This window comes from Bacillus cereus (assembly GCF_002577405.1).
Lineage (GTDB): Bacteria > Bacillota > Bacilli > Bacillales > Bacillaceae_G > Bacillus_A > Bacillus_A cereus_AU.
Genome location: NZ_NULR01000003.1, coordinates 172,645 through 230,315 on the forward strand (window position 1 = coordinate 172,645; position 57,671 = coordinate 230,315).

Here is a 57,671-nt window from a genome sequence, read left to right on the forward strand (position 1 = left end):
TGGTGACCAAAATAAATATATTTATACTGGTTCTATTGGTAAAGTATTACCTGGTTTTCTTTGCTATGGAAAAGAGACACATGTAGGCGAACCTTTTGCAGGCTTAAATGGGAGTTATATGGCTGCATTATTAACCGCAGAATTAGAATTGAACACAGATCTTTGTGATATTGTAGAAGGGGAAGCGAGTCCTCCGCCAACTAACTTGCTTCAAAGGGATTTAAAGGAGGATTATTCTGTACAAATTCCGCATCGTGCAGTCACATTATTTAACTTGTTTTTACTAGAACAATCGATGACGGACGTAGTTTCGTTATTACGTCAAAAGGTAACGAAAGTAGCAGAGAAAATCGAAGAATCGTATGAAAAACATGCATATCGCTTTTCTAAATATAATCCATTCATACCACCTAACCTTAAAGTAAATGTATTAACGTATGAAGAGCTTATCACATACGCAATTGAACAACATGGGAAAGAGAAAATAGATGAAATTCAATCTACTATTATAAAAAATAGAGAAGATAAAGATGACCGTGCGGTAACGATTGAGTTAGTAGATAAATTAGCTATTTTATGTAAAGAAAAGGCACCGATGATTGTGCAATTCTTTGCACCACCATACTATCCAGCTGTGAGTTCACGCAACAACCCTTTAATTAAAGAGGTAGTTGTAGAAATGGAAAAGTATGCCCAATCTAATCATAGTATTACATTTGAAAATCAAAATTATTTTGGCGGGATTTCAGATTTAAGCTATGTGGGTTTACAGTATCCACTAGATTCAATGAGTTCTCTTGTAGACAATATGCCATTATGGGATAAAGGCTATTCGATTCCACTTCAGGAATTAGAAGAGTTTGATGTTCCAGTATTAAATATGGGGCCAGTAGGAAAAGATGCACACCAATGGACAGAACGTCTCGACGTGAATTACGCATTTGAAACACTATTAGATATGTTGCCGATATGTATTGAAAAATTGCTTGTTCCTAATAAAATTACCCAGTCATAGTAAGGCCTGTATAGGAAGAGAAGAATCGAAACTGTAAGATTCGGTTGTGTAGTTTCTTAACTCAGAATAAGATTTAAATAGAAATGAATAGAGTTATTTTAATATAACAAAAAACAAAACGGACAAACTCAATTATTTATGAATTTGTCCGTTTATCTTTTAGTGACAACCGGGGAGTATGTAAACTACATGTGTATTTAGTCAAAAAAGATTTGAGATTCGTTTTTATTTTTTAGTTTGATTAGATAGTTCAACAGACTTTTGTGTACAACGCTGCATAGCTGAAATGATGGCTGTTCGTAAACCTTTTTCCTCTAATACTGCTACAGCTTCTATCGTTGTTCCGCCTGGAGAACAAACCATATCTTTCAATTCACCTGGATGCATTCCTGTTTCCAGTACCATTTTTGCAGATCCTAATACGGCTTGAGCTGCGAATTTATATGCTTGATTTCTTGGCATGCCATCTAGTACAGCAGCATCTGCCATCGCTTCTATAATCATGTATACATATGCCGGCGAAGAACCACTTACAGATGTTACAACATCCATTAATTTTTCGCTTACGATTTCTGTTTGACCAAAACTATTAAAAATGTTTAGTACATCTTCTAAATCTTTTTCTGTCACCATTTCATTAGGACATAACGCAGACATTCCTTCACCAACAAGAGCAGGTGTATTAGGCATCACTCGTACAACTTTTAACTTTTTACTAAAGGAATCCTCAGTACTTTTAATACTTTTCCCTGCAGCGATCGTTACGATGATAACGTCGTTTTGTATCACTTCTTTTATTTCGTTAATTACTAATGAGTAAAGGTCAGGTTTGATTGATAAAATCAAAATATCAGCATTTCTAGCTACTTCATTGTTATCAGTAGTTGTAGTTAGTCCGTACTTTTCACTAGCATTTTTTAAATTCGTAGTGTTTAAATCTGAACAAATGATTTTATTTGAAGACACTATATTATTGTTTATCATCCCACCAATGATAGCCATCCCCATATTTCCGCATCCGATGAATCCAATTTGTTTGTTCATAATAACTCGATTTTGCTCCTTTTATAATAAATTATATCATTTCGAAATTGTTATCTTAGAATAATAATAACATCTCTGTGCAATATAAAGAAACATTCTAAGAGAATATATTCCTTTTTGCAACACCAAAAAATAAAAAACAATTATATTCGATATTATGCAAATATATACACTATAATTTCAGGTATTATATTTATGAATCTGAGTTAAACTTATATCAATTTGTATTTTCATTCAGTAGGGCAATAATTTCATACAAGTAACTTGTCGCTCTAGTTATTTTTAAAATACCTCTTGACACCAAATCGAACTATATCGCATAATATAAAAAAATTAAACCGAAAATCGTTGAAGGGAAATAGTACATATGTCTTCTTGCGAAAGAGAGTGGAATTCACCGGCTGAAAGATTCCTCGTATAGAATGTATCGAACCTATCCCTGAGTCTTAAATGAAAGTTTAGGCGTTCGCCTGCGTTATAGGCGCCAAGTGGATATCTATGTATATCAATTAAGGTGGTACCGCGGAACAATGACCGTTTCGTCCTTTTTATTTTATTAAGGGCGAAGCGGTCATTTTTATTTTGCCCTTTCATACGATAGGTGCAGCATGGAAGAGGATAGACATAGCTGCAAACTGTATAAATAAAAGTGTAATGTATAAAAAACTTTGATTTTAGACTTGGGGGATACAAAAATGAAAAAACAACGAATTGTTGTAAAGATTGGGAGCAGTTCCTTGGCAGATAGTCATGGAGGAATTTCTAAAGAACAGCTTTCAGATCACGTTGCCGCATTGGCTCGATTGAAAGAAGAAGGGCATGAAGTTTTGTTAATTACATCTGGGGCCGTCGCTGCAGGTTTTTCTGCTCTAGGCTATCCTAGTAGACCTGTAACAATTAAAGGGAAACAGGCTGCAGCAGCTGTCGGACAAAGTTTATTAATGCAGGCGTACACGGAGGAATTCCGTAAATATGGTATCGTTACTGCTCAACTATTGCTGACGAGAAGTGATTTTTCTAGAAAAGAACAATATAGTAACGCTTACGCTACTTTAGGAGAGTTACTAAACCGTTCTGCGCTTCCTATCATCAATGAAAATGATTCCATTTCTTTAGAGGAGCTAACGTTCGGGGATAATGATATGCTGTCAGCTTTAGTAAGCGGACTTGTGTCAGCGGATATGCTTATGATTTTTACGGATGTGAACGGTTTATATGACAAAAATCCTCAGAAACATGAAGATGCGAAGAAATATTATTTCCTTCCAGAAGTTACGGAAGAAATCGCTTCTCTTGCAGGAGATGCCGGATCAAAACTTGGGACTGGCGGTATGAAATCAAAAATTGATGCGGCAAAAACGGCACTATCTCTTGGTGTGAGTGTATTTATCGGAACTGGACGTGGACAAGAGAAGTTTGTAGATGTTTTGAAGGGCAAAGGTGATGGAACGTATGTCGGAAATGCTCCTCAAAAAGAAATGAAGATGAATAAGCAATGGATTGCTTTGCATTCGGTTGTGAGCGGACAAATTGAAATAGACGCCGGAGCAGCTACTGCCATCATTCAACATGGAAAGAGTCTACTTCCAGCTGGTGTTACGAATGTGTCAGGATTTTTCCAAGTGGGTGAAGTTGTAGAGGTTGTAACGCAACAAGGGCGCGTAATAGGAAAAGGACAATGCACATATAGTGCAGAGGAACTAAGAGATTTAAAAGGTATGCAGAGCCAAGATATTCAAGCAAGAGGCGAAAGGCATAGTTATGAAGTCATTCATAGAGATCATTGGGTTTCATTTTAAGAATAGAGATTAATTTGAACTTAAAGAGGAGGAAACAATAATGAATGAAGTGTTGGCAAAAGGGAAAAAAGCGAAAGAGGTTGCTAGAGAACTTGTGCTTAAATCTACAGACCAAAAAAACGAAGCACTTGCCGCAATTGCGAATCAATTGATAGTAGAAACAGCTTATATTTTAGAGGAAAACAAACGAGACATCGAAGAAGGTAAGGTGAAAGGATTTTCTGATTCGCTCCTTGATCGCCTTATGCTGAATGAGCAGCGTATTGTTGATATGGCTGAGGGTATTAAGCAGTTAATTGATTTACGTGATCCTGTTGGAGAATGTGTAAGTGCATGGGAAAGGCCAAATGGACTATCTATTCAGGAGATGCGCGTACCACTTGGTGTTGTCGGAATGATTTACGAGGCAAGACCGAATGTAACTGTGGATGCTGCTACAATTTGTTTGAAAACAGGAAACGCAGTAATATTGCGTGGTAGTTCTTCTGCTATTCATTCTAACAAAGCCATCGTTGCTGTTATTCACCGAGCGCTTAAACAAACGAGCTTGCCTCAAGAAAGCGTACAGCTTATAGAAGATACAACGCGAGTTAGCGCGAAGCAGTTGTTTACATTAAATGACTACTTGGATGTTCTTATTCCAAGAGGTGGCAAGCAGTTAATCGATACTGTAGTAAGAGAAGCGTCTGTTCCAGTACTTGAAACAGGTGCGGGAAATTGTCATGTTTTAATTGATGAAACAGCGGATAAACAAATGGCATTTGATATAATAGTAAACGCAAAAACGCAGCGTCCATCTGTATGTAATGCAATTGAAACGATTATACTTCATGAGAAGTGGGCGCAGCAATATGGTAGCGAGTTGTTTTCTACTTTGAAGGAAAGAGGCGTGGAGCTACGTGGTGATCAAAAAGCATTGGCAATTGATTCGTCAATTGTACTCGCTTCAGAAGAAGACTGGGAGACAGAATTTTTATCTCTCACTCTGGCAGTTAAAGTGGTTTCCTCTGTAGAAGAAGCGATTCATCACATAAATACGTATGGATCTATGCATTCTGAAGCGATTATTACAGAGAACGAAGAAAACGTCGGTAAATTTTTCACAGCTGTTGATGCGGCTGCACTGTATCATAATGCATCAACTCGTTTTACTGATGGATCTGAATTCGGATTTGGAGCAGAAATTGGCATCAGTACACAAAAGTTACACGTAAGGGGACCAATGGGGCTTCCTGCATTGACTTCTACAAAATATGTAATTCGCGGAAATGGACAGATTCGAAAATAATAATAAAAGACACTCAATTGGCTTGGGTGTCTTTTATTTTAAAAATTATTTACCATACAAATAGCCCAACGAGCATAGCGCTTAATAAAGAAACTGCCATTCCGCTCACCAGAAGCTTCCAAACATTTTTCCCGATGACTGATGATTTTTCGCCGCCAAATAATGAATTGTAAGTTCCATAAATCATACCTACAGTACTAAAGTTAGCAAAAGAAGCTAGAAATGTTGTTGCAACCGCAACCGTATGCGGTTGTAAAGACTTTAAGTTTGATTTTAAATCCATCATTGCAACAAATTCATTTGTTGTTATTTTGATCCCCATTAATTCAGCTACATACATCGCATCACTACCTGATAAACCGAGTAAAAAAGCGAAAGGACTAAAGATAATCGAGAAGATTTTTTGAATTGTTAAACCTGTTACAAAAAATCCTAAAATTCCATTTAAACATGCTGTTAAAGCTACATATCCAATTACCATGGCTAAAATAACGATAACCATATTCATCCCAACTAACATACTGTTTGAAATAGTAGAAAAGAAATCTTTTTTTTCACTTTTTGAAGGTTTATAAACAACATCTTCTTCTTTCGTAACTTCTACAGGATTTAAAACATTAGCTAAAATTAATGCGTTAATACAGTTTAAAGGAATGGCGCTAAAAATATAGGTTGCGGGAACCATTGATAAATAAGCGCCAAGAATGGATCCGCTAACGCTGCTCATACTCATAATTCCGAAAGTCAACAAACGATTTTCTTTTAACACAGATAGTTGATCACGAACAACGGCAAGTGCTTCTGTATTTCCTAAAAACATCATTTGAATCGAAAAGAAGCTTTCTAACTTTGGTAAACGAGAAATCTTTGAAATAACTGCACCTACTTTATCAATAATCCAAGTCAAGATTCCGAAATACGAAAGAATATCGAAAAAAGTAATAACGAAAATGATAGGAAGTAATGCGCTAAAGAAGAAATCAATGTGTGGACTGTCCATAGCTGAAGGAAACGCAAAACGAATACCTTCATTCGCACATGCTAGTAGCCAACTGAAAAATGAAGCGATTTTATTAATGATAATACTGCCGAGCTTCGTGCCTAACATAAACCACGTAATAAAAAGCTCCAATATGATTAGAATAACGATTGGTCTCCATTTTATTTGCTTTTTATTAGGCGAACATAGGAAAACGATTAATATGACAACGAAAATCCCTAACATATTTAATATAAAATGCATGTCAACAACTCCTTAACGCTTATTATTTGTATATAAAAAAGCCTCTATTCTTCCAAATTTGGATTGTTATCAGAAGTTATGAAGAATGTAAATTATGCTTGGGATCAATTTATTTTAATTAATGTACTAAAAATTAATGTTTATTCGCTCTATAAAGTATATTTAGTTAGTAATGTAGAGCAACGAAATAAATCTATTGGCGGAATGAAGGACAACTAATACCTGCATCCAGTTTTAAATTTTTTAGGTGAAATACCAGTATGTTTTTTAAAGACCTTTGTAAAATGACTTTGGTCGTGAAAATTTAGTAATGTAGAAATTTCGGATATAGAATGTCTCGTATAAGTCATTAACTTTTTTGACTCATCCACTTTAGCGCGCTGAATATAGTCATTTAAAGAAATTCCAACTTCTTTTTTGAAAAGGGAAGATAGATAACTAGGGTTTAATGTGACTATTTCTGCAAGGATATTTAGTGTAATATCACCATAAAGATGAGTGAATATATAATTTTGACATACGTTTATAGGTTTTGAATGTTGCTGCATTGTACCATTTTTGACACGTTCTGCAAACTCGAGTAAAGCATTCTCCAAAAAAGGGGGAATAGCTTCATTTTTATGTATTTCTTCAAGTTTTTGTATAAATAAATCACTAAGAGTATATGCGATTTCAGGGAAAAGTCCTCCTTCTATAGCAGATCTAGTTGCAAGTGTAATGGCTGCAATGGCAGAATTTTTTTGGCTTCGCAGGTGACTTGTCTTTGATAACACCCCAAGCTCTCCTGATTCAGGTAATCTCCTTAGATTTTTAATTAAATCCTCCTTTTTCCCTTGCTTTATACACTCAAATATTTTCCTCTCAGCTAGTGGATCGATATGAGTTAATGTACTTTGTCGTTGTTCTGATATATGTATATCAGGCTGTTCAATTTCAAAATCATTCTTTTTTAACAATATATTTTTTTGCAAAATATCAGCAACATCCAATTTTTGTTGATACAGCATGTAATAAAGTACTAAACTTATATTTAAAAAACTCAAATTATTTAATACGGGTAGAGAACGATAATATCGAATCATTTCTTCTTTGTCTATTTTTAGTTGAAGATCATTAACAATTCCTTTAATTGATGTTTCTGTTAGCCTGGAATAAAGGACTGGTCCAACAATGATATTCCCACTAATTTGGTCGTTCAAACGTAGATTAATTGCGAAAAAATTTTCGAGAAAGGCAGTCTCTTCTAATGATGGAAAAGTATAGGGAGGCTGTTCCTTAAATAGTTCATTAAGTATCGCCTCTTTTGAAGAATACATAGGGTTATGCTGAATATTGGACGAGATTTCAAATACTAAATCTCCTTTGTTATTAAGAAAATAGATAGGTGTTTTATGTATGTCAAAGACTAGTTTACAAATATAATATAAATCCTCTAGTTTGGAGCAATTCATTATTTTAACCTCTATCCTTTAAAAATTAGCTAAATTTTTTACAAGTATTCTAAAAAATATACCATAATATCTAAAAAATAATAATTATAATAACCTTAAGAAAGCGTTTACTTAATTATTTTTAGGAGGGCTACCATGAAAAGGGATATTAAGAAAATCATTTCACAAATGACATTAGATGAAAAGGCAAGTCTATGTTCTGGATTAGACTTTTGGAATACAAAAGGGATTGAGCGATTAGGAATTCCTTCTATTATGGTAACTGATGGGCCACATGGGCTTAGAAAACAGGCAGAAGGAGCAGATCACTTAGGGATTTATAACAGTATTCCATCGACTTGTTTCCCATCAGCAGTAGGATTAGCAAGTACATGGAATAAAGACTTAATAAATGAAGTAGGAGTTGCGCTAGGAGAAGAATGTCAGGCGGAAAATGTAGGTGTTCTACTTGGACCAGGTGCAAATATTAAACGTTCGCCGCTATGCGGAAGAAACTTTGAATATTTTTCAGAGGATCCGTATTTATCATCACAAATGGCTGTAAATCATGTTAAAGGCGTACAAAGCCAAGGAATTGGAACATCATTAAAACATTTCGCTGCTAATAATCAAGAGCATCGCAGAATGTCTGTAGATGCAATTGTTGATGAAAGGACATTGCGTGAAATCTATCTTGCTAGCTTTGAAGATGTCGTTAAGGAAGCACAGCCATGGACAGTAATGAGTGCTTATAACAAAATAAATGGGGAATACGCTTCGGAAAATAACTATCTGTTAAATGATATTTTAAAAGATGAATGGGGATTTGAAGGCTTTGTCGTATCTGATTGGGGCGCAGTAAATGAGCGTGTCGCAAGTTTAGCGAACGGTTTGGAGTTAGAAATGCCTTCAAGCTTTGGAATTGGTGAGAAGAAAATTATTGAAGCAATTAATTGTGGTGAGCTATGTGTAGAAAAGCTTGACCAAGCAGTTGAGCGTCTTCTTTACATTATTTTTAAAGCCGCTGATAACCAATTAGAAAACGCTATATATAGTAAGGACGAGCATCATCAGCTTGCAAGAGAAGTTGCAAGTGAAAGTATGGTTATGTTAAAAAATGAAGATTCCATCCTTCCATTGAAAAAAGAGGGAACGGTAGCAGTAATTGGAGGATTTGCAAAGCAACCACGTTATCAAGGCGGTGGAAGTTCTCATATTAATCCAACAAAGCTTGAAAGTATTCTCGAAGAAATTGAAACGGTATCAGGTGAAAAAACGAACATATTGTTTGCCCAAGGTTATGATATTGCAAGTGATGATGTAAATGAAAGCATGGTTAATGAAGCGAAAAAAATAGCAGAGCGAGCAGATACAGCGGTCCTTTTCGTTGGACTTCCAGATCGTTATGAATCTGAAGGCTTTGATCGAAAACATTTACAGATGCCAGAAAATCACGTGCAATTAATTGAGGCTATTGCTGAAGTTCAAAGTAATATCGTTGTAGTTTTAAGTAACGGTGCACCAATTGAAATGCCTTGGATAGGTAAAGTAAAAGGAATACTTGAAGGCTATTTAGGTGGTCAAGCATTAGGCGGAGCGATTGCTGATTTATTATTTGGTGATGCGAATCCAAGCGGAAAATTAGCGGAAACATTCCCGAAAGTTTTAAGCGATAACCCTTCTTACTTAAACTTCCCTGGTGAAGGTGACAAAGTGGAATACAAAGAAGGCGTGTTCGTAGGATACCGTTATTACGATACGAAAAATATTGAACCATTGTTCCCATTTGGTTTTGGGTTAAGCTATACAAACTTTGAGTATAGTAATCTCTCAATTAATAAGAAAGAAATAAAGGATATAGAGACTGTTTCTGTAAGTGTAAACGTGAAAAACATTGGTAGTACAGCAGGTAAAGAAATTGTTCAGCTTTATATAAAAGATGTTGAAAGCACAATGATTCGTCCTGAAAAAGAACTAAAAGGATTTGAAAAAGTGGAATTGCAGCCGGGAGAAGAAAAAACGGTTAGCTTTACTTTAAATAAAAGATCATTTGCTTATTATAATGTTGAATTGAAAGATTGGCATGTTGAAACAGGTGAATTCGAAATTTTAGTAGGAAAGTCTTCAAGAGAGATAATTTTACATGATAGCATATATGTTCAATCAACGGCTATAATTCGAAAACCAGTACATCGTAATACTTTACTAGGAGACATATTTGCGGACCAAGTTTTAGCACCAATTGCAAAAGAAATTATGGAAAAGGCATTAAAAGACAGCCCGTTTGGTAGTATGGCTGAAGGGGATAGTGATACTTCTGAAATGATGGGTGCTATGCTAAACTACATGCCGTTACGAGCGTTAGTGAACTTTAGCGCAGGTGCTTTTACAGAAGAAATGTTAAGTGGAATAATTGTGCTATTAAATGATGCACAGATGAATCGATAAGCGGTGAATGAATTTTAATTACGATCAAAAAATTTATAATCAATAAAAAACGTAGTTTACAACTAAACTACGTTTTTTTACGTTCAATGAATTATTAAATCTAAAGGATTGTAAGTATAAAAAGTTTAAAATTTCAAAAAAATAGAAGGTTTAATTCGAAAAAAATAGAATTCAATACATAGCAAACAAGGAGGGGATAAAATGGAAGTCTTTCACGTAACGAGTAGGAAAAGGGAAACTTATAATGTGCAAGTAAAATATTCGATACTTTTCGAATGTGCACTTGGCATTGCAGCGATTACTCATAAAAGGTTAATTGATACCCTTGAAAAGTCTCAAAGTGAATGGGAAGAAATTAGACAATCATTAATAAAAGAGATGAGAGAGCACTTACAATTTGTCGAAGAACATAATACGTGGAAAGCGTTGCTTCAGTTGTTGTATGAAGAAGATTTTCACGATTTATCGCAGTTTAATGCTAAAATCGATTCACTTTCAGAAGAAGATTTGAAGTATACATGTTTACCGTTTTTAGGAGAGAAGTATCAAGAAAAAAGAATTTTAGCGGCAAGTGGAAACGTAGCTGCAATACATGAACTAATGGAACTGACACAAGAACATCAGTTTTTCTCTACTTATATTCGTTTTATATGTGATGTTGATGTGCAAGTGCTGAAATCTCATTTAATCGCTGTTATGACAGGTTGGTATGAGAGCATTATTAAGAAAGAGGAAGAAGAACTACTTTCTATATTAAAACGAGACTATGAAGCAAAGAATGAAATGAATAAAAAAATGAAACAAGAAGAGTTTGTCGAGTGGGCCACTGGTGGCGTGAGCTATATGCCAGAGCCAAGTGTTCATCACGTACTCCTTATTCCGCAAATGACGTATAGACCGTGGAATATTGAAGCGGATATTGAAGATACGAAAGTATTTCATTATCCAGTTGCGAATGAAAGCATTCATCCTGAAGATCCGTATGAACCGAATTATTTTTTAGTTCAAAAGCATAAAGCACTTGGGGATGAAGCAAGATTACGCATTGTAAAAATGTTGTTTGAAAAAGAACGTACATTGCAGGAAATGACAGAAAGATTGCAACTTGGTAAATCGACAGTACATCATCATTTGAAACTGTTACGTTCAGCTAAGCTAGTTGATATACACGATGGAAAATATGTATTGAGGAAGAAAGCAGTGCAGTCGTTAGCGAAAGAATTAGAAGCGTTTTTGAATAGATAATATACAACGAGAATGTACATAAAGGGAGGAATTTAATAGAAAAGTTGGTGCGCTATAGTGAAGAGTGTATTGAAAAACCGTTCATTCTTTTATATGTGGATTGGTAGTGCAATTTCAGAATTAGGCGGGGCTTTTGGGACGTTATGTAATTCAATTTTAGTATATGAGTTAACAGGGTCAAAAACAGCATTAAGCAGTATGTGGCTATTATATTTTATCCCGTCTCTCATACTGCAATTAATAAGTGGACCATTTATTGATAAATGGAGCCGGAAGTGGATAATGATTTTTTCTCAATGGGCGCGGGCAACGGTTTTCTTACTACCATTCATCATGCTAATTAGTAGCAGTATAGAGGTTTGGCATGTGTACGTCGTTCAAATCGTAATCGGGCTCATTACTCCGCTTTATACACCTGCAAGTCAAGCAATTACACCGAGCATTGTAAGTAAAGAGCACCTTCAAGATGCAAATGGCTATATTGATGGAATGACTCGTCTTATGATGTTTCTTGCGCCAGTATTAGGTGGTATCGTTATTAAATTTATCGGGCTCAAATTAACGATATTTTTTGTTTGCACTTGTTTATTTATAAGTGGCGGTTTGTTATTTTTTATAAAAGAAACAAGGGTAAAACAAGAACTAAGAAAAACTTGGCTGGAACAGTTTCTTCACGGTTTTACATATTTTTTCACAAAACCAATTATCGTTTGGCTCGGTGTCTTTCTTACTTTCGTTCAATTTGGAGTAGGAGTAACAATGGTCACAAATCTTCCTTATATAAAAGATGAACTGTCAGCTGGATATGCGGAGTTTGGTTATTTTATGGCCGGTTTCCCGCTTGGTTATGTAGTTGGATCCATACTAGTCGGAAAAGTAACATATAAAAGTCGGCGTATACTTATGCTTGGAGGATTGTTTGTAGGGGGGCTCACATACATTTCAATAGGGCTTACTCACAGTATTATCATTGCGATAGTAATTGAAGTAATAGCAGGTATTTGCATTGCATTTTTCAATACTCATAACACGACAATATGCCAACAATCAGTCCCAAACAATATGATAGGAAAAGTATTTTCAGTGCGATTATTTTTCATACGATCTGCTATGCCGTTAGGTGTGTTATTAGGCGGCATACTGAGTGAAATGTGGGGAGTGAGAGTATTATACTTTATCATCGGTTCGATTATATGTGTCACTTCTTTAATCGGGATATTACTTCCGTATTTTAAATTTTTAGATGAGCCGATTGAAGAGAAATCTGCATAATTCTAAAAATTTAAAACTTTTTAATTGAAAATAATTATCATAATCAATTATAATAGAAGAATACTAGTATTCGTATTACAAAGAAGGAGTGGAAAATATGTTTATTGAAACTAAAACATTTACAGTAAAAGAAGGTACATCAAATATAGTTGTAGAACATTTCACTGGAGAAGGTATTATTGAAAAATTTGAAGGCTTCATCGACTTAAGTGTTCTCGTGAAAAAAGTAAGACGCGGAGACGAAGAAGTAGTCGTAATGATTCGCTGGGAATCTGAAGAAGCATGGAAAAACTGGGAAACGAGTGAAGAACATTTAGCTGGACATAGAGCGAGCCGTGGTAAACCAAAACCTGATCATATTATTAACGTTGAACATGGTGTTTATTATGTGAAATCATCGAAGGCGGCTTATCAGCAGTCGTAATATATAATGAAAAAGAGGCTGACCCAAAAGTAGCTGAATAGCTACTTGGGTTAACCTCTTTTAGGCTTTAATGCTATTATTTCATTAAAAGTAGGACGATTATTATCGTTTTTTGATGTTCTAATCTCCATCCCTTGTGGAATTGGCCAATTAATTCCAATGGTTGCATCGTTCCACAAAATACCACTTTCATCTTCAGGATGATAAAAATCAGATAGCTTATAAGCAAATTCAGCTGTTTCAGAAAGAACTAAAAACCCATGTGCAAATCCTTCTGGAACATATAACATATTTTTCTTATCAGCCGATAACACAACACCAAACCATTTTCCATATGTTTTAGATCCTGCTCGAATATCAACGGCCACATCAAATACTTCACCGCTTATGACGCGCACTAGTTTTCCTTGTTGATATGTTTTTTGAAAGTGTAAACCTCTAATAACCCCTTTTTTAGACATGGATTGATTGTCTTGAACAAATTCCATATCAAGACCGGCTTTTTTAAAATCGCTTGAATTGTATGTTTCTAAATTGTATCCTCTGTCATCTGAAAATATTTTAGTCTCTACTACATATAGTCCTTCTATGTCCAAACATTTTTTGAAATTAAATTTCCCCATGTTTCACCTCGATATGTTTATTTAAATTACAATATGAACTAACAATTGTTGAATAAGTAGGGAGAGGATTAAAGGTGTAAAAGAAGTAAATATGTTAAAGTCACAAATAACTTCAATAATAATATATTTGGAGGATAAAAATGTTAGAATTCCAATTATTTATTAAACATGAACAACATAAAATATTAATACAGACAATCTTAAGCGAATGTTTAGCTATAGATAAAGTAAGCGGATTAATGTTAATTGGATCTGTCGCAAGAGGAGATGCATATCCTGAATCGGATTTAGACTTCTATATTCTTTTAGCGGATGGACAAAAGAAAGAGTTTTATACCGAAACAAGAGCAGGTATATTAGTTGAATATAAGTATGCAGATGTTAATCAAATACAAGTAAACTTTAAAAACAATCCGATGGAACTATACTCATTTTTAGAAGGGGGAATTTTGTTCGATAAAAGCGGTGAGTTAAAAAAGTTAAAGGAAATAGCTACATATGAATTTGAAAACTATCGTGTTTCTAGCGACAAAGTGAAAGGCATTTCTCATTAGTTGCATAGTTCGCTCATTAAAATTCAGTCTGCTCTTAAAGCAAACGATGAGTTAAAAGCTTCATACATAGTTCATACGTCAATTTGGACATTGTTAGAAGGAATATAGGCTATTAAAAATAAGCCAGTACCTCCAGCTGGATCTGTTTTGAAGTATATACAAACGCTATCTAATAGACCGAATCGTTTTGACGAGATGATAAGTAAAGTGTTTTTAGGGGATACACGAGAGCGTATCTCTTCAGCAATTTTCTTGATGGAGTGGGTGTTAATGAATTTGGAGAGTAAATAATAAAACGAACATAATTGCTAATTTTAATTGGTAAATAGATACTCTGTTCCAAGACATTCGTATAATTTCATTCACTGTATTTTAAATGTTTCATTGAAAAAATGTTCTAGACGATAAAAAAAGGTATTAGACTATTACAAAATGAACATTTGAATACAACCCCTTTACTATTATGGGGTTATTAATATGGGTCAATATACTATCGTATAACCATTGTTTAAAAGGAGATGAGTGAATGAAGTTGAATCATTTAAATTTATGCGTTGATGATTTATCAAAAGCGAGACATTTCTTTGAAACATTTTTTGATTTTCAATTTTTGGAACAAAAGGGAAAGGCGCTTGTAGTGATGAGTGATGAGAGTGGATTTATACTTGTGTTAAGTGATCCGAAAGCATTTAAGGGGAGTAAGGAAGTTACGTATCCGGAAGCTTTTCATATTGGTTTTTTAGTGGAAACTACAAGTGAAGTTGATCAAGCATATAATCGTTTAGTAGCTGGGGGCATTGAAATAGACAAGGAGCCGTATGCAATGAGAGGTAGTAGTTATGGGTTTTATTTTTCAATGTTTAATGGATTGTTAATTGAAGTGTCTTGCCTTGATTATAGAGAAGGTAAGAAAGTTTCAAAACGTAATGATGCTCATCAAGCATAATTGTTTGAAAGTTCTTTTCGTTCTTAATAGGGCGCAAATTTTTCATCGATAGTAAATAAGCGTTCATCGTAAAAATCGGTAGAGCGTTCGAAAGTCATTCGTTTCATGATCATTCCTCCTTTATTTTGTTTTCCCATTTAATTATAACTGAAACGAACAATATTTTTAAAATATAACAAATTATTTGAAAAGTAAGGAAAATAAAATATTTATGCGTTAAAATAATAATAGACTACCATTTATTAACTATTGGCAGGTCAATAGGATAAGAGTGTAACCAGTTAAACTTGTTACACTTTAAATGCAACAAGATATTTAGGAGGAATAATCGTAATGGATACTACACAACAAAATAGTAATGCATGGGATAAGAAGGTTGAAGAAGGTTCTAGGTACACTCAACCTGTAAGTAGCGAGGTTATTGAAAAAAGTAAATTAGGTGAATGGGAAATTACAGTCACCACGGAGAAATCAGTTCCTAGAAATTGGTTTCCAAAGTCATTAGAAGGGTTAAAGATACTTTGTTTAGCATCAGGTGGAGGGCAACAAGCGCCTGTTTTGGCTGCTGCTGGAGCAGATGTAACAGTTACTGATATATCTAAGAAGCAATTGGAACAAGATGAAAAGGTAGCGGAACGGGATGGATTAACTTTAAAAACAGTGCAAGGAGATATGTCAAACCTTAGTGATTTTGAAGATGAATATTTTGATATTGTCGTAAATCCTGTTTCTAATTTATTTGTAAAAGATGTTCATCTTGTATGGAATGAGATTTCAAGGGTTTTAAAGAATAAAGGTATTCTTATTTCTGGATTTACAAATCCTTTACTATGGATTTTTGATGATAACCAAGAGAGAAATGGTATTCTTGATGTGAAACATTCAATCCCTTCATCAACATTGGATTATTTGCCAGAGGATGAAGTTCAAGATTATATCAATTCAAATCAAACAATAGAATATGCTCATACGTTAGAAGACCAGATCCAAGGGCAAGTTGCAGCTGGTTTTGTAATAACGGGTTTTTATGAGGATGATTTTGGTGGAACAAGGATATTAGATAAGCATATTAAAACTTTTGTTGCTACGAAAGCTATAAAAGTAAAGATTGATTAAAGATTTTAGGTTATTACATAGGCAGTACATTAGTAACAGTAAAAGTTCAATATATGTCAAAAAGGATGGCACTTGCCATCCTTTTCTTTGTGTATTTTGAGCGTCAAATGAATTTTTACACCTTTTAACTGAACAAAATACATAGTAAGTCTTTTTACATTAATTTTTTACATCTTCATATAACTGGAGCGCCTCTTTCACATTCAATCCATTCTTCACAATACCATGTATCGCTTGAATCATCGCAGCTGGATGTTCAGATTGCCATATGTTTCGGCCCATGTCTACGCCGATTGCACCTTCTTGCAACGCATTGTACGTAATGTTTAATGCGTCTTCGATTGAATCTAGTTTCGGTCCGCCGGCGATGACGACTGGTGCAGGGCATGTGCTCGTAATTTTTTCGAATCCTTCGCAGTAGTACGTTTTAATAATGTCAGCGCCCATTTCAACGCATACGCGGGACGCAAGTGCTAGAAATCGAGCTTCACGTTTTTGTAGTTCTTTTGCGACTGCGGTAATACCGAGAACTGGCAGGCCGTAATCGTGAGCTTCTGAAACTACGTTTGCGAGATTCGTAACGGTTTGTGTTTCATAGTCTGATCCGACGAAAACAGAAACGCCGACGCCAATTGCGTTTTGTTTAACTGCTTCTTTTACAGGTGTAACAATTGTTTCATTCGCTAAATCTTTACCAATGACAGTAGCTCCGCCGGATACACGCATTACCATTGGTGTGTTGCAGTTTTCAGGAATACAGGAGCTAAGTACACCACGCGTTAAAAAGAGAGAATCTGTATAAGGAAGTAAGTTTTTAACTGTCTCAAGTGGTTGTTCTAGTCCGTGAATTGGTCCTAGAAAGTAACCGTGATCGATTGCTAACATTACCGCTCTGCCATCAGGTAAAATTGTATTTAATCGATTTTTAAATCCCCAAGTCATGGGTAATCACTCCTTCGTTAATGTTGGATTTTCCGTTTGTACCGTATCTTTATTTGGTAAATGTGGTGACTTTATAAAAACAGCTTTAAAAGGTTTATCAGAATGGTTAATAAGATAGTGAGATTCATGAGGACGAACTTGCAGGACATCACCTTGTTTAATTGGAATTCTTTCGTTATTTACATAGAAATCTATTTCACCTTCTAACGCATAAAAAACTTCTTCGCACGTTGTATGGTAATGATTTTGAAATTCTTGCCCAGGCTGAATAACAACAAGACCAAGATCTATATTCGGACCTTGTATTAAATATTTTGGCCCGTTATCACCGAAGCGATAGGAGAAGTCATTTTCATTCGCTTTTAACATACATTTCACTCCTTTATCCCGAATTAACGGGCAGTAAAACTCCCATCTTAAAATTTGGCTGGAGCAAAGAAGTTAGGTGAGAGTCGGGCTGCCCGTAAACGCCCGATTGGTGAGGGCTAATAATTAGTGGGGGAGGAACAAAAACCCCACTGATTAAAGTTTCACTTTATGTAAAGTGTTACAGAGCACCGGGCGCAATCCACATATGTGAGGTGAGCCCTTTATCGGCTAAAGCGAGCTGACTGTCATACACAGTTTTCCATGTTTCATAGAATTCCTTATATAGTTCGTGATTTTCAGTGACTGGTTCGAATGTTTTTTCCCACTGTACAAACTGTTCAGCCGTTTCTTCCATCGAATTATATATTCCAGCGCCAACTCCAGCAGCAATTGCAGTTCCTAACGCAGCTGCTTCTTTTACAACGGGTACTTTTACAGGAATGCCAAGTACGTCTGAAAGAATTTGAGGCCATAGTTTTCCTTTAGCGGCGCCGCCAGCAAAAATAACTTCGGAAGGGAACGTACCTGTAATATTTTCAATTAGTTTTAAGTTGCCAAGTGTAACGAATGCGGCATTTTCTTCAATAGCGCGGAACATTTCTTTCTTACCGCATTTGTCAGCGTCTAAACTTAAATTTAAAAAAGAAGGTGCGGCATGACGCCAAGAAATGTAGTTCATGACGTTTGAAAAAGTAGGGATAATGCCATGTGATCCGACCGAAACATCTTTCGCTTGTTCTTCTAATAATTCATATGCATCTACACCGAGTTTTTCAGCGAGTTTCTTTTCTTCTTGGCAAAAAGCATCTCGAAACCAGCGCATAACGAGACCAGGGAAAAAGGCGATCGTTTCATATTGCCATAGGTTCGGAACGACGTGACAATTTACACGAATTGCGGCATGTGGATCCGTTATAGGCTCTGTAATATTCACTTCTTGTTGCCAAAAACTGCCCCCGCATATTAGTGTTTGATTGGGTTTCACGACTCCAGTTCCGAGTGATGCCATTTGTGCATCACCGCCGCCAGCGACGACAGGAATCCCTTCCCGTAAACCAGTGAATACGGAACACTCTTTCGTAACATTACCGATCACAGTGCCAGCTTCATTTACTTTTGGTGAAAAAGGCAGAATTAAACCGCACTCTTTAGCAACATCGTTAGCCCAAACTCTATTTTGTAAGTCAAAAATACCAGACGTACATCCGTTGGAAGGATCGATTTGTAGTACGCCGCTTAATTTATATAAAATCCAATCATTTAGCATCGTAAAAGAAAGAATATTGCTATAGACGTCGGGTTCATGTTTTTTAATCCAAAGTAGGCGAGGTAAAGCTCCTAATGAAAAGGTTTGCCCAGACTTTGTATATAAATCTTCTTCGAGATGTGAGCGGATTTCTTTTAGTTCACTAACTTCGGCGGATGCGCGTCCATCAACATTTGCACAGGCCCATATTTCTTGCCCGTTTTTATCGTATAGAACGAAACCTTCACGCATACTTGTAGCGCTAATAGCTTGAATAGAAGAGGGAGATGTATTACTTTTTTGCATAACTTCTTTCGTGCATTCTTGTACAAGCTGCCAGTTTTCTTTCACATCAAAATTCATAGAGCCTGGGTAACGAGGGTCAGATTTATGAATCCATTCTTTTTGACTTACTGCAATTTGATTGCCATGTAAATCAAAAAGAACTGCTCGAATGCTTCCTGTGCCAGCATCGAAAGCTAATAAAGTAGACATTAAGAATCACCGTCCTTTCGTAATAAAGAGAGCGCTGTTTCTTCATCAGTAATTAATGTATGAATAAATTTCCCTTTTAAAGCCCCAAAAATGGCATCTATCTTATGAATGCCTCCAGCAACACCAACGATATGATTCATATTGCGCAAAATAGAGAGAGGCGTGCCAATTAGGCGATTGTGATGTGGAAGCTCTAATAAACTGCCATTCGTATTATAAAACTGTCCTAAAATATCACCAGCACCGTTTTTGCTACGAATATATGTCATTTCACGTAGTGTTAATTTTTCTTCTTTCACAATAGTGGCATCTTGAGATAAACCGCCAATACCGACAACTGCTGTTTGAGCAAGTGAAGCGACATGAAGCATATCTTTCACACTCGGTTCTGATAGAATGCTTTGTGCCATTTCAGTTGTAGATGCTAGAAACGGCGTAGGGATAATGTGAAGATCGCCTTGCATGTAGTGTAAATAGTTTTGTTTTCTCGGGAGATAATGATTTACTCCGCCTGTTAGTGTTACGATTGAAAGGTTTATAGAACTTTCAAAATGAATGTTTTCCAGCATTTTGCTTATCGTTTCGCCCCAGCCAATCCCGAGTAAATCCCCTTGCTGGAGCTGGTTTTCTAAATATTGCGCAGCAGCTTTTCCGAGAGAAGCGGCATAATCGTCTATTGGAGTAGGGATAATGAAAGCATCTTTTAAATGAAATTTTTTCATTAGGTCACGTTCAATGCTTAAACAGTGTAAACCAGTTCCTTTTATGTGAAATGTCACGATTCCTTCACTGCGTGCCTTATCTAATAACCGAACCACTTTATTTCTTGAAATGTGAAGAAGTGAAGCGATCTCTTGTTGTGTTAATTGATCTTTATAATAGTACCAAGCTACTTTTGTTAATAAATTTTCTTCAAAGTTCAGCTGTGACATACTCTTCATCCCTTTCAACAATTGGCCAATGCTTAAACATATGTGCCGTATATTTTGTTTATTCCAGTTGAAACGATTAATAGTCTGGTGAAAAAAGTGTTCTAGATATGAAAAAAGGAATATACAATGCTACAAAACAAGTAGAACAAATAATCATTTTCTCAAAAAATGTTCTGCATAAAGGCAGGTGACATCATGTGGAGAACGTGCCCTTATTACAAGTAAAGAAAATGAGTAAGGCGTTTTCAAATCAACTTGTACTAAAAGAAGTGAACTTACAAGTAGAGCGTGGTGATATATACGCTTTAGTTGGGGGAAATGGTGCTGGAAAATCAACATTAATGAAAATATTAACGGGGTTATATTCGTATGATAGTGGAGAAATGTATATAAAAGGTATGAGGCAGCAGTTTACAAATCCAAAAGAAGCACATCGAGAAGGTATTTACTTAATACCACAAGAACCTCTCATTTTTCCGCATATGACCATTGAAGAAAATATATGTATTGGACTAAAGGGGACTAGAAAGAAACTAAAGGTAAAAGTTCAGCAATTAATTGACAGTTTAGGTTGGGATATTGATCTTAATGAGCTAGGAGGATCGTTATCCATTGCGCAGCAACAATTAGTAGAAATCGTTAGAGGATTAATACGAGAAGCCGAGATTCTTATTTTAGATGAGCCAACATCGACATTAACAACTCACGAAATGAAGAGTCTTTTTGTGTTGCTGAAAAGTTTGCAAGAAAAGGGAATTGGGATGATATACATTACGCATCGCTTTCCAGAAATCTTTGAAATTGCTAATAAGGTGGCGATATTACGCGATGGAATGATTACAAACCAAGGGGATGTATGTGACTATACATACGACATACTGATGGAGGGATTATTGCCAAAAGGGTATAAACAAAAAGAGAAAAAAGAAGTAGTTCAAGAAACAGAAAGGACGGGAAAAATACTAGAAGTGATGGATGTGAATGGTCACGCATTCGAAAATATATCACTAACTGTACATGCTGGAGAAATTGTAGGTATTGCTGGCATTGTTGGATCAGGTAGAACAGAACTAGCAGAAGCGATATTCGGATTGAAATCTATACAATCAGGTTCTATTTTATTAGAAGGAAAATCAATTGATACATGCTCTTTACATAAAAGGCTAAGCGAAGGACTCGTTTACGTTCCAGAGGATCGGGCGAGAAATGGGATTTTTTCAATTGCATCTGTGAAAGAAAATATGACAGCAGCAAGTTTACAGCAAAGTAAGAACTTTTTTATTAATCGAGAAAAAGAAAGCGCTTTAGTAAAATCGTTTATAGAACAGTTTCGAATTGTTGTACCGAATATGAATGAAGAACTTGCATCTTTATCAGGAGGTAATCAGCAAAAAGTCGTGCTTGCGAAATATCTCGCATGTAATCCGAAAATCATTATTCTAGATGAACCAACGCGTGGAATTGATGCGAAAGCAAGGCTTGAAGTGTATGAGACGATAGAAGAAATGAAGAGGGAAGGACTTGCCATATTATTAATCTCTTCAGATGTAGAGGAAATTGTCCAATTAGCAAACCGTGTATATGTAATGCGAAATGGGCAATTTGTTTCTAGTTTGGAGAAAGAACAAATAAGTGCGGATGAAGTTACACGCCTTGCATACGGAGGTGTAACAGAATGAAGCGTTTGTTTAAAATGCATGAGACGTCTATCGTATTGTTACTATTCATTTATATAGTTATTGTTGGAATAATAAATCCTAGTTTTGTTCAATTTAACTCATTATCTTTAGTAATGAAATCAAGTGTTATTTTAGTCATTCTAGCAATTGGCCAATCTTTCGTCTTATTTACGAAAAATATAGACGTATCAGTTGGCTCGATTATGGGCATAAGCGCGGCGGTTTGCGGAATGATGTTAACGAATGGCTATAGTGCATTTTTGTCTATACTTGCTGCTATTTTACTTGGCGCTATTATCGGTTTCGTAAACGGGATTGGTGTGGCAAAGTTTCGGGTACCGGCCATCATTATGACGTTAGGCATGCTAGGAATCATTAGAGGTGCGATGTTAATTTTCACAGGCGGAAAGTGGATTGAAGATATTCCAAACGATTTTAAGCAGCTGTCATCCCTCGTTATACTTGGCTTGCCAATCACAGTATGGAGTATTCTTATTATTTTATTACTACTATATTTCTTTTTAATGAAAGTACCATACGGAAGGTATTTCTATGCGGTTGGTGATAATGAAGACGGTGCGAGACTTATTGGAATACCTGTAAATAAAGTAAAGATATACGCTTTTATGATTTCAGGCATAAGTGCCGGGCTTGCTGGTTGCATATTTGTTATGAATATCGGGTTCGTTCCAAATCAAACAGGTACAGGATTAGAATTACAAGTAATCGCCGCCGCTGTACTAGGAGGGATTCATTTAAAAGGAGGAACAGGATCTATATTTGGAGCCGCATTAGGAGCATTATTTTTAGAAACAATAAGCAGTTCACTCGTCTTTTTAAAGATACCGGCATTTTGGAATAATGCTATTTCAGGTTTTTTATTATTACTTATCATCATATTGGATAGTGTTATGAAAAAGTGGAAATCAGAAAGGAGGATGAATCTATGAAGTATTTTTACAGATGGGAAGGCGTTCTAATCGTATTGCTTCTTATAGAATTCATTCTCTTTAGTTTTCTAAATAGTGATTTCTTAAACGTAAGTAATCTCCTTTTTAGTACAAATGATTTTCTATTTATAGCAATTGCGGCGGTACCAATGACTTTCGTTATTGTAACAGGAGGAATTGACGTATCAGTTGGCTCTATAATGGGGCTCACTTCGATTTTGATTGGTGTGATATGGATGAACGGAATAACTATTTTGCTAGCTGTCATAATTGCTCTAATAATTAGTTGCTTAGCAGGTGCTTTAAACGGATTCATTATAAAAATGACAGATGTAGAACCACTTGTTGTTACACTCGGAACAATGTTTTTATATGGCGGAATTGCACTCGTCATTTCAGGAGGATCAGGTGCTTCCGGATACGAAGGGATTAGTGGTTTACCTGAAGCTTATGTACAACTAGCTAATGGTAGTTGTATAGGTATACCAAATTTATTATGGTTACTCATATTATTAACAGTTTCCTTTACGGTATTGTTTCACCGAACGATATATGGGCGCCATGTAAAACTAACAGGGGCGAATGAAAATGCAGCGAAGTATACTGGGATCAAAACGAAAAAAGTAGTTATCATTGCTTACATACTTTCTGGGTTAGGAGGTGGATTAGGGGGAGCGTTCTTAACTGCATATTTCGGTTCCGCACGTGCTGATATTGGAAGTGAAACAATTTTACCAATCATAACGGCAGTCGTATTAGGCGGGACACTTATTACAGGTGGAAAAGGTAGTATTTTTGGTACTGTACTTGCTAGTATTTTCATTGGACTTATGCAGTACGGTCTACAAATGACAGGTTTAACAAATGAACAATCAAATGTAGTAATTGGTATTATCCTTATTCTTTCAGTTATTATGAGACATTTCAAATTACATCTATTCACAATGGGGAAAAGAAGGAATTTGCATAAGGGGGAAATGTCATGAAGAGAAAACTGGGGATTGTATTGATTGTATGTATTTGTTTAATCGGTTTAATTGCTTGCTCTAGTCAAACGGAAGATAAGAAAAAAGCAGATGATGTGAAATTTGCATTCATTCCTAAATTAACTGGAGTTGGTTTCTTCACATCGGGCGGTGAAGGAGCAAAAGAGATGGGGGATAAGTTAGGCGTACAAGTGAAGTATGATGGACCGTCTGAAGCGAGTGTTTCAGGGCAAGTAAAATATATAAACAATTTCATTAATCAAAACTATGATGCGATTATGGTTTCATCTACGTCAGTGGATGGTCTCTCACAATCATTACAACGTGCTAAGAAAAAAGGGATGACGGTGTTAACGTGGGATTCTGATGTGAATCCGAAAGATCGTTCTTTTTATATAAGCCAAGGAACGCCGGACCAACTTGCAAACTTATTAATTGAAATGACTTCAAAGCAAATCGGAGATAAAGGAAAAGTCGCATTCTTTTATTCTAGCCCAACAGTAACAGATCAAAATCAATGGGTAACGAAAGCGAAAGAAATTATTAAAAAGAAATATCCAAACTGGGAAATTGTAACAACACAATATGGTGAAAATAATGCACAAAAATCGTTATCAGTAGGGGAGAATATATTAAAAACGTATCCTGATATTAATGCGGTTATTTGTCCAGATGCAACGGCACTTCCGGCAATGGCACAGGCAGCTGAAAATTTGAAAATGGATAAAAAGGTAGCCGTAACTGGATTCTCTACACCAAACGTTATGCGTGATTATGTAAAACGAGGAACAGTACAGCAATTCGGACTATGGGATGTAAAACAACAAGGTGCTCTCGCTACGTATGTTGCAAATGAAATCGTTGTAAAAGGAAAGAAGCTAAAAGTAGGGGATAGCTTCGAAGTAAAAGGAATTGGCAAAGTGAAGGTAGAGCCAAACTCTATTCAGGGATATGACTATGAGGCGGAAGGAAACGGAATTATCGTACTTCCAGAACGAGTCGTATTTACAAAGGATAATATTGATAAGTACAATTTCTAGAAACGAAAAAACGTCCGATATATTCGGACGTTTTTTGATCTCTTCATTAATTATGAACAGTTTCTTTTTCGTTTAATCCAAGTGCACGTCCTGTGGAAGCGTGTAAATCTTGGAATAGCTTTGGATTTTCAGTTAGTGAAATGCCATAAGAAGGGATCATTTCTTTTATTTTTGAATCCCATTCAAGCATACGGCCTGGGAAGCATTTTTCTAATACTTCAAGCATGACGTGAACGGCAGTAGAAGCACCTGGAGAAGCGCCAAGTAACGCAGCGATTGATCCGTCAGCGGCACTGACAACTTCTGTACCGAATTGAAGCGTGCCTTTACCGCCAGCATCAGTATCTTTAATTACTTGCACACGTTGCCCAGCAACTACAATATCCCAATCGTCACTTTTTGCATTTGGAATGAATTCACGTAATTCGTCCATACGCTTTTCGTGTGACAACATAACTTGCTGAATTAAGTATTTTGTTAATCCCATTTCTTTTACACCAGCAGCTAACATCGTTAAGACGTTATTCGGTTTTACAGAGCCAATTAAATCAAGGTTTGAACCAGTTTTTAAGAATTTAGGTGAAAAACCTGCAAATGGTCCAAACAGTAAAGCTTTTTTATTGTCTATATATCTTGTATCCAGATGAGGAACAGACATTGGCGGAGCGCCAACTTTAGCTTTACCGTATACTTTTGCATGATGTTGCTCAACAACCTTTTGATTTTTACATACCATAAATAGTCCACTTACTGGGAATCCACCGATATGTTTTGATTCAGGAATACCAGTCTTTTGTAGTAGAGGTAGACTACCACCACCACCGCCAATAAAGACGAATTTTGCAGTATGATGCTCGATTTTTCCACTGTTCATATCATGTACTTTTACATCCCACAAACCGTTCTTTGTGCGTTTAATATTTTCAACGCTATGCTTGTAGTTTAGCTCGACATTTTTAGTTTGTAAGTAGTCAAACAACATGCGTGTTAATGCACCAAAATTAACATCTGTTCCAGAGTCAATTTTTGTTGCAGCGATCGCTTCATTCGATGTACGGCCTTCCATAATGAGTGGAAGCCATTTTTTTAATGTTTCAGGAGCATCAGAAAATTCCATTCCTTGGAATAGTGGATTTTTTGAAAGCGCTTCAAAACGATTTTTTAGAAACTCTACATTTTTTTCACCTTGTACTAAACTCATATGAGGTAGTGGCATAATAAAATCTTGCGGGTTGCGAATTAAGTTTCTTTTTACAAGATATGCCCAAAATTGTCTTGAAAGCTGGAATTGCTCATTCACTTTTACAGCCTTATTAATATCTATAGATCCGTCAGATTTTTCGGAAGTATAGTTAAGTTCGCATAGCGCAGAATGCCCTGTACCTGCATTATTCCATTCATTAGAGCTTTCTTCCCCGGCACTCGCGAGTTTTTCAAAAACTTTAATTTCCCATTCTGGTGCTAATTCTTTCAGCAATGAGCCTAATGTTGCACTCATAATTCCTGCACCGATTAAGATAACGTCTGTTTTTTGCTGCATGTTGCTCATGATAATCTCTCCATCCCCTATATTGGCAAAAAAGAGTAGGTGTTTTTTTATGTCTAAGCCGTAAAATTGAAAACACCGCCTAGGCCCCACCTAGGTGTATACCTTTTTTGTCTCAATTATATAACCATCTCATACTCTATTATAATAATTAATAGACTAAAATATCTAGTGTTATCTGATAATTTTAAACTATTTAGTGTTGTATTTGCTAAAATTCTTATTTAACAAGCACTTTTCAGCTCATGAATTGAAAAAATCACAGTTTGAAATTATCTCGAAAAAGCTTACGTACCCCTAAGTGGTTAGGGAGTATACCTTTTTATAGAATTTTATTCCCATTAATGGTAAGATTATTCAGAAAAATGAAAAGGTGGGATACCAATGCGTACACAAGAACAAATCGCAAACTTATTTCGAAACTTTTCAATAAAGGAATGTAAAGGATCAAGTGATTTATATGAATATTTATCAATAAACATTGCTGAAGATGAGGAAGTGCTTACACTATCTTCTTATGCTCAAACAGGCCAACCAATCCCAAATTTATTATTAGGCGCAGTACATTATTTATTGCTAAAAGGTAAAGACCATCATTTAAAAGTGTATTATAGTAGCTTAGTTGAAAATGTTACTACAAATTTAGATAAAGCTTTTGAACACTTTAAAGATTTTTGTAAGAAGTACCGAGAAGAAATCATTACGTTATTACAAACGAAACTCGTTCAAACGAATGAAGTAAGACGCTGTGCGTACTTATACCCAAGTTTCTGCTACATATTTAACAAAGTGAAGAAACCGTTAGCATTAATTGAAATTGGGACAAGCTCTGGATTACAACTGTTCTGGGACCAATATCGTTATTCGTATGGGACAGATGAAACATACGGAAATATAAGTTCGCATGTGCATGTAACCTCTGAAATAAGGGGGGAGAACGTACCTCGTTTTCTAAAACAAAGTCCACCTGTCGTAGAAAGAGTTGGGCTTGATTTACATGTGAATGATTTACATAATGAGGAAGATTATTTATGGTTACGTGCACTAATTTGGCCGGAACATAAAGAAAGGCTTAAAATGTTTGATCAAGCAGCATCTTTAGTAAAAAAGGAATCTGTCCAATTAAAAGAAGGAGATGGTGTGGAGCTATTGCCATCTATCATTAATCAAATAAGCGAAGATGCTGTTATTTGCATTTTTCATACACACGTTGCAAATCAAATACCTGAACAAGTAAAACGTAAGCTAGAAAATCAAATTCAAGAAATCGGTGCAAAACGTGATGTATGCCACCTTTATAACAACATGTGGGACCGGGACCTTCATATGGATTATTATATTAACGGAAACGAATATTGTGAAACAGTTGGAGAAACAGAAGGCCATGGTAGATGGTTTAGCTGGAAGCTTTCGGATAAGACTATATGCTAAAGAAAACCTAATAATTATGGATTTCATCACCAATATTCGTAATTAAAACAGCTGATGGAAGATACTCTGTCAACTGTTTTTTACTTTTTACTAAACTCATTAGGTATCAAAGATAAGCGGAAAATATTCCTTTGCTGTAGGTTGCAAATAGCCGATTTGCCCAGTGTCGATACAGACCTTACCGGCTAATCAGCTATATTTCTAGTTCAAAAAATTATTACTTCAAACGGAAGATCCGAGGGAAAGTAAATGTTTAAAATGAATATATAATACATGCGAGAAAGAGCACAATTTGATAGGGGGGCTTCAAATGCATAAGGTTGAAAGAATGAATTTGCAGTTAACTAGCCAGGCTCTTCAGGTAATGAATAATGGAATTGCTGTTATAAGTCATGATGGAATTATAACATTCAGCAACCAACGATTCTGTAGCATGTTACATAAAATAGAAAATGAAATAATAGGTAAGCACATATCAACGATTATTCCTGATCGTAAAAAACAAAATGATAGTTTGTACAAGTACGAGTGTAAGATTGGCAACCAAGAGTTTATTGTGAATGAATCAAGTGTATATCAGAGTGGGAAAGAAGACGGGTCAATTATCATTCTGGAAAGTAAGAGAAGAAGTATACAGTCCTTAGAAAGCATCATCAGTCGGTATGAAAATGCCTTAAATTTACTATCTGAGTGTATTCTAGGGGTAAATGAACAAGGAATAGTCAATTTTTTAAGTGGTTCTTATGCACAATTTTTAGGGATTGATGATCCGAAGGAAGCGATTGGTAAGCATTGTACGGAAGTTGTTGAGAATACGAGGATGCATATTATCGTAAAGACGGGTCAGGTAGAAATTGGGCATATCCAGCGTATAAGTAATCGGAATATTATCGCAACTCGTATACCTATTGTTAAGGAAGGTAAGATTATTGGTGCGATTGGTAAAATTATGTTTCATGATATACAACAGTTTAAAGCTTTAGGGGATCAGATTAGTGCAATGGAATCAAAGTTATCTTACTATCAAACTGAATTACAGCGGCTGCAAGAAGGTAGGTTGTCCTTTCAAAGCATTATAGGAGAGAGTATGAAAATGAAAGAAGTCAAAACGATGGCCTTGAAGGTTTCTAAAAGTCGGTCTACCGTTTTGATAAGAGGAGAGAGTGGTACAGGAAAGGAGCTCTTTGCGCATGCGGTACATCGTGCAAGTCCGCGTGCTAGTGATTCATTTATTCGTTTGAATTGTGCTGCAATTCCGAGGGATCTTTTGGAGGCTGAATTGTTTGGATACGAAGAAGGGGCTTTTACAGGAGCGAAAAAAGGTGGTAAGCCCGGGAAGATTGAGTTAGCCCATAAGGGAACGTTGTTTTTAGATGAGATTGGTGATATGTCTTTGGACATGCAGGTGAAGTTGCTTCGTGTGTTGCAAGAGAAAGAGATTGAAAGAATTGGTGGTACGAAAATTCAAAAGATTGATGTCCGTTTCATTGCGGCGACACATCGAAATCTCCGTGATATGGTGCAAAGAGGGGAATTTAGAGAGGATTTATATTATAGGTTAAATGTGTTTGCGATTGATATTCCTCCTTTACGAGAGAGAAAGGAAGATATGATACATATTACGGAATTCTTAATTCAGAAATTGAACGGGGAGCTGGGGAGTAACGTTCTTTCATTGGATGAGAGAGTATGGGATATATTCATGGAGCATAATTGGCCAGGTAATATTAGGGAGCTAGAGAATGTGTTAGAACGAGCGATGAATGTTATAGAAGGAATGATTATTCAAGTGCATCATCTTCCTGTCTATTTGCGGAAAAAAGATTTGGAAGAAGAGTTATATCCTGAAATATATGCGATAGATGAAGAGCAGAATGAGATGAGTTATTCACTGCAGGAGGAAGTGGAAGCTGCTGAAAAACGTGCGATTAGGAGGGCTTTGGAAAAAACAGTTGGAAATATAAAAGAGGCAGCTGAGCTTTTAGGGATTCATCGGGCCAGCTTGTATCGGAAAATAGAAAGATACGGAATATCATGAAGGAAAGTAAAGGGCAAACAGGCCCTTTTTTTGTTTGTTTTGCAGTAATAAATACTGTCTCTATTTTGCGACATTTTCTTATGGATGCGACACGATTGTTAATATTTGTAGCACAAATGCGACATATGATAGCGATCATGTAAGAAAGACACAGGGTATATCCCTCATGAAATAAGTGAAGAGGAAATGAGTCGATTTTTGGCATGTTTCTTGCTATATAAATAAAAAAGAGTTTAGCAGGAAGGGGATGGAAGTCAATGCTGGAAAATCATAGTTTGCCACATTTTATTATGCAAAGTATCGAAAAAACACCGAGTAAGGTGTATTTACAATTTGAAGAACAGAGGGTTACGTATGAGGAGCTCTATCATCGAATTGCAAGAGCCGCAGCGGGATTATGTGAGCTCGGTATTCAAAAAGATGACAAAGTTTGCATTATGCTTCATAACACTCCTGAATATCTGGATGTATGGTTTGCTTTATCTTTTATGGGAGCAATTGCAGTGCCTCTGAATGTGCATTTAAAAGGGGAAGGTTTGCAGTATATTTTATCTCACTCTGATTGTAAGCTAATTATCGTTGATAAGGAATTTGTTCCTCAAATAGCGTCTTGTTTGCCATTTATACAAAGGGAAATTCAAATTGTCGTTTACGGAAATAATGAGAACACAATTATAACAGGCGATGGTAAGGAACGGCTCGTAATCGAATTAAAAGATGTACTGAATACAAATAATCATCATCTTCCAGCTGAATTTGTTTCATATTCTTCTATTAACAGTATCCTTTATACCTCTGGAACGACTGGATTACCTAAAGGGGTCATGTTAAGTCATTCTGCCTATGTAAATTCTGCGCAGTCATTTGCCACCTATATGGTTGGCGCGGGTTCGAGAGATATCTTATTTACAGCTCTACCGTTATTTCATATTAACGCCCAGGCCCATACAGTACTCGGTGCTATTTCTTCCAATGCGACGATTGCTCTTGGAAAGCGATTTAGTGCTTCTAGATTTTGGGATGAAATTCGTGATCATGGCGCAACCATTTTTAATTCTTTAGGATCTATGATTCCTATTCTCTGTAAGCAACCAGAAAAGGAAAACGATAATGAAAACTTTGTAAGAGTGACCGCTTGTGCTGCTACTCCTAAGGAATTTTGGAAGCCGTTTGAGGAGAGGTTTGGCGTCCGGATTATAGAAGGCTACGGATTAACGGAAACGACGGGTTTTTGTGTAACGAATCCACTTAATGCCAATAAACCGCCTTCTATTGGAAAACCGTATTCTTACGTAGAGACGAAGATTGTCAATGAGGATGGAAATGAAGCACGGACTGGTGAAATTGGAGAGATTTTTATACGTTCGTTACAGGGACAAACATTCATGGAAGGCTACTATAAAATGCCGGATAAAACAGAAGAGGCGATGAAGGAGGGATGGTTCCACACAGGAGATCGCGGTTATCTAGACGAGGAAGGTTACTTATATTTTTGCGATCGAATTAAACAGTGTATTCGGAGGCGTGGAGAAAATATCTCTTCTTGGGAAATCGAAAAGGTCGTGAATAATCATCCGAAAGTACTTGAATCAGCGGCCATCGGTGTTCCATCGGAAGTAGGAGAAGAGGATGTCAAATTATATGTGATCGCAAGGCAAGGAGAAACGATATCCCATGAAGAGATTATAGATTGGTGTCAAGAACGTATGGCTTACTTCATGGTGCCGCGATATGTTCAGTTCAGTGAAACTTTCCCAAAAACTGCGACGGAACGGATTCAGAAGTTCAAGCTGAAGGAGGAAGGAATCGGCATCGCTTGGGATCGCGAACAGGTCGGCTATGTAATTAAAAGAACGAGTTGATGGGCTGACGGTAGTAAAAGGGATAGTTTTTAACCTCATTACATATTGGAAAGAAGGGATTGAATTGGAAAATAAACGGGTTGTTACATGGTCCAAAGAAAAAGGAATCGCGACGATTCTCATTGATAATTCTCCTGTGAATGTACTGAGCTGTGCTGTGATCGAGCAACTGACGGCAGTGGTCGATGAAATTGAACGGGATGATGAAGTAATTGCTGTAATTCTAACTGGCGCTGGAGAAAAGGCTTTCGTTGCAGGAGGGGACATTAAGTCATTTCCGGACTGGATTGGGAAAGGGAGTGAATATGCAGAGGAAAAATCATTGTGGCTTCAGAACCCATTAAATAAAATAGAAAGATTGCCGAAGCCTGTAATCGCTGCTATTAACGGATTAGCGCTTGGGGGTGGGTGTGAATTAGCCTTATCATGTGATTTACGGATTATAGAAGAACATGCCCAAATCGGGCTTCCCGAAGTGAAGTTAGGCTTGTTTCCAGGTGCGGGAGGAACGCAACGTTTGCCTCGATTAATAGGAACGGCAAGTGCGAAAGAAATGATGTTCACTGGCGAACCGCTCACTGCCGAATTAGCTTGGCGAGTTGGTTTGGTGAATCATGTTGTTCCGCGTGGCGAATCTTTGAATAAGGCGAAGGAACTAGCCATGAAGATGACTCGATTTTCCCTTCCTGCTTTATCATTGATGAAGCAATCTATTAATAATGGGCTATCTTTTTCGCTTGAGGAAGGGTTAAAAATAGAAGCTGAGAATTTTGGTCATGTATTTCAAACGAGTGATGTAAGAGAGGGGGTAGAGGCCTTTATAGAAAAGAGGGTGCCAATCTTTCATCATAAATAAAAAGCTATAACTATAATATGCAAAAAGTAATGCCTGCCTCTGGCAGGCATTACAACAATATATATAAACAGAAAAGGATACAGAGATAAAAAATCCATATTATTGAGGGGGATTGTGGTTATGGATTTATTGATCGTATTGTTAGCGCTTGGCTTGCTTATATTTGTAGCTTACCGAGGATTCTCAGTCATTTTATTCGCTCCGTTATGTGCTTTGCTGGCTGTATTTTTAACGGAACCGGCGAATGTTTTACCATTCTTTTCTAATGTTTTTATGGCGAAGATGGTCGGATTCATAAAATTATATTTTCCTGTGTTTTTGCTTGGAGCGATATTCGGTAAAGTGGTAGAAATCACTGGAATAGCAGAAAAAATCGCGAAAATTATCATCCATTTTATAGGTGTGAAAAGAGCGATTCTTTCCATCGTGTTAATGGGAGCGATTCTTACATATAGTGGTGTCAGTTTATTTGTCGCAGTATTTGCGATTTATCCATTTGCGGCGCAATTATTTCGCGAGGCGGATATTCCGAAACGTCTCATTCCAGCGACAATTGCATTCAGCGCATTCACGTTTTCGATGGATTCACTTCCTGGATCACCCCAAATCCAAAATGTTATTCCAACTACGTTCTTTAAAACAGATATTTATGCAGCGCCTACATTAGGAATTATCGGCGCATTGTTTATCTTTATATGTGGCATGCTGTATTTGGAAAGATGTAGGAAAAAGGCTGCTGCTAAGGGAGAGGGGTACTTCGGAAAAGGCGGTGCCACTTCTGAACTGGCTGCCACAGCTAGCGTACAACCGGTGCCTACGCCGATTGCTTCCAGTGATGTTATTCCAGCTAGTTACTGGATAGCTTTTCTTCCGCTTGTACTGGTTGGCGTGATGAATAAGGTCTTTACAGAGTTCATCCCGGCTTGGTATACAAAAGGATTTGATTTTGCATCCATAGGTTTGAAGGAGTACGGAACAATTGATATGGGACAAGTTGTAGGTATTTGGTCAGTAGAAATAGCACTACTTATCGGAATAATGTCTGCTATATTATTAAACTTCCAAGCGGTAAAAGAACATTTTCAATCTATTACAAGCGTGGGTGTAAGTGGTTCCATTTTAGCTGCAATGAACACTGCAGCCGAGTATGGATTTGGTGCCGTTATAGCAGCTTTACCTGGGTTTGTCATGATTCAAAATTATTTGACAGGGACATTTTCAAATCCTTTAATTAGCGGAGCGGTCATGACGAATATATTGTGCGGGCTGACGGGATCAGGTTCGGGTGGAATGAGTATTACATTAGGTTTAATGGCAGATAAATATATTGAAGCGGCAGCGAACTTTGATATTCCGTTAGATGTGCTGCATCGTGTAATTGCAATGGCAGCGGGAGGTATGGATACTCTCCCTCATAACGGAGCAGTTATAACCTTACTTGCAGTTACAGGATTAACACACCGGGAAGCTTATAAAGAGATTTTTGGTATTACGATAATTAAGACATTAGCCGTTTTCTTCGTTGTTGGAGTGTATATGATGTTTTCTATTGTATAGTAGGAAGGTTGATCGGCTGTTATAAATAACGCAGCCACCAAGTTAAGATTATGTATAATGGTAAACAGAAACAGCCATCATTCTATGAAACGATGGCTGTTTGCATGTTTTCAATGAATTTCACAAAAAAATTCAATTGTAGATTGGAATTGAACTATCCCCAACTTCACTTGGTTTAGAGGAGGGGACAAAGCTCATGAATCTGTATTACTTACACTAGGTATGCTAGATAAAATTGTCGTTCAAAAAGGTTCGTTGTTAATTTAATTTGAAAATGGTTAATTCTATGGCGTTTATACCATTATCACAGGTTGTAATAATATCACTTCCAATATTTGTGAGACTGATTGTTGAATTGGCTGGAATTGACAAAAGTAATTGACCAGAAAGTTGATTACATTCTATACTCAATGGATTTTCAACTATAATACCAAAACTTCCTTGAGCATTTGGTATTGGATTATTATTTAAGAGTATAGAAATACCAGCCGCGTAAGGAAATAAAGAAATCGAACTCGAATCAATTGAAGCAATGAAAGACACTTGATAAATACCAGCTTGTGTGATACCAATTGTAAAAGGGTTTAATAAAGAAACCCCCCCTGCAATTGGTCCAGTCTGGTCAAAAGAAAAAAGTCCTCCAATAGGAACTGTAATAAATCCTGTTTGCCAAAAATTACCGAAAGCTAATGAAATTGTCCCAGTAGAACCAGTAGAACCAGTAGAACCAGTAGAACCAGTAGAACCAGTGGGACCAGTAGAACCAGTGGGACCAGTAGGACCAGTAGAGCCCGTAGATTGAGTAGATCCAGCAGGTCCAGTAGGTCCAGTAGAACCAGTAGGACCGGTAGGACCAGTAGGACCAGTAGGGAATTGAAAGGGTTGCATAGGTGGGAGTGTAGGTCCAATTAAATCCGGATTAAATGCAGCAGAAGATAGAAACTCATCCATTTTATTTTCACCTCTGAATAATTTGTATACTAATATTAAATGCAGGAGAGAGAAAAATGAAATGGACAAGTGATTGTATTTTATTAATTTAACAAAATCTTTATTTTATAGAGTTTAGATGATGTGTCTAGGAGCCTTGAACATGCGAAAAGGAATTTTGGCTTTTAGATACAAGTATTGCTTACAGTGATTCTTTGTTTGATAGATTTAAATACAATTCGGTGTAATTGCTATATCAAAAAGTCCTATTCTAGTCGTTATAGGTAGAGTAATGACTGATACATTAGTAAAACTACCATTTGTAACGATTGTTCAATTATGAAAACAGAAATACAAAATACATAATAAAATAAGACTGACATAATAAATCAGTCTTATTTTTGTTGTGTAACATCATTAAGAATCGCATGAAATATATCCTTTTGCGTGAAATTATCAGTAAAAACAATTTCTCTATCAACTTCAATTGTATCGTGTGGATTATACCATTTTTGTAATGAATCCTCACCAAATTCATGCCGTTTTTCTCTTGTATTTTGCCGTCTAATCGTTTCTTCTAATGATAAATCGAAGTAATATGTAAACGCATTTTTATCAAAATAATGTATTAATTCTCTTAACATATCACCGTACCTACGATTGTTCAAAATACCTTCTACAATAACAAATTCACATTTTCCTTTTCCGTACTTCGCAATTTCAAATAGTAAATCATGAGATAAGTTACCCATCGTGTCGTGCACTTTTAGCATATCTCTACGCACAACGTCTTGAGAGACTAAAAGTGTACCTTGCCCGAAATATTCTTGTAGTTCTTTTGCGATTGTTGTCTTGCCACTTGCGGAGTTTCCTCTAAGGATGAGTAATGTTGATTTTAATATAGGATGTGACATAATATATTTCCTCCGACTTCTTTCAATCTGAATTTTATTATATAGAAAATTTTAACAAATAAAGTGTGGGAAGTGTATAATCAATATGTTGGAAATATAAAGGAGGGGGCTAGATGGGAGAGAAATTAAAGAAAGTACCACCTATATGGAAGCGGACTTGGTTTCGTTATCTAGGGGCATTTATACTTGTTCAAGTACTATTTATTACTTGTGAAGTGACTGCCTGGGCACCAAACTTTAGACCTGGCGGAGAATTTTTTAATAGAATTTTAAATTCTCAATTTTTCACAGAATGGTTCACACCATATCAAATTCCGCAATTTAATGTATTTACAGCATTTTTTGCGATTACATTACTACCATATGCACTAATAGGTGCAATTAAAGATTTAACATTAAGAAAACATATAAATGAACAATAGAGGTGTCACATGCTATTTCAAAAAGGAAAATTATTTGTTAGATACGTAATAGAAGATGATGCACCTATCATTTCCAAATGGTTAACAGATCCAGAAGTCCTGCAGTATTACGAAGGACGAGATAATCCTCAGTCTGTAGAAAAAGTACTCACTCATTTTATACATAATCCAAGCAGTAATGAAAAAAGATGTTTAGTAGAATTTGATGCCGTTCCGATCGGTTACATACAAATGTACCCAGTAGATTCTGGATGGAAAGCGTTATATGGATATGAAGAATTGCATAATGTATGGGGAATGGACCAATTTATCGGTGAACCAGCCTATTGGGAAAAGGGAATTGGAACAAAACTCGTTCAAGTAGCAATTACATACATTATAAAAGAAGTTGGTGCGGAAATAATTGCAATGGACCCTAAAGTAAATAATGAACGTGCGATAAAATGTTACGAAAAATGTGGATTTAAAAAGGTGAAGATACTAAAGGAACATGAACTACATGAGGGGAAATTAGAAGATTGCTGGATGATGGAATATAAACAATAAAAATAGCTTATACAAACAAAGGGAGATGCGTGAAATGAAAAAAGCATTAATGGTAATTGATGTGCAAGCGGGTATGTATACAGCTGGAATGCCAGTACATAATGGGGAAAAGTTTTTAGAAACGTTACAAGAGCTTATAGGGGAATGCCGTTCAAATGATATTCCGGTTATTTATGTACAACATAACGGGCCGAAAGATCATCCTTTGGAAAAAGGTACAGATGGCTGGGAAATCCATGCGGCAATTGCTCCGCAAGAAGGGGACAGTATCGTTGAAAAGACGACGCCAGATTCATTCCATAAAACGAACTTAAACGAAGTGTTACAGGAAAAAGGGATTGAGTACGTAATTATTTCAGGTATGCAAACAGAGTACTGCGTGGACACGACAACGCGTAGAGCGTGTAGTGAAGGGTACAAAGTAACGTTAGTTAGTGATGCGCATAGTACGTTTGATACTGATGTATTACGTGCTGAAGATATTGTTAAGCATCATAACGTAGTGTTTGGAGCGTTTGCTGATGTTGTTGCATTTAAAGATTTGAAAGTGTAAGTGGGAAAGCGGCTGTCTCTAAAAGAATGGCCGCTTTTTTGATTTGAAATCAAGTTTTCGAAATGAATCAATAAATCGATTTGATTGATCCTAATGATTGAATGAAAATTACACATATTGTACCAGCCACACAAATATTTATTAAATTGCTTGAAATTTTTGCTTTACCGAATTTCAAATTAAATTTTTCACTAATTGCATAAGTTAACGCAATGTACGGCATTAAGGGGAGTTTCGCTAGTGTATAGCCCATATAAAAAAGCTCACTTCTCATATAAAAATAGATGAGGAGTGAGCCTTTTTGTTATGAATAATGACAGATGATAATAATTAGAGTTATAAGGGATATGATGTTTTGTATATTTTTATCTGTTGGTGTATATATGTTGTATTTATTATTTTTGGATTTCAAATGAAATTTCTTTAGCTGCTTCTAAAGCTATTTTTTTAGCTTCTGCTTTAACATAGGACGCTGCTATAACGTATCCATATCGATGTCCCATTGATGTAGGTGGTTTTAGAAAAGTTCCTTTTTTAGGTTTTATATAAACTTTCTCTACACCAGGATATCTAGAACTACGATTTTTCCCTGTAACTCGAATTAGTTTTCCTATAGATTTAACTGTTAGGTAATGAGCATACACATATTTATGATGTTTTTTATTTAGTGAAGGTTTATTTCCTAACATTAATTGAATAGTTTCTTGTACTAAGTTGATTCCATGCCCAATTTCAATTATGTCATTCATTGCTCCACCTGATATTCTGGGGTTTATCTCAATTAATTTCCAAACATCATTTACTCTTCGGAGTTCTAGATGACAAGCTCCATTTTTCATATTAAAAGCCTGAATAACAGAATTAACTGCATTGAAAAGACTATTGTATAGTCTTTTATCTACCTGTACTAGTAAAGAATAGCCAGTAACAATAAAGCGTTCAAAAAGTGTAATTTCTTGTTCAATTACTGCTATAATATGGACTTTTCCATTTTGAACTAAAATTTCGACTAGGTATTGAGGTCCATCTATATATTCTTCAAGTAGAATTTCTTCATTAGGTAGTTTTTTTAAAAGACTTTGTATAGATAAAATTAATTGATCTTTATTTTTTACTAATAATACATCTTTTGATCCTGTTGATTTAGGGGATTTCACAATAAGAGGGAAATTTATCTTATTAGTTTTTTTAAAAAAAGATGATAATGATTCTGTCGGTTTATAAATTAAATAGTTGAGTGAGATTGGTAAATCTTTAAGTACATGACGAGTTAATATTTTGTTTTCCATATGATGGATAGCTTTAGTAGATACAATATTTGAGCAAAATTTTTCTGATAAACGTGCAGCCATATAAACATAAGGGTCAATAAAACTAAAGATCCCTTTTATGTTTTTTCCTGATTTATTTAATTTTTCAATTGTTGTAATTATATTATCATAATCATTTATATCAGTGAAAATCATCTGATGTACATCAGGGAATATAGTACGTTCATTAATAAATTTTGTTTTTTTAGTTAATAAAACAGTAAAGAAATTAAGTTTTTCAGCTGCTTTGATTGCTTCCCTACTTGATCCAGATTTATTTGTTTCAATGAAAACGATAGTATCCATTTTATGTCACCTTAACCTTTATCATTTATCATTTTATAAAACCTCAAGTTTATTATTTCTATAGGTAGAATATTAAAATGAGGTTAAGCTTGTTCTGGATTTTTCGAAAAATGGTTGAATGAGGGAGAACATGAATATATATATATTGAATTTGATATTCGTTTTGAAAAAGACCTTTAGAAAGAAGGGAAGAAGAACTAATATGACTATAATTGGTATGCTTCATCATCGGAAAGATCCGAATGACGTAAAGAAAGCATATACTTATGCTGCTGTAGCTAAAGCTGAAGGTGTGGAATTTTTTTATTTTACTTTAGGGAAAGTAAATATAGAAACGAAGAAGATTTTAGGTAAAACTTATGAAAATGGTAAGTGGATTGAACAAGAATTTTCTTTTCCAGATGTTATTTACAATGCAAGTGTTCATGTTAGTGATAAAAATCAGCAAATCTATGATTATCTACATGAAAAAGTTCCTTTTACAAGTCATTCAATTGGAGATAAATTAAGTGTATATAACAGAATAAATAGAGCAAAAAAATTTAAGCAATATCTTATTCCTTTTTATGAATTAAATGATGTTAATAAGTTTTTTGTCATGATTAATCGTTATGAAAAACTTATTATTAAACCAATTTCTGGACATCAAGGTAGTGGTATTGTTTTCATTGAAAAAAATGGGATGAATTACAGTATGAATGAGTCAGAACAAATTTCATCTATTAATAAAAAACAATTACGGAGTTTTATATCGGATAAGATTCAAGAGCAAGGATACATAGTTCAACAGTTTATTTCATGTCAAATGAAATCTGGTCATGTTTATGATTTTCGATTGCATGTTCAAAGAAATGGGGAAGGCAGGTGGGTTGTTACTTCTATATTCCCGAGAATAGGTCCATTAGGAAGTGTTGTATCAAATATGGCTAAGGGTGGTTATAGTACTTATTTAGATGTTTTTTTAAAAGCGGAGTTTGATAACGATTGGTATAATATTAAAAGGTATTTAGAACGATTTGCAGTAACTTTTTCTAGCCATTTTAATTCTTTATTTAAGGATGTATTATTTGATGAGTTAGGAATTGATGTAGGGATTGATAAAGATCAAAAATTGTGGTTATTTGAGGTGAATTGGAGACCAGGGGTACCTAATATATTTAATCTTGAATTAGATGTAGCTAGAAATTTAATTCACTATGCTAGATATTTGGCTGATAAATCCAAATAAGAAAAGGAAAGTAGAAAAATAAAATGCAACCTAGAAACCTTTATATACCAATGTTTCTACTCATCTCTCTTTCTATATCTCCTATAAGGCTTTTCTCCATACATTCCGCTGGATTGTCGTCAAGTCGACGTACCTAATACGAGCAAAATACCGGAACCTTATCATACATCCTTCATTGTGGGCGGGGGTACATATTTATAAAAAAAATACGCTTGTCCAATCCATTATCATTCTCCAGTCATTTAATATTACAAAGGGGGGAGAACATGGAAAACAATGAAGAAATCACGTTTCGATTTGTAAAAAAAGATGGAGAAGAAATTAATTTGGGAAATCTTGCTGATAAACGAAAAATTGTCATTGTCATTAATAATCAGATTACATTTGCACCGAATACAACACAAATTGCCAGTGGGGCCGGACAAAACAGTGCAGCAGGAAGTAATGCAGCAATTGATTCATCGAATACTAGACAGCAACAAACGGTGGGCGCTGGAGGCGAAGCTATAAATAAGGGGATTAGTGGGGACCAGATTGAGCCGCATAAAATGAAAGAAGAAAATTCGGATGAAGAGGTAGAATTTGTACTTATCATCAATAATCAAATTAATAAAACCCGTAAGGAACAGGCTAGTGCTACTCAAGTGGCAAGTGGTGGTGGAGATGACAGTGCAGCGGGAACTAACGCTGCCATCGAAAGTTCTAATACTAAACAGCAACATGCAGTGGGAGGCGGAACGGATAGCTCGGCAGAAAATGCAGGTGAAGAAGGCGACCAAATAGAAAAATGTGATTAAAGAAAAGGGCAGAATNNATTCTGCCCTTTTCTTTAATTGGTTATTACAGTTAAGGTAGTTTTACTCTTGATAAACACTTTTTTAGATGGGATAGCACAACATGTTCATCAACTTAAGCATTTAATCACACCTCAAAACAAAAGATGTACATTTTCTCTTGGAGACAGCCATTTATTCGTTTTGAGGTATTTGCTTTTTTTAGCTTGATGGCGATGGAGCTCCTTCATCAAAACATTACTTCTTTTTATCTTTATCCAACACATTCTGTTCTTCCGCAAACTCTGTACCATATGCAAAACGGCGATTAATATGAATGTTATCGTTGTTGTGCCTTGTGTGCGAGTTAGAAAAACGATGAACGATTACTTCTGATAATGTAAAGACAATCGCAGAAAGGATACTGCCCCATGCAATTTGCATATAGTTGTCTAATAAAATATTACCGAAAATCCATACGCTTAAATATGTGAGTAAGAAATCCGACATAATGGCACCATTATTGCCAATGCGCTCTAAAATAATTTTATCAACGAACATATAAGATACGATTGTAACGAAGAGACTGAACGAAATAATTTGAACAAACGTTGCAGGGAAAAACAAAGCGAGTCCAATACTAAATGCGATAATGCACGATATAAATTTGATAAGTACTACAGTAAAACCATTCAATATTTACACCTCCGATTTATACATAGTTTTGCAATAAATTCAGGAGTTCATACATTGTAACGGATTTATTTAAATAAAACTTTTTCATGTCGTTGTTTTTATCTAAATATTATAAAAACAACGAAAAAATGTTATAGTAAAATGAGAGTATATGACATTTTTAGGTAAGGGGGAATCCGGGATGTGGATTACTTCAGAAGTAGAAATTCCAGATGAGTTAATCGATCATCTTGAACAAGGGAAGCTAGTGTTATTTGTTGGAGCAGGAGTTTCTATGCAAGGGAAATCAAACTTACCAAATTTTGATGATTTAGTTGATGAAATTGCGAAAAAGTTATATGTAGAAAAACGTGAAATAACTGAACCGCATGATTATTATCTTGGTAAAATTGCAAAAACGAAAGACATACATCAAGTTGCGAGAGATGTTGTTCATATAGAAAAATCAAAACCGAATCCACTGCATTATGCAATTCCAAGGCTGTTTCCTTTAGATATAGATGTCCGTATTGTAACAACAAACTTTGATCAACATTTTACAACTGTAATTAAAGAAATGAATAGAGAGATTAATGTTTATTACGCACCAGCTTTACCGACAGGGAGAGCGTTCAAAGGACTGGCTTATATACACGGCAATGTAGAACAGGAGAAAGATGCTTTAATTTTAACAGACGGTGATTTTGGAAGGGCTTACTTAACGGAAGGATGGGCGAGAAGATTTTTAGTTGATTTATTCTCAAATTATACCGTTTTATTCGTTGGATATAGTCATAATGACCCAGTAATGAAATATTTAGCGACTGGTTTACCACCAAGTACAAGGCGTTATGCATTTGTCGCCCAAGGGGAAAATACATATCATTGGGAGCATTTAGGAATCAGACCGATTGTGTATCCAAATAAGGTCAATAATCATCAATCCCTCGTCAAAGCGGTGAAGCGATGGGCGGAATTAATGGGCGATAATTATATTACAAAAAGGATGCGTATTCGGGATATTGTAACAGTGCCACCATCAGTAGAACAAGAACAATTATCATACATAAAGCAATCAATAAAAAAAATTGAAACAGTCCGTTATTTTGTTGAATTTGCCAGAGATTATGAATGGGTGGAATGGCTTGAGGCAGAAGGGAAATTACGAAATTTATTCTTGCTCACGCCAAACTATAATGAGGTAGAGGAATTACTTGCAGAATGGTTAGTAGAGCAATTTCTTTTTAGTCATCAGAAGGAACTATTTCAACTTATTTATAAAAATCATTCAAAAATATCCCCATTATTGTGGCGAACAATTTGTCGCTATTTAAACGAAATGAAAATAAAGATGGATCCGTTGTTGTTTGCAAGGTGGACACTCCTTTTGTTAGAAACTGCTGAAAAAGATAGTAGCTCTATTGAAAATATTTCATATTTACTGCAAAAATGTTCTTTTCCTGAGCATAAAGAAATTGCATTATTGTTACTAGCGTTTATTCTAGATGGGAAACTTAAATTAAAGCGTGTAAGAAAGTGGGGAAATGATACGCAAGAATCAATAGAACTTGAGGAATCGAGTCGTATACCAGTGTCTATATTTTCTCAGGTGGAGAAAATTTGGGATGAGAAGATGAGACCGTATATTTCTTATTACGCTGTTCCAATAATGATTATGGGATTAGAGAAGATGCGACTATTGTCATTAAGACAAACAGCTTTGAAAAAAAGAGATAAGGAAAATGAAGAGAAAGAGTTTCATCAAAATGACCTTGCATTTTTAATTCAAATTGTAAAAGAGTGTTTAACTTATTTATGTGAAAACAATGAGAAAAAAGCGAATTACTATATTACAGAAATGATAGAAGCAAATAGTGTACTTCAAAAGCGAATCGCAATTGATGCGATGAATAAAAATATATTCGTTAGTGTAGATGACAAAATGAAATGGTTGTTACATGAAGGGCTTCTTTTAGATTTCACTTATAAACACGAAGTTTTTCAACTTTTAAAAAGGCAGTATACACATTCTTTAGAAGAAACAAAGGAAGAAGTCATTCAAACTGTATTGAAACACCTTACAGAGGAAAGAGCATTTGATGTATGTCTCGTATTAGACTTATTATTCACTTGTGATCCCAATAGTCCATCTACAGCAAAAGGGTATGAGTTAATGAAGCAAAAGCATCCTCACTTTCATTCTGATCGATACAGTGTACAAAAGAAGAAGACGACAGAACAAAGCATTATTTGTAATGTGACTGCGGATGGCTTACTGCAATTAAAAGATGATGAAATTATGAAGCAAGTTCAGCAATTTTCTCAAGACGGTGTGTTTGAACAACGCCATTTTTTAGAGATGCTATCTAAAGCATGTAAATTGAATACAGAGTGGAGTATTTCATTTGCATATCAATTAGTAGGCGTGCACGAAATAAGTAATGAAGTATGGTTTGTTTGTATTAGAGAGTGGCGAAATAACCGGGAACTGACAAATGAGCAAATCCAAAAAATTATTCCGCTATTGCAGAAATTTGTTAGAAATACAGCATTTCATTGGTTAATTAGTAGTTTTCTATATGAAATTAGCAATCGATTAGAAGAGTTAGAGGAGAATAGTATACGAGTTGTAAAACGCTTTGCTTTTTCAGTTTTCCCTCAAGTAATGAAAAGTAATACGGATTTTAAGCTTGGAAAACAAGACTTTTACAATGAATCGATTCAGCATCCTGTTGGGAAAATGACAGCTGTATTATTAAAACTGTTATCATATGATCATTTATACGATCGTAATGTGTATGAATATTTATTTTTATTTGAAGAACAAGTAAGAAATAGTTCAGAACGGACAAACTTTATGTTGGCGCGTTTAATAGCAGATATTACATTTCTATATCATATTGAGAAGCAATGGTGCCGAAAATATTTATTACCGTACTTAGATTTAAAGAAAGAAAATGAGATTACAAAATATGCGTGGGCGGGCTTATGTTATACGCAAATTAATTTACCTTTATTTACAGAGATGAAGCGATTTATTAAGTATGCGGTAGAACATTTGGAAGTTTTGCATCCGCATACACGGGAAGCGTTCTTGAAGTGGCTTAGCTTTGTGTTTATTAAATGTGTACTGTACTGGGAGCAAAAAACAGATTGGTTATACCCGCTACTTATACAAGGAAACGAAGAGAATAAAATTAAGTTTATGCAGCATGTATGCTATTATGTCAAAACATTAAGCGTAAAAGAACAGCAAAAATTTTGGACAGCTTGGCTTAGTGTATTTTTGCGAGAACGACCAAAAATGGGTGAGATAACAACGAGAGAATATGTAATGCTTTTACGCATTATTTTATACATGGATGAGATTGTAGAAAAAGGATTATGTATTATATCTCGTACATTTTTAGATGTAAACGGAAAATGTACGGAGGGGGAAATGAAGCAGTTATTTACTGAAATACTGGATAAGAAGGAAAGTATAAAAGCACATAAGGAAATGTATGCAAATGTGTTTTTTATTTTACTACAAACATGTCAGGAAGCCGATTTACTTGAAAGTGAAATTATACAAATGAAAAAACAATTAATCGAGTATGAAGTAGATAAACATGTATTAAATTTAATAGAAAATGAGATAATTCGCATCGGAATTGTAATGGGAAATTTACAAAAGGAATTATAGGTCGAAAGTGGAATTTTAAAAAATATATAAAAAGTTGTTGACAGTGTTTTGAAAAGCGTTCTATAATACGAATCATACTTATTCAATTTCAAAAACATTTGAATAAACAAAGTGCAATGAAGAGATCACAGTAGTGGTTAGTCTTACTGTAACAGAGAGCTGGTGGTTGGTGCGAACCAGTACAGGGATAATCATGAATTACAGTCTTGGAGCATCTTTTTCGTAGTAAAGATAGTATCGTCTTTATGAAGAAAGAGCGGTCAATTGATCGTTAACAGTGAAGAGAGGTAGACAGTAAAGTTAGTCTACAACTAGGGTGGTACCGCGATAAATATCGTCCCTACTGATTTATTCAGTAGGGACTTTTTGTATTTTAATGGTCCAACTTGAAAATAAAATATATATGCGTTGAAAGGAAAAGGAGTAGTTGTTGTTTCCCTGTAACAGAGAGCTGGTGGTTGGTGTGAACCAGTACAAAAACAAGAGCGAATTACAGTCCTGGAGCATCTTTTTCGTAGTAAAGATATGTATCTTTATGAAGGGAAAGACGGTCACATTGATCGTTAACAATGAAGAGAGGTAGACGAAAGAAGTCTACAACTAGGGTGGTACCGCGATAAATATCGTCCCTACTGATTGGATCAGTAGGGATTTTTTGTACAAAAAATGTGGATTTTTACTGAATCGATAGTGTCTTTATGGTAATTATTAGTTTAAAATAAGAAGAGGTATCGATTCCACTTTAAGTTTGTATAATTAACCAGTTCAGAAAATAGAGAATTTTCCATTCTCTTACTATACTTTTAAAACATTAGAGGAGGATTTCCAAATGGCAAATCATGAATTAGATCAATTACGTAAACAGGTAGATGAAATTAACTTACAACTATTACACCTATTAAACAAACGCGGTGAAATCGTTCAAAAAATCGGGGAGCAAAAGCAAGTGCAAGGTACGAAACGTTTTGATCCAGTACGTGAGCGTGAAGTACTTGACATGATCGCAGAAAATAACGAAGGACCATTCGAAACATCAACGGTTCAACATATTTTCAAAACGATCTTCAAAGCAAGCTTAGAATTGCAAGAAGACGATAACCGAAAGGCGTTACTTGTTTCACGTAAAAAGAAACAAGAAAATACAATCGTTAATGTGAAAGGTGAATTGATTGGTAACGGCACACAAACATTCATCATGGGACCTTGTGCGGTAGAAAGTTTAGAACAAGTTCGCCAAGTAGGGCAAGCGATGAAAGATCAAGGCTTAAAATTAATGCGCGGTGGTGCTTTCAAACCGAGAACATCTCCATACGACTTCCAAGGTCTAGGAGTAGAAGGTTTACAAATTTTACGCCAAGTAGCAGATGAGTTCGATTTAGCGATTATTAGTGAAATTTTAAATCCGAACGATGTTGAAATGGCATTAGACTACGTTGATGTAATTCAAGTTGGCGCACGTAACATGCAAAATTTCGACTTACTACGAGCTGTAGGTAAAGTTAACAAGCCAGTATTACTAAAACGTGGTTTAGCAGCAACAATTGATGAATTCATTAACGCAGCAGAATACATCATTGCGCAAGGAAATGATCAAATCATTCTTTGTGAACGTGGTATCCGCACATACGAAAGAGCGACACGTAACACATTAGACATTTCAGCAGTACCGATTTTAAAGAAAGAAACACATTTACCAGTTATCGTTGATGTAACGCATTCAACTGGACGCAGAGATTTATTATTACCAACAGCGAAAGCGGCACTAGCAATTGGTGCGGATGCAGTAATGGCTGAAGTACATCCAGACCCAGCGGTTGCATTATCAGATTCTGCACAACAAATGGACATTCCAGAATTCCATAAATTCATGGAAGAGTTAAAAGGATTCAAAAATAAATTATCTTAATTCCATATCATATATGCGCTGAAGAGGAAACAGTAGTGCTTATCTCACTGTTAAAGAGAGCTGATGGCAGGTGTGAATCAGTACAAAGATAAGCATGAATTACAGCCTTGGAGCATCTTTCCCGCCAATAATGGAGGGAAGGACGGTCAAACGATCGTTAAAGAAGAAGAGAGGTAGACGAAAGAAGTCTACAACTAGGGTGGTACCGCGATAAACATCGTCCCTACTGAGCGCTCAGTAGGGACTTTTTTGTACAAAAAAATAGTAAAGGGGCAAGAGAAATGAGATACATTACAGCTGGAGAATCACATGGTCCGCAGTTAACGGTTATTTTAGAAGGTGTACCTGCAGGTTTAACACTCGCAGCGGAACATATAAATAAAGAATTATTAAGAAGACAAAAAGGGCATGGTCGCGGGAGACGCATGCAAATTGAAACAGATACAGTTGAAATTGTAAGTGGTGTACGTCACGGAATGACACTTGGATCACCAATTACGTTAATTGTAAAAAATGATGATTTCAAACATTGGACGAAAGTAATGGGCGCAGAACCAATCTCAGAGCAAGAAAGTAAAGAAATGAAACGTACAATTACAAAACCACGTCCAGGACATGCGGATTTAAATGGAGCAATTAAATATGGCCATCGTGATATAAGAAACGTATTAGAGCGTTCATCTGCTAGAGAAACAACAGTAAGGGTTGCAGCTGGCGCAGTTGCGAAACAAATTTTATCAGAATTAGGTGTCAATATTGCAGGGCATGTGCTTGAAATTGGTGGTGTAAAAGCAAAACATATTTCAAACTTACCAATTGAAGAAATTCAAATGATAACTGAAAACTCACCTGTTCGATGTTTAGATAAAGAAGTAGAACAAGAAATGATGGATGCGATTGATAACGCAAAAAGTAGTGGAGATTCTATCGGTGGTATTGTTGAGGTAATTGCAGAAGGTATGCCAATTGGAGTTGGTAGTTACGTTCATTACGACCGTAAACTAGATGCAAAACTTGCTGGTGCTATTATGAGTATTAATGCATTTAAAGGTGCTGAAATAGGTGTTGGTTTTGAAGCAGCGAGACAGCCAGGAAGTAAAGTGCATGATGAAATTTTATGGGATGAAGAAAAAGGATACACGAGAAAAACGAATAATGCCGGCGGTTTAGAAGGCGGTATGACAACAGGTATGCCAATTGTCGTAAGAGGCGTTATGAAGCCAATTCCTACATTATATAAACCTTTAGCAAGTGTTGATATTGATACGAAAGAAGCATTCCAAGCGAGTATTGAAAGATCTGATAGTTGCGCAGTACCAGCAGCCGGTGTTGTAGCTGAATCTGTTGTAGCATGGGAACTTGCAGATGTATTAGTCGAACAATTCGGAAAAGATCGTATGGATTTAATTCAACAAAATATTATGCAACATAATAAATACGCAAAAGAATTTTAATAAAAAGGCGGGTTTAACATGCAAGTAAAAGATCAACTATCATCATTACAACCATATAAACCAGGTAAATCACCAGAACAAATGAAAGAAGTATATGGTGATCATTCATTTGTAAAATTAGCATCAAATGAAAATCCATTCGGCTGCTCACCGCGTGTGTTAGAAGAGTTGCAAAAATCATGGTTGGAACATGCTTTATATCCTGACGGAGGTGCTACAACGCTCCGTCAAACAATCGCAGAGAAATTACAAGTGCAAATGGAACAAGTACTTTGTGGTAGTGGCCTAGATGAAGTCATTCAAATAATAAGTCGCGCCGTATTACGAGCTGGAGATAACATTGTAACGGCTGGTTCAACATTCCCCCAGTATCGTCATCATGCGGTTATTGAAGGCTGTGAAGTGAAAGAAGTTGCTTTAAATAATGGTGAATATGACTTAGACGAAATTTCGTCAGCAGTAGATAACAATACAAAAATCGTATGGATTTGTAATCCAAACAACCCGACAGGCACATATGTTAATGAGCGAAAATTAACTCAATTTATTGAAGGCATTAGTGAAAATACGTTAATTGTCATTGATGAAGCGTACTATGAATACGTAACAGCAAAAGATTTTCCGGAGACATTACCGCTTCTAGAAAAACATAAAAACATTCTTATACTTAGAACGTTTTCTAAAGCGTACGGATTAGCTTCTTTCCGCGTTGGATATGCGATTGGACACGAAGAGTTAATCGAGAAATTAAATGTCGTACGTTTACCATTTAACGTATCTTCATTAGCGCAAAAAGCAGCGACAATTGCTTTTAACGATGAAGCATTTATTGAGGAAATTGTACGTGTTAATGCAAAGGGATTACAACAATACGAAAGTTTCTGTAAGGAAAATGAAATTCCATTCTATCCGTCGCAAACAAATTTCATTTTCTTGCCGGTAGATAATGGTGGAGAAATTTATGAAGCTTGTGCACACGCAGGATTTATTATTCGCCCGTTCCCGAATGGTGTCCGTATTACAATCGGAACAAGGGAGCAAAATGAAGGAGTGATTTCAATGTTAAAACAACACTTTGAAAATAAAAAAAGTAAGTCTCGAGATGAGGAAAATGTGTAAAAAAGTAGTATTAATTGGAACTGGTTTAATAGGAGGCTCTCTCGCATTAGCAATTAAGAAAGAGCACGATGTAATAATAACGGGTTATGATATATTTCAAGAACAAGTAGAACGCGCGAAAGAATTACACGTAGTAGATGAAGTAGCAGTAGATTTACAGCATGCATGTGAAGAGGCACATTTAATTATTTTTGCTTCTCCAGTTGAAGAAACGAAGAAGCTATTACACAAACTAGCGTCATTCCGTTTACGAGAAGATGTTATAGTGACCGATGTTGGTAGTACAAAAGGAACGATTATGAACGAAGCGGAAGTTTTATTTTCAAAGGAAGTTTCTTTCATTGGTGGACATCCAATGGCAGGTTCTCATAAAACGGGAGTTGAAAGTGCAAAAGCACATTTATTTGAAAATGCATTTTACATTTTAACTCCGATGAATCACGTGCCAAATGAGCAAGTGGAAGAGTTAAAAGATTGGTTAAAAGGGACAGGATCACATTTTCTCGTTTTAAATACAGAAGAACATGATTATGTAACAGGGATCGTTAGTCATTTTCCGCACCTTATTGCGGCAGGATTAGTAAAGCAAGTTGAGAAGCATGCGGGTGATAATCCACTCATTCATCAACTAGCTGCTGGAGGGTTTAAAGACATTACACGCATTGCATCTAGCAGCCCGAAAATGTGGAGTGATATTGTAAAGCAAAATCGAGAACATTTAATGGTATTATTAAAAGAGTGGATCTCTGAAATGGAAGAATTATATGATACAGTTTCTACTGGAGACGCAGGCGAGATTCAAAACTATTTTGCAGACGCAAAAGAATACCGTGATTCTTTACCAGTACGAAAGAGCGGCGCAATTCCTGCCTATCACGACTTATACGTCGATGTTTTAGATAAAGTAGGGGCTTTAGCTCACATTACGAGTATTTTGGCGCGTGAGGAAATTAGCATTACGAACTTGCAAATATTAGAAGCGCGTGAAGGGTTGCTTGGAGTATTACGTATTAGCTTCCAAAGAGAAGAAGATCGAATGAAAGCAAAACTTGCGCTTGGACAAGAAAAATATCAAACGTATGAAACAATTTAAATGAGAAGGTGAAAACGTGAAAGAAAAAACAATACAACCTGTTAATAACGGATTGAATGGCAACATTACAATTCCAGGTGATAAGTCCATTTCACACCGTGCTGTTATGTTCGGCGCGATTGCAGAAGGAAAAACGACAATTAAAGGTTTCTTGCCCGGTGCAGATTGTTTAAGTACAATTTCTTGTTTTAAAGAAATGGGAGTAGACATTACGCAAAATGGTGATAAAGTTACAGTAATTGGTAAAGGGTTAGAAGGTTTACAAGAACCGAAAGCTGTATTAGATGTTGGTAACTCTGGTACAACAATTCGATTAATGTCAGGAATATTAGCTAACACACCATTTTTCTCTTGCGTACAAGGGGATGCTTCTATCGCAAAAAGACCGATGAAACGTGTAACAAATCCATTAAAGCAAATGGGCGCAAACATTGATGGCCGAGAAGAAGGAACGTTTACACCGCTAATAATACGCGGCGGTGATTTAAAAGCAATCGAATATACGTCTCCAGTTGCAAGTGCGCAAGTAAAATCAGCTATTTTACTCGCAGGTCTTCGCGCAGAAGGTGTAACTGCTGTTACAGAACCACATATTTCACGCGACCATACGGAAAGAATGCTTGAAGCATTTGGAGTTAAAGTAACCCGCGAAGGAAAAACTGTGAAACTTGCAGGTGGACAGAAGTTAACAGCAACAGATGTTCAAGTGCCAGGTGACGTATCATCAGCAGCATTTTTCTTAGTAGCAGGTGCAATTATTCCAAATAGTAAACTAGTATTACAAAATGTAGGAATGAATCCAACTCGCACAGGTATTATAGATGTATTAGAGAAAATGGGTGCTACATTTACTGTAGAGCCAATTAACGAAGGGGCATCAGAGCCAGCTGCAAACATTACAATCGAAACATCTTCATTAAAAGGAATTGAAATTGGCGGAGATATTATCCCAAGATTAATCGATGAAATTCCTGTTATCGCCTTAGCAGCAACGCAAGCAGAAGGAATTACAGTAATTAAAGATGCGCACGAATTAAAAGTTAAAGAAACGAACCGAATTGATACAGTCGTTGCAGAGTTAACGAAACTAGGAGCTCGTATAGAAGCAACTGATGACGGTATGATTATTTACGGAAAATCAGCTTTAAAAGGCAATACAGTAAATAGTTACGGTGATCACCGCATCGGAATGATGCTTGCGATTGCTGGCTGTCTAGCAGAAGGAAAAACAACAATTGAAGATGCAGAAGCAGTAGGAGTATCATACCCTACGTTCTTTGAAGAACTTCAAAAGTTAGCGAAATAAAGTAATGAGAAGCAGATACGTAATGTATCTGCTTTTTTATGTTAGATTGTTATTAAATCGATATCTTTTGTTGAAACGCCTGTATAATTTCACTTACCGAAATAATATAGTAAGAATTATGGTACAATTCAAACAAGGAATGGAGGGGAAGTATATGAACGTCATACAATTAAAAGAAGATAAGCTCAGAGAAGCATTACGTTTATCAGAATACGCGTTTCAATATAAAGCAGATGAGGAACGAGTGCAGCAACAAATGACTCGAATGAAAGAAAGTCATGAAATATACGGCATTATGGAAGGGGAAGACTTAGCAGCAAAACTGCATCTTATTCCGTTTCATATTTACATAGGCAAAGAAAAATTTAAAATGGGAGGCGTTGCAGGGGTAGCGACGTATCCGGAATATAGAAGAAGCGGATATGTAAAAGAGCTGCTTCAACATTCACTTCAAACGATGAAAAAAGATGGATATACAGTATCGATGTTACATCCATTTGCCGTTTCATTTTACCGTAAATACGGCTGGGAACTTTGTGCGAATCGCCTTGTGTGTCATATGGAGAAGAGCGATTTAATTATGAAAAAACATGTAAATGGCACTGTGAAGCGTTTCAATAAAGAAAATCATCCAGAAGAAGTAGAGCAAATTTATGAAACATTTGCAGAACGTTTATCAGGTATGTTAGTGCGTGGAGAAAAATGGTGGTTACAAGCAGTTTATCATGACTTAACGTTAGCAATTTACTATGATGAAAATAAAATAGCAGCTGGTTACATGTTATATAAAATAGAAAACTATAAAATGACAGTAGAAGAATTTGTACCACTGCATAATGAAGCACGAAATGGTCTATGGAACTTTATTTGTCAGCATGATTCTATGATTAAAGAACTTGAAATGATAGTAAGTGAAAAAGAACCGTTGTTATATACATTGCAAGAGCCACGAGTGAAGACAGAAATGAAGCCATATTTTATGGGTAGAATTGTAGATGTAGAGCAGTTCTTAAATCAATATGAGTTTAATTGGAACAATGCGCAACAAGAAGTGATCTTACAAATTACAGATTCATTTGCACCTTGGAATAACGTAACTGTGAAACTTGCAAATCATGAAGTAACAATTATAAAAGAAGAGACATTGCATAAAGGAATTAGACTAGATATCAATGCGTTATCTACAATAATGTTTGGCTACAAGCGTCCATTAGAGCTAAATGAACTTGAATTAATTAGCGGAAGCGAAGAGGAAATACGAGTATTTGAGAATGTAGTGCCAGTACGTGAAGCATTTATTTATGATTTCTTTTAATTAGTATAGTGTGCAATGTGTGATTAGAAAAGTACTATAATGAAAAACAGTCTATAGTACTTTTCTATTAATAGAGTGAAATCATTATTTTAGGAGGAAAAAGAGAATGATTATGCAAGCTGTAGGGGCATAAATACTACATTAGTTTTGTCACGCACTTGACTTTTAATCCGTGTAATTTATAATTAAAAACGGAATGAATTTTCATTCCTGAAAATTGAGGTGGGAAAAGTGGCTAAAAACAAACAAGAGGATATTTTTGATGCTGCGATACAACTTTTCGCAGAGCGTGGTTACGATGGTACGACAATTCCGATGATCGCTGAAAAAGCAAATGTTGGCGCTGGTACTATTTATCGCTATTTTGAAAATAAAGAGGCACTCGTTAACTCACTATTTTCAAAGAGCATGTTGCAATTATCTGAAATACTAAAAACTGATTTTCCTGTTGAAGCAAATATTCGTGAACAGTTTAGTCATATTTATAACCGTTTATTTGAATTTGCGAGAAACAATGTGGATGCTTTTCTTTTTACAAATTCTCACTGTGATAGTTATTTTCTTGATGAACAGAGTAACAAAATATTTGACGATTTTATAGGCTTCTTTATGAATATTATAGAAGATGGAATCGCAAAAGGTTTTCTCCGTCCATTGCCTCCAGTTGCTTTAATTATTATTGTATATCAACCGTTAGAAAAATTAACTAAAGTAATGGCAACAGGGCAATTAGAATACTCAAAAGAATTAGTAAAAGAATTGGAAGAAAGCTCTTGGAATGCTATTAGAATCATTTGATTCTATAGCTCTATAAGGACAGGAATGAACATTCATTCCGAAATAGATATGTAAAATGAAAACAGGAGATGATATATCCGTACAACTAAAGGAATGAATATTCATTCCGACAGATGTAGGTAAATAAATTTAAAGATAATTTAATAGAATAATAGGAATGAACGTTCATTCCGGGTGCAACATGAAATTCTAAAAGTAGGAGATGATTCATATGAGCAACTTAAAAAATTGGAGAAGTTTATCTTTTCTATTATGGATAGTTATTACTATTACAATGGTCGTAACGATGCCTAATATGGATAAGTTAGTGAAAGAAAAAGGGCAAATTTCGATTCCTAATACAGAACAAAGTAGTATTGCTGACAAGATGATAAAAGAGATGGATAAAGAAGGGGCTGAAAAGTACGAAATTATAGCGGTTTTTAATAGTGGTAATAAAGCAGCTTTAACTACTGAGCAAAAAGAGGAAATAACAAAAACGATCAATGCGTTACAAAATGAAAAAGAGAAATTAGGAATTAAGGAAGTTGTTTCACATTTAGATAATAAAGACTTGGAAAAACAGTTAATTTCTAAAGACAATACGACTATTTTAACGCAAATATCGGTAGATAAAAAGCATGGTGAAATATCAAAAGTTGCAGAGGAGCTACATAAAAAAGTTAAACCGAAAGGGGTAAAAACATACTTAACAGGAAGTGACTTAATCGGAGATGATTTTCTTAAGTCCTCTCAAGAGGGAGTGAAAAAGACAGAAGTTATTTCAATCATTTTCATTCTTGTTGTATTAATCATTGTATTTCGTTCACCAATTGTTCCAATCATTTCTCTTCTTACAGTTGGGGTATCGTATTTAGTTTCAATGGGCGTAATTGCTCATCTTGTAGATCAATTTAATTTTCCGTTTTCGAATTTTACACAGGTGTTTGTCGTAGTTGTATTATTTGGAGTGGGAACAGATTATAACATTTTATTATATACAAGATTTAAAGAAGAATTAAGTAAACAAGAAAATGCATTTTTGGCTACGAAAGAGACATTTAAATCGGCTGGGAAAACCGTTTTATATAGCGGGATAGCGGTGCTAATTGGATTTGCTTCACTTATTTTAGCAAGTTTTAAATTGTATCAATCAACTTCAGCGGTATCAATTGGAGTTGCAGTATTATTACTTGTTTTAACGACATTAAATCCATTTTTCATGGTGCTATTAGGAAAAGGAATGTTTTATCCAGTTAAAACATTTAAAGGACATGAAGATAGTCGTTTATGGGGTTTCTTTGCGAAAAACTCGGTAGCAAGACCATTTGTTGCTTTAATTATTGTGTTTGTGATATCGATTCCTTTCGTATTAAAATATTCCAACACGCTGAATTATAATGACTTATTTGAAGTCGATAATAAGTATGAGTCAAAGATGGGGATTAACGAAATAGAAGACCATTTTCCACCAGGATTTTCGTCACCAGGTACGTTAGTCATTCAATCGGATAAGAAGTTAGATGAGGCGACTTCTCTACAAACATTGGATGAGTTAACTGATAAAATTTCGAAAGTTAAAGGTGTTTCAGAAGTATATTCACCGACGCGTCCAACAGGAGAAAAAATAAAAGAACTGTATATAAATAAACAGGCTGGAGAACTGAATACAGGCATAGGGGATGCAAATGGTGGTATTAAAGAAATAAATGACGGGCTAACTGATGCTAAGGAAAAAATGGGTGGTAATGACTCAAACAGTCTCGCAAATGTTCAAAAGTTAATTGATGGAACAAATGAAGCGAAAAATGGTGTATCGGCTTTAGGAACAGCGTTAAATCAATTATCAAATGGAATAAACGATGGAGCACAAGGAGCACAGCAAATTGAGAGTGGGTTAGCTTCAGTAAATGAAAATATAAATGTCCTATCTAATGCAACGTCGCAGCTTCATGCTGGCTATGCACAATTAGAAAAAGGGTTAAGCTCTTACGATCAATACTTTGGAAGTATTGCACAAGCAATTGATGGTGCGAAAAAAGGATACGAACAAATTGAAATGTTAATGACCAATTTCATTCAAACGAAACCAGAATTAGCAAATGATCCAAACATACAGCAAACGATAGGAATTGCGAAGGAAGCTCAAAAGCAATTAAATGCACTTTCAAAAGAATTAAACGAACTAGCAACGCAGCATAATGCAGCGATGAGTTTATTTAAAGAAGCGAATCAATCGTTACTGAAAGTAGATAGCGGTTTAAAAGAAATGAACAGTGGCGTTACGCAATTACAAAAAGGAGCAACCGAGCTGAAAAATGGCTTGAACGAAGGAGCTACAGGTTCAAAACAAATTGCGAACAAATCAGGTGAGTTACAATCTGGATTAACGAAAATAAACGATGGGCAAGGGCAGTTATTAACGGGGCTAAAAGATTTGCAAGAAAAGATGGGCCAATTACAATCAGGCTTATCTAAAAGTACAGAAGGTTTAGGAAAAGTAAGTAACGGTCTAGGGGATGCTCAAAAATATTTAGGTGAGCTGAATGAATCGAAAAGCTCTGAGAAGTTCTATATTCCAAAAGAAGTTTTGGAGGGAGAAGACTTCCAAAAAGCATTGAATACGTATATGTCACATGATAGAAAAACTGCTAAAATGACAATCATTTTAGATGTGAATCCGTATTCAAAAGAAGCGATGCCTATTATTCATGAAATAAATAAAACGATAGATGGCACGTTAAAGGGGACGGAATTAAATGATGCGAAAACAGCAATCGGAGGGACAACAGCTAGAAATGTTGATTTAAAAGAAGTAACTGGGCAAGATTTCTTGCGTACTGCTACGATTATGTTGATTGGAATTGGGATTGTATTAATTGTAATTACCCGTTCATTCTTAAATTCGATTTTTATTATTGGATCTTTAATTTTAACGTACTTCACATCACTTGGTATAAGTGAGCTAATAAGTACGCATGTA

General features: G+C 35.7%; 45 protein-coding genes, 2 pseudogenes and 4 other annotated features (2 of these 51 only partly in view). Of the genes and pseudogenes, 34 read left to right on the plus strand and 13 right to left on the minus strand.

Annotation, left to right across the window (positions count from 1 at the left end; all coding sequences use genetic code 11):
- A protein-coding gene (locus COC96_RS05750) for a M20/M25/M40 family metallo-hydrolase (protein WP_098768461.1) crosses the window boundary here: on the plus strand, positions 1 to 1,015 show its 3' portion. Its footprint begins 650 nt before the window's first position; the window shows 1,015 of its 1,665 coding nt (coding positions 651–1,665); its start codon lies beyond the left edge, outside the window; the stop codon is at positions 1,013 to 1,015.
- Positions 1,016 to 1,240: 225 nt separating this feature from the next.
- Here the strand turns inward: COC96_RS05750 and proC are convergent, their stop codons facing one another.
- On the minus strand, positions 1,241 to 2,059 hold the full coding sequence (gene proC / locus COC96_RS05755; protein WP_098768462.1) for a pyrroline-5-carboxylate reductase: 819 nt from the start codon (positions 2,057 to 2,059) through the stop codon (positions 1,241 to 1,243).
- Positions 2,060 to 2,398: 339 nt separating this feature from the next.
- Positions 2,399 to 2,609, plus strand: a binding site (T-box leader).
- Between the two features lie 145 nt (positions 2,610 to 2,754).
- Between proC and proB the strand changes: the two genes are divergently transcribed.
- Together proB and COC96_RS05770 are read left to right on the plus strand one after the other, a co-directional pair.
- The gene (gene proB / locus COC96_RS05765; protein ID WP_098768463.1) at positions 2,755 to 3,858 is read left to right on the plus strand and encodes a glutamate 5-kinase; all 1,104 of its coding nucleotides are present in this window, start codon (positions 2,755 to 2,757) and stop codon (positions 3,856 to 3,858) included.
- 40 nt (positions 3,859 to 3,898) lie between these two features.
- Positions 3,899 to 5,146: a glutamate-5-semialdehyde dehydrogenase gene (locus COC96_RS05770; RefSeq protein ID WP_098768464.1), complete on the plus strand. Its 1,248-nt coding sequence runs from the start codon at positions 3,899 to 3,901 to the stop codon at positions 5,144 to 5,146.
- Between the two features lie 49 nt (positions 5,147 to 5,195).
- On the opposite strand, the gene COC96_RS05775 is transcribed toward COC96_RS05770, so the two are convergent.
- Positions 5,196 to 6,389: a NupC/NupG family nucleoside CNT transporter gene (locus tag COC96_RS05775; RefSeq protein WP_098266357.1), complete on the minus strand. Its 1,194-nt coding sequence runs from the start codon at positions 6,387 to 6,389 to the stop codon at positions 5,196 to 5,198.
- Between the two features lie 215 nt (positions 6,390 to 6,604).
- Positions 6,605 to 7,840, minus strand: coding sequence for a helix-turn-helix domain-containing protein (locus COC96_RS05780; RefSeq protein WP_098768465.1), 1,236 nt, complete (start codon positions 7,838 to 7,840; stop codon positions 6,605 to 6,607).
- Positions 7,841 to 7,975: 135 nt separating this feature from the next.
- Here COC96_RS05780 and COC96_RS05785 point away from each other — a divergent pair, with 135 nt between their 5' ends.
- The 4 genes from COC96_RS05785 (at position 7,976) to hmoA (ending at position 13,208) form a co-directional block, all read left to right on the plus strand.
- Complete coding sequence (locus tag COC96_RS05785) at positions 7,976 to 10,267, plus strand: glycoside hydrolase family 3 C-terminal domain-containing protein (RefSeq protein ID WP_098768466.1); 2,292 nt, start codon at positions 7,976 to 7,978, stop codon at positions 10,265 to 10,267.
- 201 nt (positions 10,268 to 10,468) lie between these two features.
- Positions 10,469 to 11,512 carry an ArsR/SmtB family transcription factor gene (locus COC96_RS05790; protein ID WP_098768467.1) on the plus strand — a complete coding sequence of 348 codons (1,044 nt, stop codon included), beginning with the start codon at positions 10,469 to 10,471 and terminating at the stop codon, positions 11,510 to 11,512.
- Between the two features lie 57 nt (positions 11,513 to 11,569).
- Entirely contained in the window at positions 11,570 to 12,784 is a 1,215-nt protein-coding gene (locus COC96_RS05795; RefSeq protein ID WP_098768468.1) for an MFS transporter, read from the plus strand.
- Between the two features lie 97 nt (positions 12,785 to 12,881).
- Positions 12,882 to 13,208 carry a heme-degrading monooxygenase HmoA gene (gene hmoA / locus COC96_RS05800; protein WP_071711829.1) on the plus strand — a complete coding sequence of 109 codons (327 nt, stop codon included), beginning with the start codon at positions 12,882 to 12,884 and terminating at the stop codon, positions 13,206 to 13,208.
- Positions 13,209 to 13,258: 50 nt separating this feature from the next.
- Here hmoA and rfbC read toward each other — a convergent pair whose 3' ends face one another.
- The gene (rfbC, locus tag COC96_RS05805; RefSeq protein ID WP_098768470.1) at positions 13,259 to 13,831 is read right to left on the minus strand and encodes a dTDP-4-dehydrorhamnose 3,5-epimerase; all 573 of its coding nucleotides are present in this window, start codon (positions 13,829 to 13,831) and stop codon (positions 13,259 to 13,261) included.
- 140 nt (positions 13,832 to 13,971) lie between these two features.
- On the opposite strand from rfbC, the pseudogene COC96_RS05810 reads away from it, so the two are divergent.
- From COC96_RS05810 to COC96_RS05820, 3 genes and pseudogenes are all read left to right on the plus strand, one after another.
- Positions 13,972 to 14,676 (plus strand): annotated as a pseudogene (locus COC96_RS05810) (nucleotidyltransferase domain-containing protein).
- 235 nt (positions 14,677 to 14,911) lie between these two features.
- Complete coding sequence (locus tag COC96_RS05815) at positions 14,912 to 15,331, plus strand: VOC family protein (RefSeq protein WP_098768471.1); 420 nt, start codon at positions 14,912 to 14,914, stop codon at positions 15,329 to 15,331.
- A 333-nt stretch (positions 15,332 to 15,664) separates the two neighbouring features.
- Positions 15,665 to 16,447: a class I SAM-dependent methyltransferase gene (locus tag COC96_RS05820; protein WP_098768472.1), complete on the plus strand. Its 783-nt coding sequence runs from the start codon at positions 15,665 to 15,667 to the stop codon at positions 16,445 to 16,447.
- Positions 16,448 to 16,606: 159 nt separating this feature from the next.
- Here the strand turns inward: COC96_RS05820 and lsrF are convergent, their stop codons facing one another.
- The 4 genes from lsrF to COC96_RS05840 form a co-directional block, all read right to left on the minus strand.
- Positions 16,607 to 17,389: a 3-hydroxy-5-phosphonooxypentane-2,4-dione thiolase gene (lsrF, locus tag COC96_RS05825; RefSeq protein WP_098768473.1), complete on the minus strand. Its 783-nt coding sequence runs from the start codon at positions 17,387 to 17,389 to the stop codon at positions 16,607 to 16,609.
- A gap of 6 nt (positions 17,390 to 17,395) precedes the next feature.
- On the minus strand, positions 17,396 to 17,758 hold the full coding sequence (locus tag COC96_RS05830) for a cupin domain-containing protein (protein ID WP_071711834.1): 363 nt from the start codon (positions 17,756 to 17,758) through the stop codon (positions 17,396 to 17,398).
- Between the two features lie 178 nt (positions 17,759 to 17,936).
- A complete protein-coding gene (gene lsrK, locus COC96_RS05835; protein WP_098768474.1) occupies positions 17,937 to 19,499 on the minus strand; it encodes an autoinducer-2 kinase in 1,563 nt (520 codons plus the stop codon).
- Positions 19,499 to 20,449 (minus strand): sugar-binding transcriptional regulator, encoded by a 951-nt coding sequence (locus COC96_RS05840; RefSeq protein WP_098266579.1) that lies wholly within the window; start codon positions 20,447 to 20,449, stop codon positions 19,499 to 19,501. The genes lsrK and COC96_RS05840 overlap by 1 nt, the downstream gene beginning before the upstream one ends.
- Positions 20,450 to 20,628: 179 nt before the next feature.
- Between COC96_RS05840 and COC96_RS05845 the strand changes: the two genes are divergently transcribed.
- From COC96_RS05845 to lsrB, 4 genes are read left to right on the plus strand one after another with little or no spacing between them, the layout of a single operon-like run.
- Positions 20,629 to 22,110 carry a sugar ABC transporter ATP-binding protein gene (locus tag COC96_RS05845; RefSeq protein ID WP_098768475.1) on the plus strand — a complete coding sequence of 494 codons (1,482 nt, stop codon included), beginning with the start codon at positions 20,629 to 20,631 and terminating at the stop codon, positions 22,108 to 22,110.
- Entirely contained in the window at positions 22,107 to 23,060 is a 954-nt protein-coding gene (locus COC96_RS05850; RefSeq protein WP_098266364.1) for an ABC transporter permease subunit, read from the plus strand. The genes COC96_RS05845 and COC96_RS05850 overlap by 4 nt, the downstream gene beginning before the upstream one ends.
- Entirely contained in the window at positions 23,057 to 24,046 is a 990-nt protein-coding gene (locus COC96_RS05855; protein ID WP_142339959.1) for an ABC transporter permease, read from the plus strand. Before COC96_RS05850 ends, COC96_RS05855 begins: the two co-directional genes overlap by 4 nt.
- On the plus strand, positions 24,043 to 25,086 hold the full coding sequence (lsrB, locus tag COC96_RS05860; protein WP_098768477.1) for an autoinducer 2 ABC transporter substrate-binding protein LsrB: 1,044 nt from the start codon (positions 24,043 to 24,045) through the stop codon (positions 25,084 to 25,086). The genes COC96_RS05855 and lsrB overlap by 4 nt, the downstream gene beginning before the upstream one ends.
- A 46-nt stretch (positions 25,087 to 25,132) precedes the next feature.
- Here lsrB and COC96_RS05865 read toward each other — a convergent pair whose 3' ends face one another.
- Positions 25,133 to 26,635, minus strand: a complete 1,503-nt coding sequence (locus tag COC96_RS05865; RefSeq protein ID WP_098768478.1) for a malate:quinone oxidoreductase — start codon at positions 26,633 to 26,635, stop codon at positions 25,133 to 25,135.
- A 381-nt stretch (positions 26,636 to 27,016) separates the two neighbouring features.
- On the opposite strand from COC96_RS05865, the gene COC96_RS05870 reads away from it, so the two are divergent.
- The 6 genes and pseudogenes from COC96_RS05870 to COC96_RS27100 form a co-directional block, all read left to right on the plus strand.
- Entirely contained in the window at positions 27,017 to 28,063 is a 1,047-nt protein-coding gene (locus tag COC96_RS05870) for a DUF2332 domain-containing protein (RefSeq protein WP_098768479.1), read from the plus strand.
- 310 nt (positions 28,064 to 28,373) lie between these two features.
- Positions 28,374 to 30,101, plus strand: a complete 1,728-nt coding sequence (locus tag COC96_RS05875; protein ID WP_098768480.1) for a sigma 54-interacting transcriptional regulator — start codon at positions 28,374 to 28,376, stop codon at positions 30,099 to 30,101.
- A 257-nt stretch (positions 30,102 to 30,358) separates the two neighbouring features.
- The gene (locus tag COC96_RS05880; RefSeq protein ID WP_098266368.1) at positions 30,359 to 31,963 is read left to right on the plus strand and encodes an ATP-dependent acyl-CoA ligase; all 1,605 of its coding nucleotides are present in this window, start codon (positions 30,359 to 30,361) and stop codon (positions 31,961 to 31,963) included.
- Between the two features lie 64 nt (positions 31,964 to 32,027).
- The gene (locus COC96_RS05885; protein ID WP_098266369.1) at positions 32,028 to 32,819 is read left to right on the plus strand and encodes an enoyl-CoA hydratase; all 792 of its coding nucleotides are present in this window, start codon (positions 32,028 to 32,030) and stop codon (positions 32,817 to 32,819) included.
- Positions 32,820 to 32,939: 120 nt separating this feature from the next.
- Positions 32,940 to 34,376: a GntP family permease gene (locus COC96_RS05890; RefSeq protein ID WP_098266370.1), complete on the plus strand. Its 1,437-nt coding sequence runs from the start codon at positions 32,940 to 32,942 to the stop codon at positions 34,374 to 34,376.
- A 180-nt stretch (positions 34,377 to 34,556) separates the two neighbouring features.
- A pseudogene (locus tag COC96_RS27100) lies at positions 34,557 to 34,640 on the plus strand (flavoprotein); the annotation flags it as partial.
- Here COC96_RS27100 and COC96_RS05895 read toward each other — a convergent pair.
- Positions 34,635 to 35,327 (minus strand): exosporium leader peptide-containing protein, encoded by a 693-nt coding sequence (locus COC96_RS05895; RefSeq protein WP_098768481.1) that lies wholly within the window; start codon positions 35,325 to 35,327, stop codon positions 34,635 to 34,637. The pseudogene COC96_RS27100 and the gene COC96_RS05895 sit on opposite strands and share 6 nt — an antisense overlap.
- Positions 35,328 to 35,701: 374 nt before the next feature.
- Positions 35,702 to 36,220 (minus strand): kinase, encoded by a 519-nt coding sequence (locus tag COC96_RS05900; protein WP_098768482.1) that lies wholly within the window; start codon positions 36,218 to 36,220, stop codon positions 35,702 to 35,704.
- A gap of 113 nt (positions 36,221 to 36,333) precedes the next feature.
- On the opposite strand from COC96_RS05900, the gene COC96_RS05905 reads away from it, so the two are divergent.
- From COC96_RS05905 to COC96_RS05915, 3 genes are read left to right on the plus strand one after another with little or no spacing between them, the layout of a single operon-like run.
- Positions 36,334 to 36,642: a YfzA family protein gene (locus COC96_RS05905; protein WP_098266373.1), complete on the plus strand. Its 309-nt coding sequence runs from the start codon at positions 36,334 to 36,336 to the stop codon at positions 36,640 to 36,642.
- Positions 36,643 to 36,651: 9 nt separating this feature from the next.
- Positions 36,652 to 37,188: a GNAT family N-acetyltransferase gene (locus COC96_RS05910; RefSeq protein ID WP_098768483.1), complete on the plus strand. Its 537-nt coding sequence runs from the start codon at positions 36,652 to 36,654 to the stop codon at positions 37,186 to 37,188.
- A 34-nt stretch (positions 37,189 to 37,222) separates the two neighbouring features.
- Positions 37,223 to 37,741: a cysteine hydrolase family protein gene (locus COC96_RS05915; RefSeq protein ID WP_098266375.1), complete on the plus strand. Its 519-nt coding sequence runs from the start codon at positions 37,223 to 37,225 to the stop codon at positions 37,739 to 37,741.
- Positions 37,742 to 38,136: 395 nt separating this feature from the next.
- Here COC96_RS05915 and COC96_RS05925 read toward each other — a convergent pair whose 3' ends face one another.
- Entirely contained in the window at positions 38,137 to 39,357 is a 1,221-nt protein-coding gene (locus COC96_RS05925; RefSeq protein WP_098266376.1) for an ATP-grasp domain-containing protein, read from the minus strand.
- A 130-nt stretch (positions 39,358 to 39,487) separates the two neighbouring features.
- On the opposite strand from COC96_RS05925, the gene COC96_RS05930 reads away from it, so the two are divergent.
- Positions 39,488 to 40,585 (plus strand): YheC/YheD family endospore coat-associated protein, encoded by a 1,098-nt coding sequence (locus tag COC96_RS05930; RefSeq protein WP_098266377.1) that lies wholly within the window; start codon positions 39,488 to 39,490, stop codon positions 40,583 to 40,585.
- 266 nt (positions 40,586 to 40,851) lie between these two features.
- On the plus strand, positions 40,852 to 41,382 hold the full coding sequence (locus tag COC96_RS05935; RefSeq protein WP_098266378.1) for a hypothetical protein: 531 nt from the start codon (positions 40,852 to 40,854) through the stop codon (positions 41,380 to 41,382).
- Between the two features lie 234 nt (positions 41,383 to 41,616).
- Here COC96_RS05935 and COC96_RS05940 read toward each other — a convergent pair whose 3' ends face one another.
- Entirely contained in the window at positions 41,617 to 42,054 is a 438-nt protein-coding gene (locus COC96_RS05940; RefSeq protein WP_088229425.1) for a YndM family protein, read from the minus strand.
- Positions 42,055 to 42,235: 181 nt separating this feature from the next.
- On the opposite strand from COC96_RS05940, the gene COC96_RS05945 reads away from it, so the two are divergent.
- The 9 genes from COC96_RS05945 to COC96_RS05985 all read left to right on the plus strand — a co-directional run.
- A complete protein-coding gene (locus COC96_RS05945) occupies positions 42,236 to 45,718 on the plus strand; it encodes a DUF4020 domain-containing protein (protein ID WP_098768484.1) in 3,483 nt (1,160 codons plus the stop codon).
- Between the two features lie 107 nt (positions 45,719 to 45,825).
- Positions 45,826 to 46,063, plus strand: a binding site (T-box leader).
- Between the two features lie 54 nt (positions 46,064 to 46,117).
- Positions 46,118 to 46,352: a binding site (T-box leader), on the plus strand.
- A 195-nt stretch (positions 46,353 to 46,547) separates the two neighbouring features.
- On the plus strand, positions 46,548 to 47,624 hold the full coding sequence (locus tag COC96_RS05950) for a bifunctional 3-deoxy-7-phosphoheptulonate synthase/chorismate mutase (RefSeq protein WP_098266380.1): 1,077 nt from the start codon (positions 46,548 to 46,550) through the stop codon (positions 47,622 to 47,624).
- 9 nt (positions 47,625 to 47,633) lie between these two features.
- Positions 47,634 to 47,852, plus strand: a binding site (T-box leader).
- Between the two features lie 53 nt (positions 47,853 to 47,905).
- Positions 47,906 to 49,078: a chorismate synthase gene (gene aroC / locus COC96_RS05955; RefSeq protein WP_098266381.1), complete on the plus strand. Its 1,173-nt coding sequence runs from the start codon at positions 47,906 to 47,908 to the stop codon at positions 49,076 to 49,078.
- Between the two features lie 18 nt (positions 49,079 to 49,096).
- Entirely contained in the window at positions 49,097 to 50,197 is a 1,101-nt protein-coding gene (gene hisC / locus COC96_RS05960; RefSeq protein WP_098266382.1) for a histidinol-phosphate transaminase, read from the plus strand.
- A complete protein-coding gene (gene tyrA / locus COC96_RS05965; protein ID WP_098266383.1) occupies positions 50,190 to 51,290 on the plus strand; it encodes a prephenate dehydrogenase in 1,101 nt (366 codons plus the stop codon). The genes hisC and tyrA overlap by 8 nt, the downstream gene beginning before the upstream one ends.
- A 16-nt stretch (positions 51,291 to 51,306) precedes the next feature.
- Complete coding sequence (gene aroA / locus COC96_RS05970; RefSeq protein ID WP_098768485.1) at positions 51,307 to 52,596, plus strand: 3-phosphoshikimate 1-carboxyvinyltransferase; 1,290 nt, start codon at positions 51,307 to 51,309, stop codon at positions 52,594 to 52,596.
- Positions 52,597 to 52,750: 154 nt separating this feature from the next.
- Positions 52,751 to 53,911 (plus strand): GNAT family N-acetyltransferase, encoded by a 1,161-nt coding sequence (locus tag COC96_RS05975; protein WP_141535989.1) that lies wholly within the window; start codon positions 52,751 to 52,753, stop codon positions 53,909 to 53,911.
- Between the two features lie 231 nt (positions 53,912 to 54,142).
- Entirely contained in the window at positions 54,143 to 54,709 is a 567-nt protein-coding gene (locus COC96_RS05980) for a TetR/AcrR family transcriptional regulator (RefSeq protein ID WP_098266385.1), read from the plus strand.
- A gap of 211 nt (positions 54,710 to 54,920) precedes the next feature.
- Positions 54,921 to 57,671, plus strand: the 5' portion of a protein-coding gene (locus COC96_RS05985) for an MMPL family transporter (protein WP_098768486.1). It continues 366 nt past the right edge of the window; the window shows 2,751 of its 3,117 coding nt (coding positions 1–2,751); the start codon lies at positions 54,921 to 54,923; its stop codon lies beyond the right edge, outside the window.

What these genes read in the sequence shown, in the direction of transcription:
- proC (WP_098768462.1), bottom strand. Translation starts at nt 2,059, where the DNA reads ATGAACAAACAAATTGGATTCATCGGATGCGGAAATATGGGGATGGCT.
- proB (WP_098768463.1), top strand. Translation starts at nt 2,755, where the DNA reads ATGAAAAAACAACGAATTGTTGTAAAGATTGGGAGCAGTTCCTTGGCA.
- COC96_RS05770 (WP_098768464.1), top strand. Translation starts at nt 3,899, where the DNA reads ATGAATGAAGTGTTGGCAAAAGGGAAAAAAGCGAAAGAGGTTGCTAGA.
- COC96_RS05775 (WP_098266357.1), bottom strand. Translation starts at nt 6,389, where the DNA reads ATGCATTTTATATTAAATATGTTAGGGATTTTCGTTGTCATATTAATC.
- COC96_RS05780 (WP_098768465.1), bottom strand. Translation starts at nt 7,840, where the DNA reads ATGAATTGCTCCAAACTAGAGGATTTATATTATATTTGTAAACTAGTC.
- COC96_RS05785 (WP_098768466.1), top strand. Translation starts at nt 7,976, where the DNA reads ATGAAAAGGGATATTAAGAAAATCATTTCACAAATGACATTAGATGAA.
- COC96_RS05790 (WP_098768467.1), top strand. Translation starts at nt 10,469, where the DNA reads ATGGAAGTCTTTCACGTAACGAGTAGGAAAAGGGAAACTTATAATGTG.
- hmoA (WP_071711829.1), top strand. Translation starts at nt 12,882, where the DNA reads ATGTTTATTGAAACTAAAACATTTACAGTAAAAGAAGGTACATCAAAT.
- rfbC (WP_098768470.1), bottom strand. Translation starts at nt 13,831, where the DNA reads ATGGGGAAATTTAATTTCAAAAAATGTTTGGACATAGAAGGACTATAT.
- COC96_RS05815 (WP_098768471.1), top strand. Translation starts at nt 14,912, where the DNA reads ATGAAGTTGAATCATTTAAATTTATGCGTTGATGATTTATCAAAAGCG.
- COC96_RS05820 (WP_098768472.1), top strand. Translation starts at nt 15,665, where the DNA reads ATGGATACTACACAACAAAATAGTAATGCATGGGATAAGAAGGTTGAA.
- lsrF (WP_098768473.1), bottom strand. Translation starts at nt 17,389, where the DNA reads ATGACTTGGGGATTTAAAAATCGATTAAATACAATTTTACCTGATGGC.
- COC96_RS05830 (WP_071711834.1), bottom strand. Translation starts at nt 17,758, where the DNA reads ATGTTAAAAGCGAATGAAAATGACTTCTCCTATCGCTTCGGTGATAAC.
- lsrK (WP_098768474.1), bottom strand. Translation starts at nt 19,499, where the DNA reads ATGTCTACTTTATTAGCTTTCGATGCTGGCACAGGAAGCATTCGAGCA.
- COC96_RS05850 (WP_098266364.1), top strand. Translation starts at nt 22,107, where the DNA reads ATGAAGCGTTTGTTTAAAATGCATGAGACGTCTATCGTATTGTTACTA.
- COC96_RS05855 (WP_142339959.1), top strand. Translation starts at nt 23,057, where the DNA reads ATGAAGTATTTTTACAGATGGGAAGGCGTTCTAATCGTATTGCTTCTT.
- lsrB (WP_098768477.1), top strand. Translation starts at nt 24,043, where the DNA reads ATGAAGAGAAAACTGGGGATTGTATTGATTGTATGTATTTGTTTAATC.
- COC96_RS05865 (WP_098768478.1), bottom strand. Translation starts at nt 26,635, where the DNA reads ATGAGCAACATGCAGCAAAAAACAGACGTTATCTTAATCGGTGCAGGA.
- COC96_RS05870 (WP_098768479.1), top strand. Translation starts at nt 27,017, where the DNA reads ATGCGTACACAAGAACAAATCGCAAACTTATTTCGAAACTTTTCAATA.
- COC96_RS05875 (WP_098768480.1), top strand. Translation starts at nt 28,374, where the DNA reads ATGCATAAGGTTGAAAGAATGAATTTGCAGTTAACTAGCCAGGCTCTT.
- COC96_RS05880 (WP_098266368.1), top strand. Translation starts at nt 30,359, where the DNA reads ATGCTGGAAAATCATAGTTTGCCACATTTTATTATGCAAAGTATCGAA.
- COC96_RS05890 (WP_098266370.1), top strand. Translation starts at nt 32,940, where the DNA reads ATGGATTTATTGATCGTATTGTTAGCGCTTGGCTTGCTTATATTTGTA.
- COC96_RS05895 (WP_098768481.1), bottom strand. Translation starts at nt 35,327, where the DNA reads ATGGATGAGTTTCTATCTTCTGCTGCATTTAATCCGGATTTAATTGGA.
- COC96_RS05900 (WP_098768482.1), bottom strand. Translation starts at nt 36,220, where the DNA reads ATGTCACATCCTATATTAAAATCAACATTACTCATCCTTAGAGGAAAC.
- COC96_RS05905 (WP_098266373.1), top strand. Translation starts at nt 36,334, where the DNA reads ATGGGAGAGAAATTAAAGAAAGTACCACCTATATGGAAGCGGACTTGG.
- COC96_RS05910 (WP_098768483.1), top strand. Translation starts at nt 36,652, where the DNA reads ATGCTATTTCAAAAAGGAAAATTATTTGTTAGATACGTAATAGAAGAT.
- COC96_RS05915 (WP_098266375.1), top strand. Translation starts at nt 37,223, where the DNA reads ATGAAAAAAGCATTAATGGTAATTGATGTGCAAGCGGGTATGTATACA.
- COC96_RS05925 (WP_098266376.1), bottom strand. Translation starts at nt 39,357, where the DNA reads ATGGATACTATCGTTTTCATTGAAACAAATAAATCTGGATCAAGTAGG.
- COC96_RS05930 (WP_098266377.1), top strand. Translation starts at nt 39,488, where the DNA reads ATGAATATATATATATTGAATTTGATATTCGTTTTGAAAAAGACCTTT.
- COC96_RS05935 (WP_098266378.1), top strand. Translation starts at nt 40,852, where the DNA reads ATGGAAAACAATGAAGAAATCACGTTTCGATTTGTAAAAAAAGATGGA.
- COC96_RS05945 (WP_098768484.1), top strand. Translation starts at nt 42,236, where the DNA reads ATGTGGATTACTTCAGAAGTAGAAATTCCAGATGAGTTAATCGATCAT.
- COC96_RS05950 (WP_098266380.1), top strand. Translation starts at nt 46,548, where the DNA reads ATGGCAAATCATGAATTAGATCAATTACGTAAACAGGTAGATGAAATT.
- aroC (WP_098266381.1), top strand. Translation starts at nt 47,906, where the DNA reads ATGAGATACATTACAGCTGGAGAATCACATGGTCCGCAGTTAACGGTT.
- hisC (WP_098266382.1), top strand. Translation starts at nt 49,097, where the DNA reads ATGCAAGTAAAAGATCAACTATCATCATTACAACCATATAAACCAGGT.
- tyrA (WP_098266383.1), top strand. Translation starts at nt 50,190, where the DNA reads ATGTGTAAAAAAGTAGTATTAATTGGAACTGGTTTAATAGGAGGCTCT.
- COC96_RS05975 (WP_141535989.1), top strand. Translation starts at nt 52,751, where the DNA reads ATGAACGTCATACAATTAAAAGAAGATAAGCTCAGAGAAGCATTACGT.